At 72.8% G+C, this 56,743-nt stretch carries 51 protein-coding genes and 2 pseudogenes (1 of these 53 cut by a window edge); 32 read left to right on the forward strand and 21 right to left on the reverse strand.

The genetic code is table 11. From position 1 onward, the window contains the following. The 4 genes from AB0L59_RS18170 to AB0L59_RS18185 all read left to right on the forward strand — a co-directional run. On the forward strand, nt 1-579 hold a 579-nt coding region (locus AB0L59_RS18170; protein WP_365584392.1), incomplete at its 5' end, for an alpha-glucosidase C-terminal domain-containing protein. A gap of 31 nt (nt 580-610) precedes the next feature. Continuing rightward, on the forward strand, nt 611-1,975 hold the full coding sequence (locus AB0L59_RS18175; protein ID WP_365584393.1) for a maltokinase: 1,365 nt from the start codon (nt 611-613) through the stop codon (nt 1,973-1,975). 4 nt (nt 1,976-1,979) lie between these two features. Further along, the gene (gene glgB / locus AB0L59_RS18180) at nt 1,980-4,187 is read left to right on the forward strand and encodes a 1,4-alpha-glucan branching enzyme (protein ID WP_365584396.1); all 2,208 of its coding nucleotides are present in this window, start codon (nt 1,980-1,982) and stop codon (nt 4,185-4,187) included. 94 nt (nt 4,188-4,281) lie between these two features. After that, nucleotides 4,282-5,370 carry a glutamate--cysteine ligase gene (locus tag AB0L59_RS18185; protein WP_365584399.1) on the forward strand — a complete coding sequence of 363 codons (1,089 nt, stop codon included), beginning with the start codon at nt 4,282-4,284 and terminating at the stop codon, nt 5,368-5,370. A 9-nt stretch (nt 5,371-5,379) separates the two neighbouring features. On the opposite strand, the gene AB0L59_RS18190 is transcribed toward AB0L59_RS18185, so the two are convergent. Beyond that, nucleotides 5,380-5,613 (reverse strand): DUF6480 family protein, encoded by a 234-nt coding sequence (locus AB0L59_RS18190; protein WP_365584402.1) that lies wholly within the window; start codon nt 5,611-5,613, stop codon nt 5,380-5,382. A 151-nt stretch (nt 5,614-5,764) separates the two neighbouring features. Between AB0L59_RS18190 and AB0L59_RS18195 the strand changes: the two genes are divergently transcribed. The 5 genes from AB0L59_RS18195 (at nt 5,765) to AB0L59_RS18215 (ending at nt 12,500) form a co-directional block, all read left to right on the forward strand. After that, a complete protein-coding gene (locus AB0L59_RS18195; protein ID WP_365584405.1) occupies nt 5,765-7,663 on the forward strand; it encodes an AMP-dependent synthetase/ligase in 1,899 nt (632 codons plus the stop codon). A 167-nt stretch (nt 7,664-7,830) separates the two neighbouring features. Next, nucleotides 7,831-8,265, forward strand: coding sequence for an ATP-binding protein (locus AB0L59_RS18200; RefSeq protein WP_365584408.1), 435 nt, complete (start codon nt 7,831-7,833; stop codon nt 8,263-8,265). A gap of 233 nt (nt 8,266-8,498) precedes the next feature. Next, nucleotides 8,499-9,875 carry an NAD(P)/FAD-dependent oxidoreductase gene (locus AB0L59_RS18205; protein ID WP_365584410.1) on the forward strand — a complete coding sequence of 459 codons (1,377 nt, stop codon included), beginning with the start codon at nt 8,499-8,501 and terminating at the stop codon, nt 9,873-9,875. A 96-nt stretch (nt 9,876-9,971) separates the two neighbouring features. Further along, on the forward strand, nt 9,972-10,181 hold the full coding sequence (locus AB0L59_RS18210) for a DUF4287 domain-containing protein (RefSeq protein ID WP_365584412.1): 210 nt from the start codon (nt 9,972-9,974) through the stop codon (nt 10,179-10,181). Nucleotides 10,182-10,277: 96 nt separating this feature from the next. Then, complete coding sequence (locus AB0L59_RS18215; protein WP_365585042.1) at nt 10,278-12,500, forward strand: FUSC family protein; 2,223 nt, start codon at nt 10,278-10,280, stop codon at nt 12,498-12,500. A 19-nt stretch (nt 12,501-12,519) separates the two neighbouring features. On the opposite strand, the gene AB0L59_RS18220 is transcribed toward AB0L59_RS18215, so the two are convergent. Both AB0L59_RS18220 and AB0L59_RS18225 read right to left on the reverse strand, forming a co-directional pair. After that, a complete protein-coding gene (locus tag AB0L59_RS18220; protein ID WP_365584414.1) occupies nt 12,520-13,374 on the reverse strand; it encodes a SigB/SigF/SigG family RNA polymerase sigma factor in 855 nt (284 codons plus the stop codon). A gap of 235 nt (nt 13,375-13,609) precedes the next feature. Continuing rightward, on the reverse strand, nt 13,610-14,044 hold the full coding sequence (locus tag AB0L59_RS18225) for an ATP-binding protein (protein WP_365584416.1): 435 nt from the start codon (nt 14,042-14,044) through the stop codon (nt 13,610-13,612). Nucleotides 14,045-14,171: 127 nt separating this feature from the next. On the opposite strand from AB0L59_RS18225, the gene AB0L59_RS18230 reads away from it, so the two are divergent. Together AB0L59_RS18230 and AB0L59_RS18235 are read left to right on the forward strand one after the other, a co-directional pair. Next, nucleotides 14,172-14,414: a hypothetical protein gene (locus tag AB0L59_RS18230; protein WP_365584419.1), complete on the forward strand. Its 243-nt coding sequence runs from the start codon at nt 14,172-14,174 to the stop codon at nt 14,412-14,414. A gap of 281 nt (nt 14,415-14,695) precedes the next feature. Continuing rightward, nucleotides 14,696-15,154, forward strand: a complete 459-nt coding sequence (locus AB0L59_RS18235; RefSeq protein WP_365584421.1) for a cyclic nucleotide-binding domain-containing protein — start codon at nt 14,696-14,698, stop codon at nt 15,152-15,154. Nucleotide 15,155: 1 nt separating this feature from the next. Here the strand turns inward: AB0L59_RS18235 and AB0L59_RS18240 are convergent, their stop codons facing one another. Continuing rightward, entirely contained in the window at nt 15,156-16,454 is a 1,299-nt protein-coding gene (locus tag AB0L59_RS18240) for an MFS transporter (protein ID WP_365584424.1), read from the reverse strand. A 92-nt stretch (nt 16,455-16,546) separates the two neighbouring features. Further along, nucleotides 16,547-17,164: a LysE/ArgO family amino acid transporter gene (locus AB0L59_RS18245; RefSeq protein WP_365584427.1), complete on the reverse strand. Its 618-nt coding sequence runs from the start codon at nt 17,162-17,164 to the stop codon at nt 16,547-16,549. A 66-nt stretch (nt 17,165-17,230) separates the two neighbouring features. Between AB0L59_RS18245 and AB0L59_RS18250 the strand changes: the two genes are divergently transcribed. After that, nucleotides 17,231-18,118 carry a LysR family transcriptional regulator ArgP gene (locus AB0L59_RS18250; protein ID WP_365584430.1) on the forward strand — a complete coding sequence of 296 codons (888 nt, stop codon included), beginning with the start codon at nt 17,231-17,233 and terminating at the stop codon, nt 18,116-18,118. A gap of 347 nt (nt 18,119-18,465) precedes the next feature. Then, a complete protein-coding gene (locus AB0L59_RS18255; protein ID WP_365584433.1) occupies nt 18,466-18,717 on the forward strand; it encodes a WhiB family transcriptional regulator in 252 nt (83 codons plus the stop codon). A 24-nt stretch (nt 18,718-18,741) separates the two neighbouring features. Here the strand turns inward: AB0L59_RS18255 and AB0L59_RS18260 are convergent, their stop codons facing one another. The 5 genes from AB0L59_RS18260 to AB0L59_RS18280 form a co-directional block, all read right to left on the reverse strand. After that, nucleotides 18,742-19,191, reverse strand: a complete 450-nt coding sequence (locus tag AB0L59_RS18260) for a DUF6098 family protein (RefSeq protein WP_365585045.1) — start codon at nt 19,189-19,191, stop codon at nt 18,742-18,744. Nucleotides 19,192-19,259: 68 nt separating this feature from the next. Then, nucleotides 19,260-21,092, reverse strand: coding sequence for a HAMP domain-containing sensor histidine kinase (locus tag AB0L59_RS18265; protein WP_365584435.1), 1,833 nt, complete (start codon nt 21,090-21,092; stop codon nt 19,260-19,262). Between the two features lie 264 nt (nt 21,093-21,356). Continuing rightward, the gene (locus AB0L59_RS18270; protein ID WP_365584437.1) at nt 21,357-22,061 is read right to left on the reverse strand and encodes a response regulator transcription factor; all 705 of its coding nucleotides are present in this window, start codon (nt 22,059-22,061) and stop codon (nt 21,357-21,359) included. Nucleotides 22,062-22,082: 21 nt separating this feature from the next. Beyond that, entirely contained in the window at nt 22,083-22,820 is a 738-nt protein-coding gene (locus AB0L59_RS18275) for a L,D-transpeptidase family protein (protein ID WP_365584440.1), read from the reverse strand. A 42-nt stretch (nt 22,821-22,862) separates the two neighbouring features. Continuing rightward, nucleotides 22,863-24,287: a M1 family metallopeptidase gene (locus tag AB0L59_RS18280; protein ID WP_365584443.1), complete on the reverse strand. Its 1,425-nt coding sequence runs from the start codon at nt 24,285-24,287 to the stop codon at nt 22,863-22,865. A 170-nt stretch (nt 24,288-24,457) separates the two neighbouring features. On the opposite strand from AB0L59_RS18280, the gene AB0L59_RS18285 reads away from it, so the two are divergent. Continuing rightward, entirely contained in the window at nt 24,458-24,805 is a 348-nt protein-coding gene (locus AB0L59_RS18285; RefSeq protein ID WP_365584445.1) for a DUF488 family protein, read from the forward strand. 2 nt (nt 24,806-24,807) lie between these two features. On the opposite strand, the gene AB0L59_RS18290 is transcribed toward AB0L59_RS18285, so the two are convergent. Together AB0L59_RS18290 and AB0L59_RS18295 are read right to left on the reverse strand one after the other, a co-directional pair. Next, entirely contained in the window at nt 24,808-26,481 is a 1,674-nt protein-coding gene (locus AB0L59_RS18290; protein WP_365584448.1) for an FAD-binding dehydrogenase, read from the reverse strand. Between the two features lie 59 nt (nt 26,482-26,540). Then, a complete protein-coding gene (locus tag AB0L59_RS18295) occupies nt 26,541-27,179 on the reverse strand; it encodes a TetR/AcrR family transcriptional regulator (RefSeq protein ID WP_365584450.1) in 639 nt (212 codons plus the stop codon). 137 nt (nt 27,180-27,316) lie between these two features. On the opposite strand from AB0L59_RS18295, the gene AB0L59_RS18300 reads away from it, so the two are divergent. The 3 genes from AB0L59_RS18300 (at nt 27,317) to AB0L59_RS18310 (ending at nt 30,118) form a co-directional block, all read left to right on the forward strand. Then, nucleotides 27,317-27,946 (forward strand): alpha-ketoglutarate-dependent dioxygenase AlkB, encoded by a 630-nt coding sequence (locus AB0L59_RS18300; protein ID WP_365584453.1) that lies wholly within the window; start codon nt 27,317-27,319, stop codon nt 27,944-27,946. A gap of 78 nt (nt 27,947-28,024) precedes the next feature. Beyond that, nucleotides 28,025-28,771: an MBL fold metallo-hydrolase gene (locus AB0L59_RS18305; RefSeq protein WP_365584455.1), complete on the forward strand. Its 747-nt coding sequence runs from the start codon at nt 28,025-28,027 to the stop codon at nt 28,769-28,771. Nucleotides 28,772-28,882: 111 nt separating this feature from the next. Further along, the gene (locus AB0L59_RS18310; protein WP_365584458.1) at nt 28,883-30,118 is read left to right on the forward strand and encodes a DUF4032 domain-containing protein; all 1,236 of its coding nucleotides are present in this window, start codon (nt 28,883-28,885) and stop codon (nt 30,116-30,118) included. A gap of 1 nt (nt 30,119) precedes the next feature. Here the strand turns inward: AB0L59_RS18310 and AB0L59_RS18315 are convergent, their stop codons facing one another. Then, on the reverse strand, nt 30,120-30,986 hold the full coding sequence (locus tag AB0L59_RS18315; protein ID WP_365584460.1) for a universal stress protein: 867 nt from the start codon (nt 30,984-30,986) through the stop codon (nt 30,120-30,122). Nucleotides 30,987-31,033: 47 nt separating this feature from the next. After that, complete coding sequence (locus AB0L59_RS18320; protein WP_365584462.1) at nt 31,034-31,207, reverse strand: hypothetical protein; 174 nt, start codon at nt 31,205-31,207, stop codon at nt 31,034-31,036. A gap of 41 nt (nt 31,208-31,248) precedes the next feature. On the opposite strand from AB0L59_RS18320, the gene AB0L59_RS18325 reads away from it, so the two are divergent. The 6 genes and pseudogenes from AB0L59_RS18325 (at nt 31,249) to AB0L59_RS18350 (ending at nt 38,550) form a co-directional block, all read left to right on the forward strand. Then, on the forward strand, nt 31,249-31,626 hold the full coding sequence (locus AB0L59_RS18325; RefSeq protein ID WP_365584465.1) for a hypothetical protein: 378 nt from the start codon (nt 31,249-31,251) through the stop codon (nt 31,624-31,626). Then, a pseudogene (locus tag AB0L59_RS18330) lies at nt 31,626-31,751 on the forward strand (VOC family protein); the annotation flags it as partial. The gene AB0L59_RS18325 and the pseudogene AB0L59_RS18330, both read left to right, overlap by 1 nt. A gap of 207 nt (nt 31,752-31,958) precedes the next feature. Further along, entirely contained in the window at nt 31,959-33,635 is a 1,677-nt protein-coding gene (locus tag AB0L59_RS18335) for an FAD-dependent oxidoreductase (RefSeq protein ID WP_365585048.1), read from the forward strand. Nucleotides 33,636-33,651: 16 nt separating this feature from the next. After that, nucleotides 33,652-35,121 (forward strand): ATP-binding protein, encoded by a 1,470-nt coding sequence (locus AB0L59_RS18340; RefSeq protein WP_365584467.1) that lies wholly within the window; start codon nt 33,652-33,654, stop codon nt 35,119-35,121. Continuing rightward, a complete protein-coding gene (locus AB0L59_RS18345; RefSeq protein WP_365584469.1) occupies nt 35,118-35,480 on the forward strand; it encodes a UBP-type zinc finger domain-containing protein in 363 nt (120 codons plus the stop codon). Before AB0L59_RS18340 ends, AB0L59_RS18345 begins: the two co-directional genes overlap by 4 nt. A gap of 96 nt (nt 35,481-35,576) precedes the next feature. Beyond that, nucleotides 35,577-38,550 (forward strand): annotated as a pseudogene (locus AB0L59_RS18350) (AAA family ATPase). 6 nt (nt 38,551-38,556) lie between these two features. On the opposite strand, the gene AB0L59_RS18355 reads toward AB0L59_RS18350, so the two are convergent. The 3 genes from AB0L59_RS18355 to AB0L59_RS18365 all read right to left on the reverse strand — a co-directional run bounded on the left by AB0L59_RS18355 (nt 38,557) and on the right by AB0L59_RS18365 (nt 43,410). Continuing rightward, nucleotides 38,557-39,774, reverse strand: a complete 1,218-nt coding sequence (locus AB0L59_RS18355; protein ID WP_365584472.1) for an SGNH/GDSL hydrolase family protein — start codon at nt 39,772-39,774, stop codon at nt 38,557-38,559. Between the two features lie 220 nt (nt 39,775-39,994). After that, on the reverse strand, nt 39,995-41,779 hold the full coding sequence (locus AB0L59_RS18360) for a M4 family metallopeptidase (protein ID WP_365584474.1): 1,785 nt from the start codon (nt 41,777-41,779) through the stop codon (nt 39,995-39,997). Nucleotides 41,780-42,651: 872 nt separating this feature from the next. Continuing rightward, nucleotides 42,652-43,410 (reverse strand): SDR family oxidoreductase, encoded by a 759-nt coding sequence (locus AB0L59_RS18365; protein WP_365584477.1) that lies wholly within the window; start codon nt 43,408-43,410, stop codon nt 42,652-42,654. 504 nt (nt 43,411-43,914) lie between these two features. Between AB0L59_RS18365 and AB0L59_RS18370 the strand changes: the two genes are divergently transcribed. From AB0L59_RS18370 to AB0L59_RS18410, 9 genes are all read left to right on the forward strand, one after another. Then, nucleotides 43,915-44,232: an antibiotic biosynthesis monooxygenase gene (locus AB0L59_RS18370; RefSeq protein ID WP_365584480.1), complete on the forward strand. Its 318-nt coding sequence runs from the start codon at nt 43,915-43,917 to the stop codon at nt 44,230-44,232. 290 nt (nt 44,233-44,522) lie between these two features. Continuing rightward, nucleotides 44,523-45,200, forward strand: coding sequence for an AIM24 family protein (locus tag AB0L59_RS18375; protein WP_365584483.1), 678 nt, complete (start codon nt 44,523-44,525; stop codon nt 45,198-45,200). 169 nt (nt 45,201-45,369) lie between these two features. Further along, nucleotides 45,370-46,410: a tetratricopeptide repeat protein gene (locus AB0L59_RS18380; RefSeq protein ID WP_365584486.1), complete on the forward strand. Its 1,041-nt coding sequence runs from the start codon at nt 45,370-45,372 to the stop codon at nt 46,408-46,410. Continuing rightward, the gene (locus AB0L59_RS18385; protein WP_365584487.1) at nt 46,407-47,426 is read left to right on the forward strand and encodes a polyprenyl synthetase family protein; all 1,020 of its coding nucleotides are present in this window, start codon (nt 46,407-46,409) and stop codon (nt 47,424-47,426) included. The genes AB0L59_RS18380 and AB0L59_RS18385 overlap by 4 nt, the downstream gene beginning before the upstream one ends. Before the next feature lie 101 nt (nt 47,427-47,527). Then, on the forward strand, nt 47,528-48,490 hold the full coding sequence (locus AB0L59_RS18390) for a threonine/serine dehydratase (protein ID WP_365584490.1): 963 nt from the start codon (nt 47,528-47,530) through the stop codon (nt 48,488-48,490). Nucleotides 48,491-48,701: 211 nt separating this feature from the next. Next, nucleotides 48,702-50,273, forward strand: coding sequence for a serine/threonine-protein kinase (locus AB0L59_RS18395; RefSeq protein ID WP_365584492.1), 1,572 nt, complete (start codon nt 48,702-48,704; stop codon nt 50,271-50,273). A gap of 50 nt (nt 50,274-50,323) precedes the next feature. Further along, nucleotides 50,324-51,295, forward strand: a complete 972-nt coding sequence (locus tag AB0L59_RS18400; RefSeq protein ID WP_365584494.1) for an LLM class F420-dependent oxidoreductase — start codon at nt 50,324-50,326, stop codon at nt 51,293-51,295. A gap of 132 nt (nt 51,296-51,427) precedes the next feature. Further along, nucleotides 51,428-52,465 (forward strand): hypothetical protein, encoded by a 1,038-nt coding sequence (locus AB0L59_RS18405; RefSeq protein WP_365584496.1) that lies wholly within the window; start codon nt 51,428-51,430, stop codon nt 52,463-52,465. 63 nt (nt 52,466-52,528) lie between these two features. Beyond that, nucleotides 52,529-52,954: an SsgA family sporulation/cell division regulator gene (locus tag AB0L59_RS18410; protein ID WP_365584499.1), complete on the forward strand. Its 426-nt coding sequence runs from the start codon at nt 52,529-52,531 to the stop codon at nt 52,952-52,954. A gap of 127 nt (nt 52,955-53,081) precedes the next feature. On the opposite strand, the gene AB0L59_RS18415 is transcribed toward AB0L59_RS18410, so the two are convergent. From AB0L59_RS18415 to AB0L59_RS18430, 4 genes are all read right to left on the reverse strand, one after another. Beyond that, nucleotides 53,082-53,636, reverse strand: a complete 555-nt coding sequence (locus tag AB0L59_RS18415; RefSeq protein WP_365584501.1) for a DUF6328 family protein — start codon at nt 53,634-53,636, stop codon at nt 53,082-53,084. A 53-nt stretch (nt 53,637-53,689) separates the two neighbouring features. Further along, nucleotides 53,690-54,673 (reverse strand): aldo/keto reductase, encoded by a 984-nt coding sequence (locus tag AB0L59_RS18420; RefSeq protein ID WP_365584503.1) that lies wholly within the window; start codon nt 54,671-54,673, stop codon nt 53,690-53,692. 902 nt (nt 54,674-55,575) lie between these two features. After that, nucleotides 55,576-56,172 carry a TetR family transcriptional regulator gene (locus AB0L59_RS18425; RefSeq protein WP_365584505.1) on the reverse strand — a complete coding sequence of 199 codons (597 nt, stop codon included), beginning with the start codon at nt 56,170-56,172 and terminating at the stop codon, nt 55,576-55,578. Continuing rightward, nucleotides 56,169-56,743 carry the end of an MFS transporter gene (locus AB0L59_RS18430; protein WP_365584508.1) on the reverse strand. The gene runs 910 nt beyond the window's last position, so only the last 575 of its 1,485 coding nucleotides appear in the window; its start codon lies off the right edge, out of view — the gene reads right to left on this strand; the stop codon is at nt 56,169-56,171. The genes AB0L59_RS18425 and AB0L59_RS18430 overlap by 4 nt, the downstream gene beginning before the upstream one ends.

The raw sequence follows: 56,743 nt of genomic DNA on the forward strand, positions 1-56,743 counted from the left end.
GCCCTGCTGCTGTCCCTGCCCGGCTCACCGATCCTCTACTACGGCGACGAGATCGGCATGGGCGACAACATCTGGCTCGGCGACCGCGACGCCGTGCGCACCCCCATGCAGTGGACACCCGACCGCAACGCGGGCTTCTCCTCCTGCGACCCCGGACGCCTGTACCTGCCCACGATCATGGACCCGGTCTACGGCTACCAGGTCACCAACGTCGAGGCCTCGATGTCCTCGCCGTCCTCGCTGCTGCACTGGACGCGGCGCATGATCGAGATCCGCAAGCAGAACCCTGCCTTCGGACTGGGATCCTACGACGAGCTGCAGTCCTCCAACCCGGCGGTGCTCGCCTTCCTCCGGGAGTACGGCGACGACCTCGTGCTGTGCGTCCACAACTTCTCCCGCTTCGCCCAGCCCACCGAGCTGGACCTGCGGGCCTACGACGGACGGCACCCGGTGGAGCTGATCGGCGGAGTGCGTTTCCCCGCCATCGGTGAGCTTCCCTACCTGCTGACCCTGCAAGGCCACGGCTTCTACTGGTTCCGGCTCACCCGAGTCGCATCCCGCATCGGCCGCCGTCGCTGACGGACCGGCGCCGAGGAAAGGACGCGTCACCATGCCGAAGACCATCACCGCCCGACCAAGAGCCGCGGCGGGCCTCGACGGGCCCCTGGTCTCGCTGGGTGGGCTGCTGCGCGAATGGCTGCCGAGGCAACGCTGGTTCGCGGGCAAGGACCGGCCCGTCGCCGATCTGACGGCGCTCTGCGTGACCGAGTTGTTCCCCGGGTGTCTGCACCTGCTGGTGCACGCGTCGCACGCGCCCGTGCCCACGCCGGGCGGCACTCACCCGCCCGGCGACTGCTACCAGCTGCTGCTCGGCCTGCGCGAGCGCCTCGCCCCACGGCTGGAGCGGGCGTACATCGGGCGGGCCGAGCAGGGCCCGTTCGCCGGGCTGGCGGTCTACGACGCGCTGCACGACCCGCGCTCGGCCCATCTGCTGCTGGAACGGCTGCGGCGGCCCGGCGCGGCGGGCCCGCTGCGGTTCGAGGGGGACCCGGCCGCCGAGGTGCCCGGCGGTCTGCCGCCGCGGCTGCTGGACGCGGAGCAGTCCAACTCCTCCATCGTGTACGGCGACGCGTACATCCTCAAGGTCTTCCGCCGTATCCAGCCGGGGGTCAACCCGGACCTGGAGGTGACGGCCGCGCTGGCCGCGCAGGGGTGCACGCGGGTGCCCGCGCCGGTGGCCTGGTTCGGTACGACCGCGCCCCAGCCGGCCACACTGGGCGTGCTGCAGCCGTTCCTGCCGGACGCGTACGACGGCTGGACGCTTGCGCTGCGCGCGCTCGCCGCGGGCGACGACTTCACCGCAGAGGCCCAGGAACTGGGGCGGGCCATGGCCGAGGTGCACCTGGCGCTGGCCGAGGCGTTCGGCCCGGCCGGGCCGGGCGAGAACGGCCGTACGGCCGAGGCGATGTGCGCTCGGCTGGACGCGGCCGCGCACGCCGTGCCGGGGCTGCTGCCCTTCGTACCGGGGCTGCGCGCCGCGTTCGGGGCGCTCGCCACCTGCGACACCGGGCCGCCCGCCCAGCGCATCCACGGCGATCTGCACCTCGGGCAGGTACTGCGGGCCGGCCGCGACTGGTTCGTCATCGACTTCGAGGGCGAGCCGTCCCGGCCGCTGGCCGAGCGGCGGACCCCTCAGTCCCCCGTGCGGGACGTGGCGGGGATGCTGCGCTCCTTCGACTACGCGGCCCGGCAGCGCCGCCCCTGGCGACCCGAATGGGCGCGCCGCTGCCGGGAGGCGTTCTGCGCGGGCTACGCGGCCCGCGCCGGCTGGGATCCACGCAAGAAGCACGCGCTGCTGCGCGCGCACGAGACGGACAGGGCGGTCTACGAGGTGCTGTACGAGGCGAGACACCGGCCGGACTGGCTGCCGGTACCGATGGCGGCGATCAAACGGCTCGCCGTGTGGGGAGGCTGACGTCATGGCTCTGCGCGACACCTCGCTCCCGGAGGCCGCCGCCCCCGCGCCGGCGGCCGCGGTCCCGCTCGACCCGGCCGACCGCGGCCGGCTGCTCGGCGGCGCGCACCACGATCCGCACGCCCTGCTGGGCGCCCACCCGGTCCCGGGCGGCACCCTGTTCCGGGCACTGCGCCCCCACGCGCGGGTGGTGAACGTCGTCGTCGACGGCGTGCGCCACTCCCTGCGGTCGGAGGGCGACGGTCTCTTCGCGGCCGTGCTGCCGCACCCGGAGGTCCCGTCGTACACGCTGCTGGTGGCGTACGACGACGTCGAGCAGGAGGTGCACGACCCGTACCGTTTCCTGCCCGCGCTCGGCGAACTGGACCTGCATCTGATCCGGGAGGGCCGGCACGAGCAGCTGTGGCAGGCGCTCGGCGCCGAGCCGATGACGCACCAGGGTGTGGCCGGCACCCGCTTCACCGTGTGGGCGCCCAACGCCCAGGGAGTGCGGGTGGCCGGGGACTTCACGTACTGGGACGGCACGCAGTACCCGATGCGCTCGCTCGGCGCGTCGGGGGTGTGGGAGCTTTTCCTGCCCGGGATCGGCGAGGGCGCCCGGTACAAGTTCGAGATCACCTCGCGCTACGGCCACCGGTTCCTCAAGGCCGACCCGATGGCGCGGGGCACCGAGGTGCCGCCGGACACGGCGTCGGTCGTCACCGTGTCGCGGTACGAGTGGGGCGACACGGAGTGGATGGCGCACCGGGGTGACACGCCGGTGCACCGGGCGCCGTTCTCGGTGTACGAGGTCCACCTGCCGTCCTGGCGCCCGGGGCTGACCTACCGGCAGCTCGCGGACGAACTGCCCGCATACGTCAAGGACATGGGCTTCACGCACGTCGAGCTGATGCCGGTGGCCGGGCACCCGTTCAGCGGCTCGTGGGGCTACCAGGTCACCTCCTACTACGCGCCGACGCCCCGCCTCGGCTCCCCGGACGACTTCAAGTACCTGGTGGACGCGCTGCACCGGGCCGGCATCGGCGTGGTCATGGACTGGGTGCCGGCGCACTTCCCCAAGGACGACTGGGCGCTGGCCCGGTTCGACGGGGATCCGCTGTACGAACCCGGGGACGACCGGCGGGCCGAGCACCCGGACTGGGGGACGTACGAGTTCGACTTCGGCCGTACCGAGGTGCGCAACTTCCTGGTCGCCAACGCCGTCTACTGGTGCCAGGAGTTCCACATCGACGGGCTGCGCGTGGACGCCGTCGCCTCGATGCTCTACCTCGACTACTCGCGGGACTCCGGCCAGTGGGAGCCGAACGTCTTCGGCGGCCGCGAGGACCTGGACGCGGTGGCCTTCCTGCAGGAGATGAACGCCACCGTCTACCGGCGCTGCCCGGGTGTGGTGACCATCGCCGAGGAGTCCACCGCCTGGGACGGGGTCACCCGGCCGACGGACAGCGGCGGTCTCGGTTTCGGGCTCAAGTGGAACATGGGCTGGATGCACGACTCGCTCGTCTACGTCCAGAAGGAGCCGGTGCACCGCAAGTACCACCACAACGAGATGACCTTCTCGATGGTGTACGCCTACAGCGAGAACTACGTCCTGCCGATCTCCCACGACGAGGTCGTGCACGGCAAGCAGGCGCTGGTGTCGAAGATGCCGGGCGACTGGTGGCAGCGGCGGGCCAACCACCGCGCCTATCTGGGTTTCATGTGGGCCCATCCCGGCAAACAGCTGCTGTTCATGGGGCAGGAGTTCGCACAGGGGGCGGAGTGGTCCGAGGCGCAGGGGCCCGAGTGGTGGCTGCTGGGCGACGACTACCACTCGGCCGGTGACCACCGGGGCGTACAGGACCTCGTGCGGGACCTGAACACCGTGTACCGGGCGACCCCGGCCCTGTGGCAGCGGGACACCGACCCGGGCGGCTTCCGGTGGGTGCTGTGCGACGCGGCGGACGACAACGTCTTCGCGTTCGTGCGCTTCGCCGCCGACGGCTCGCCGCTGCTGGCGGTGTCGAACTTCTCCCCGGTCGTCCGGCAGGACTACCGGCTGTGGGTCCCGGACGAGATCCCCGTCCGTCCCTGGCAGGAGGAGCTGAACACCGACGACGTCCGCTACGGCGGCAGCGGCGTCGGCAGCGGGGAGCCGCTGAAGCCCGAGGACGGTTTCCTGAGGCTCACGCTGCCGCCGCTCGCCACGGTCTGGCTCGCGCCGGAGCACTGAAGCCACAGGTGTCGGCGGCCCGCCCAGGGGCAGTCGGGGGTCGTACGGACCTACGACTGCCCGTCGTGGCATGGACACGAAAGGGTGGCACCACGTGCGCACCGTCGGAGTGGAGGAGGAACTCCTTCTGGTCGACCCGGACACCGGCGACCCGAAGGCGTTGGCGGCAGCCGTCCTCGCCCGGGTCGCCCATGAAGATCCGGGGCAGGACGTGTTCGAGAAGGAGCTGTTCCGGCAGATGCTGGAGTTCGCCACGCATCCGCAGTCGGACATGACGGACCTCGGCGAGGAGATCGTGCGCTGCCGCAAGGAGGCGGCGCGGCACGCCGGGGAGCTGGGCTGCGCGGTCGTGGCGCTGGCCACCTCTCCCCTGCCGGTCAGCCCCTCCCTCAGCGTGAACGAGCGCTACGAGTGGCTGGCCGGCCAGTACGGGATACCGACCTGGGAGCAGCTGGTGTGCGGCTGCCATGTGCATGTGTCGGTGGAGTCCGACGAGGAGGGCATCGCCGTACTCGACCGGATCCGGCCCTGGCTCCCGGTGCTCCGGGCGATCAGCGCGAACTCCCCGTTCTGGCAGGGCCAGGACACCAGCTACGCCAGCTATCGCAGCCGGGTGTGGAACCGCTGGCCGTCGGCCGGGCCGACCGAGCCGTTCGTGTCGGCCGAGCGGTATCACCAGAGGGTGGCGGACATGCTGGCCACCGGTGCCCTGCTGGACACGAGGATGGTGTACTTCGACGCGCGGCTGTCCGCCCGTTATCCGACCGTGGAGATCCGGGTGGCGGACGTGTGCCTCTGCGCCGGCACCGCCGCGCTGATCGCCACGCTGTGCCGGGCGCTCGTGGAGACGGCTGCGCGGGACTGGCGGGCGGGCCGGCCGGCGCCCGACCACAGCGTGAGCCTGCTGCGGCTCGCCGACTGGCAGGCCGCCCGGTACGCCCTGGAGAAGGACCTGCTCGACCCGGCGACCATGCGTCCGGCCCCCGCCCCGCACGTCCTCAGGTCGCTGTTGGAGCACACCGGGGACGCGCTCACCGAGGTCGGCGACGCCGAGCGCGCCGAACAGGGCATGGCGGATCTGCTGCGTCGCGGCAACGGCGCGCGAGAGCAGCGCCGGCTGCTGGAGCGGGCCGGCAGCCTGCGGGACGTCGTCACCGAGTGCGTACGGCACACCCAGGGCTGAGCGCTCCGGTCAGACGATCAGTACCAGGGCGTACGCCAGGAAGAACAGCGCCACCAGGACGACGAGAACGAGGATCAGCGTCAGCGGCGCCTTCGCCCATCCTCTGTGCTGGACGTGCGGCTCCCTGGGCCCGGCCTCGGGGAGGCTGCTCTCGGCGGGCGGGGTCTCGCCCGGCGGCACTGAGCCGCCGGGCTCCAGCCCGGTGGTGCGCTCGGGTTCCGGATCTGGGTTCACATGGCTCATGTCTGCCGAGTCCCCCGGACAAGCCGACGTCATCAGCCCGATCACGACTTCGCCGTTCCGCGCCCCGAACGCGCTCACCTCGGCTACATTCGAGCACCGCCGACACAGAGCCGATCGGCGGTGTGACCCTCAGTACACCCAGGAGCAGCGCATGCGCGACGTCGCCCTCGCTCCCCCCCTTGCCCCACCGCTCACCGGCGGCCTCGCCGACAGCGTCTTCGACACCGCGGAGCGCGATCCCACCCTGCCGGTGCTCGCGCACCGCGCGGATCCGGCCGCCACCGTCTGGGAGGAGGTGACGGCCGTCGAGCTGCGGGACGAGGTGATGGACCTGGCCAAGGGGCTGGTCGCAGCCGGTGTGTCGCCGGGCCACCGGGTGGCCGTGATGTCCCGCACCCGCTACGAGTGGACCGTGTTCAGCCATGCGCTGTGGGCCGTCGGCGCGGAGGTCGTGCCGATCCATCCGGCCTCCTCGCGCGATCAGGTCGAGTGGATCCTGCGGGACGCGGGCTGTGTGGCCGTGATCGTCGAGGACGAGCAGGGCGTGATGACCGTAGGCACGGTGTGTGCCGGGCTGCCGCGTCTGCGCCATGTCTGGCAGCTGGACGCGGGCGCCCTGCCCGACCTCGTCCGGCAGGGCGCGCTCGTGCCGTACACCACCGTGGAGTCGCTGCGCCGGATCGTGCTGCCCGACGCCACGGCGGCGGTCGTCTACACCTCCGGCACCACCGGCCGTCCCCAGGGCTGCGCGCTCAGCCACCGCGGCCTCGCCTACCCCTGCGACACCCTGCTGGCCGGCTGGGCGCACACCGCGGCGCCGCCGGGCGAACAGCCGTCCGTGCTGGCCTTCCTGCCGTTCTCCCATGTGTACGGCCTCATGATCATGCTCACGTGTGTGCGCGGCGGCGTCCTGATGGCGCACGAGCCGGAGCTGACCGAGGCGACGCTGGCGTCGGCGCTGCGCACGTTCCGGCCGACGTATCTGTACGGCGTGCCGTCGGTGTTCGAGAAGCTGTACAAGACGTTCCTGCGGACCGCGGAGCAGGCGGGCCGGGGTGCCCTGTTCGAGCGGGCCGCGCAGACCGCGCGGGACTTCGCCGCGGCCGAGGAGCGCCGCCGGCTGGGCACCGGGCCGGGGCCGGGACTCGAGCTCCGGCTGCAACACGCCCTGTACGAGCGGACGGTGTACCGCAGACTGCGCGCCGCGCTCGGCGGGCGGGCGCTGCGCGGCACCTCCGGCGGATCCTCGCTGAGCCGCGAACTGACCCTGTTCTACGAGGGCATCGGCGTGTTCGTCCACGACGGGTACGGACTCACCGAGGCCTCCGGCGGCATCACCATGCAGCCGCTCGGCCGCGAGAAGTCCGGCACGGTGGGCCTGCCGCTGCCGGGCACCGAGGTGCAGGTGGCCGACGACGGGGAGATCCTGGTGCGCGGTCCGTCGGTGTTCCAGGGCTATGTCGGGGACGAGCAGGCGACGCGGGCGGCGCTGCGCGGCGGCTGGCTGGCCACCGGAGACATCGGACGGCTGGACTCCGAGGGCTATCTGACGATCACCGGGCGCAAGAAGGACATCATCGTCACGAGCGGCGGCAAGAGCGTCGCCCCGGCCCCGCTGGAGCAGCGGCTGCGCATGCATCCCCTGGTGCACCAGGCGGTGGTGATCGGCGACGACCGGCCCTGTGTCGGTGCCCTGATCACCCTGGACCCGGACTTCCTCGCGCACTGGCGGGGTGCCCTGGCGCTGCAGGGCGACAGCCCGGGCCGGGAGTCCCGCGAGGAGAGCGCGCTGCGCGAGGAGATCGCGCGGGCCGTCGCCACCGCGAACAGCACCGTCTCCCGGGCGGAGTCCATCAGGGTCCACCGCGTCCTGCCGGAGCCGTTCGCCACCGACAACGGGCTGCTCACGCCCTCGATGAAGCTGCGGCGGGAGGAGATCGTCCGGCACTACGCCGTGGAGATCGAGGCGATGTACCAGGCGCGGTCCCGGGTGCCGCGGGGCCGGCCGGAGCCGGCGGACTGGGAGGAGCAGGACGACGTCTTCCGCTGACGGTCCCGCACGCGCCGGTCCCGCCGTCACGACTGCGGGCCGGGCGGACGGATAGCTCGCCCGGCTCTGGGGAACCCGCGAGCGCAGAAGGAGATCAGACAGACCTACGGCCGTCCCGGCCGCCGCGGCCGCCGAGGCCGCGACCGGCCGGGAGCGGGGATTGCGAGATGGCGACGGAGCGGCGTGGGGACGGCACACCGCCTGCGGAGGACAGGTACGAACGCACCTTCTCCTTCGCGGGTGAGCTGCGCAACGTCACGGAAGCGCGGCTCGCCGCGGAGGAGTTCCTGGGCGCGCTCGCCGTGCAGTCGCCGCCGGCCGAGCACGAGTACTGGGACGACATTCTGCTGGTCGTGACGGAGCTGGCCGCCAACGTGATCCAGTACGCGCCCGGCCCGTTCCGGCTGCGGATGCGGCGCACCTTCGACGGCGTGCACGTGACCATGCGCGACACGAGCACGATCCGGCCGGAACCGCGGCCCTTCCACCCGCGCACGGGCGGCGGCGGCATCGGCTGGCACCTGATGCACACGCTGTGCACGCAGGTCAGCGTGGTCGTCGACGACGAGGGCAAGGACATCCACGCGTTCCTGCCCTGGTGACGTGCGCGGGGTTCGGCGGTCGCGCCACGTGTACGGCACGCGCGTACGACGTGTATGTGTGCGGCATCCGGTTACTCCAGTCCGGGCGGGGGCATGCTGGTGCCCACGCGTTCGTCTGCCTGCCGTACCCAGCTGGCGGAACGGCTCGGGCCACGGTGGGATCGAAGGTGGTGTGCACCGATCCAGGGCAAACGAACGGCGTCGAGTCGGACCGCCTGGAGCCGCAGAAAGGGATGAACACCGTGACACGACCCAGGATCCTGGTGGTTGGCGCAGGCTTCGCCGGAGTCGAGTGCGTCCGCCGCCTGGAGCGCAAACTCGCTCCCGCCGAGGCCGACGTCACCCTGGTGACGCCGAACTCCTACCAGTTGTACCTGCCCCTGCTGCCCCAGGTCGCCTCCGGGGTGCTCACGCCGCAGTCGATCGCTCTGAGCCTGCGCCGCAGCAAGAAGTACCGCACCCGGATCATCCCGGGCGGCGCGATCGGCGTGGACCTGAAGGCCAAGGTGTGCGTCGTCCGCACCATCACCGACAAGATCGTCAACGAACCCTACGACTACATCGTGCTGGCCCCGGGCAGCGTGACCCGCACTTTCGACATCCCGGGGCTGACCGAGCACGCCTTCGGGATGAAGACCCTCGCCGAGGCCGCCTACATCCGCGACCACGTCATCACCCAGCTCGACCTCGCCGACGCCAGCGACGACCCGGCCGAGCGGGCCGCCCGGCTGCAGTTCGTGGTGGTCGGCGGCGGCTATGCGGGGACCGAGACCGCCGCGTGTCTGCAACGGCTGACGCACGCCGCCGTACAGCGCTACCCGCGTCTGGACTCCGGTCTGATCAAGTGGCATCTGATCGACATCGCTCCCAAGCTGATGCCGGAGCTGGGCGAGAAGCTCGGCCGCAGCGCACAGGAGATCCTGGGGCGGCGCGGCATCGAGGTGTCGCTGGGCGTGTCCATCGAGAAGGCCGGGGCGGAGGAGGTCACCTTCACCGACGGCCGGGTGGTGCCGACGCACACACTGATCTGGACGGCCGGTGTGGTCGCGAGCCCGCTGATCGCCACCCTCGGCGCTGAGACGGTCCGCGGCCGGCTCGCGGTCACCGCCGAGATGACCCTGCCCGGCCACGACGGCGTGTTCGCACTCGGGGACGCGGCCGCCGTGCCGGACGAGGCCAAGGACGAACCGGGCGCGGTCTGCCCGCCCACCGCGCAGCACGCCATGCGGCAGGGCAGGAAGGTCGCCGACAACGTCATCGCGACCCTGCGCGGCCTCCCGCCCACCCCGTACGTGCACCGCGATCTCGGTCTCGTCGTCGACCTCGGCGGCAAGGACGCGGTGTCCAAGCCGCTCGGCGTCGAGTTGCGCGGTGTGCTGGCCCAGGCGGTGGCCCGCGGCTACCACTGGTCGGCGCTGCGCACCAACGTCGCCAAGACCCGGGTGATGACCAACTGGCTGCTGAACTCGGTCGCCGGTGACGATTTCGTCCGCACCGGCTTCCAGGCCCGCAAGCCGGCCCGGCTGAAGGACTTCGAGTTCACCGACGCGTATCTGACGCCGGAGCAGGTGCGGGCCCAGGTGGAGGGCACGGGCGTCCAGAACCTCTGATGTGACGCTGGTCTCCGAGGACCGCCGGTCACCGTCCGGCGGATCGGCGGTCCCACCCGATGATCGGCGGACGCCCCGCGGATAAGACAGACCGCCATGGCCGAGAAGACCGTGCAGGGCCCGGCGCGTTGGTTCCCCTCGTTCGGGAAGAAGTACGGCCGTGCGATCGCCGAGTGGCAGGGGCTGGTCCGCTCCTCGCCGCCGACCACGCACAGGGAACTGACCGGCCGGCTCCGGTCCGGGCGCGGTCTCGGCCCCGGCCATGCCGACGCCCTGGTGGCCGCGCCCCTGGCCGAGGACAAGTAGCCGGCGCCGGCGTGCGATGCTGGGTCGGAGATCGATTTCTGGCACGGGAGAGAGCGCGGCGGCGTGAGCACAGCGGGACGGTCGGGGCGGGTACGGATGTGGGACCGGCTCGCGGCGTCCGATCCAGGGCTGCTGCGGCTTGCGGCGGGAGCGCGCACGGTCACCGCGATCGCCCTCACTCTCGCCGTCCTGGCCGCCCTGCGGGTGCCGGTGCCCCAACTGGTCGCCGGCGCCATGTCGGCGATGGTGTCGACCTTCGCCATCCGGGAGAAGCAGCGCTCCCGGCAGGCCGTGACCCTCGTGCTCGGTCTCCCGGTGGCGCTGGCCTCGGTGTCGCTGGGCGCGCTGCTGAACCAACAGGTCGTCGCCGGCGACCTGTTCTTCGTCGCCCTCATCTTCTGCGCGGTCTACGGCCGCCGGTTCGGCGACCGGGGCACGGCGCTGGGCCTGATCGGGTTTCAGATCTACTTCCTCTCCCTGTTCGTGCACGCGGCCACGCCCACACTGCCCGCCCTGTACGGGGTCATCTGTGTGGCGTTCGCCTGCAGCGCCACCGCGCGCTTCGTGCTGCTGCCGCAGACCCCGGCGGGCACGCTGGACCGGCTGCGGCGGGCCTTCCGTGCCCGGCTCGCGCAGCTGATCGCCGTCCAGGCAGAGTTGCTGGACGCCGGTCCGGACGACGTCGACAAGGTCCTGGACGATCTGCGCACGGCCACCGCGCGGCTGCACGAGACGGCGCTGATGATCCAGGGGCGGCTGGAGGACGGCACCTCCGACGCGGCGGCGGCCAGGCTGCTGCAGCGCCGGGTCGCCGACGCCGAGATCGCCTCCGAGCGGCTCGGGCTGCTGCTGCTCACCGCGCGCAGCGCCGAGCGGACCGACACCCTGACCCTGCATCTGCCGGGCGCCCCGCTGCCCTCGGGCGGGGAGCTGCCGGTGCGGGACGAGGCGTCCGCGGCGCTGCGACGGGATCTGCAGGCGCTGCGGCTGCTGATGCTGCGGCCGGTCGGCGAGGCCCGGGGCACCGCGCTGGCCCAGGTGCGCAACCGGCTGCTCGGCTACCGCGAGGAGGAGAACCTGCCCAAGGCCTCCCCGGCCGTGCAGGACGTCTTCCGGGGGCTCGGCGAGGCCGCGAGGGCCGCGCTGGGTCTGCGGCTGGCGCTGGACGGGCCGCAGGACGAGTCCGACGACAGCCCGGCGACCATCCGCTCGCGCGAGGAGCTGGACGCGGAGGACGCCGCGATCGAGGCCGGCGAGGAGGCCGAGGCCGAGGAGCCGGAGCCGACCGGTCTCCGGCGGCCCACGACACGGGCCGCGGTCCAGGTGGCCGTCGGTTCCGCGCTGGCCATCGCGGGTGGCGAGATGCTGTCCGGTCAGCGCTGGTACTGGGCGGTGCTGACGTGCTGGATCGTGTTCATCAACACCGCCTCCACCGGCGAGATCCTGGTGAAGGGCTACCGGCGGCTGCTGGGCACGGTGCTCGGTGTGGTGGCCGGCATCGGACTCGCCGGGCTGGTCGGGCACCACACCTGGACGGCGTTCGCGCTGGTGCTGGTGTTCATCTTCGCGATGTTCTACACCGCTCCGCTCTCGTACACGCTCATGTCGTTCTTCGTGACGGCGATGCTGGGGCTGCTGTACACCCTGCTGAACACCTACAGCATGTCCGTGCTGGTGCTGCGGGTGGAGGAGACTGCGCTCGGCGCGGCCTGCGGGGTGATCGCGGCGGCGGTGGTGCTGCCGATCCGCACCGACCGCCGTACCAACGAGCTCCTCGTCACGGTCCTGGACCGGCTCGCCGACGTCACCCGGGCCGCCGTCGACCAGTTGAGCGGCGGGGTCGGCGCCGGTCTGGTGGAGCAGGCGCGCGACCTGGACCAGGCGCTGGCCGACCTGCGTGCGGCCATCCAGCCGCTGACCCATCCGATCACCCCGCTGCGCTCACGCCGGGACACCGCGCGGTACGTGGTGGCGTTGCTGGAGACCTGCGCCTACCACGGACGCTCGCTCGCGGCCACCGCCGAGCTGCTGCCGACGCACCCGTCGATCGCGGCGGACCCCCGGCTGAGCGGGGCGTGCAGGCGGATCGTGCACAACATCGAGGCGATCGCCGCACATGTCGCCGACCCGCGGGCGACGGCGGAGATCGAAACCGGCTCCAGCATCGCCTCGATGCTGGAGCCGGGAACCCTGCGCACCCCGCGCTACGGCCGGGTCACCGACCGGGTGCTGCGCCACCTGCAGCGCCTGGACGAGGCGGTCTCGGGTCTGGCCCGGCCGCTCGGCATCACGGCCGGGCCGGACCGGCCGAAGAAGTGACGGCGCCCCGGCCGCGCCCTCATGCCGGGTCGGTCCCGCACGCGTGCCGGCCCATCGCCTCGTCGCGCACGCGGGCGCAGCTGCGGCTGATCAGCCGGGAGACGTGCATCTGGGAGATGCCCAGCTGGTCGGCGATGCGGCTCTGCGTCATGTCCTCGAAAAACCGCATGTAGAGGATGGTCCGCTCCCGCTCGGGCAGCCGGCGCAGCCCCTCCTTGGCGGCCTCGCGGTCGATCACGACGTCGTAGGAGGAGTCCATGGCACCGAGGGTGTCGGCCAGGCTGTAACCGTCGTCGCCGGTGGCCAGTTCGGCGTCCAGGGACAGGGTGCTGAAGCTCTCCAGTGCCTCCATGCCCGCGCCGACCTCCTCCTCGGTGAGGCCGGTGTGGGCGGCCATTTCGGCGACGGTGGGCTCGGAGCTGCCGGGGTGCTGGGTGAGTTCGCGGCGGGCGATGCGCACCCGGTTGCGCAGTTCCTGGACCCGGCGCGGCACCCTCAGGGCCCACATCCGGTCCCGGAAGTGCCGCTTCACCTCACCGGTGATGGTCGGCACGGCGTAGCTCTCGAAGGCCCCGCGGGACGGGTCGAAGCGATCGACAGCCTTGACCAGCCCGAGCGCGGCCACCTGCCGCAGGTCCTCCACGGACTCGCCCCGGTCCCGGAAGCGGCCGGCGATCCGGTGGGCCATGGGCAACCAGGCGGCGACGAGTTCGTCTCGTACGGCGTCCCGCTCCGGTCCGTCGTCCAGTTCCGCGAGCCGGGCGAAGAGTTCCGCGGTGTCAGGGGCGTCGTCATGGGTGCGCCGCGCGGGTGCGCCGGCGTCTGCGGTCGTGGCGTGCGTGTCGCGACGGCTTGTCGACATGTCGGTCAGCATGCGGAATCGCTCCTGAACGGGGTTTCAGGGCACAGCGCCGGAACGGGGTTCCCGGCTCGGCCCGAACGGTGGTGTCAGGGTTCGCCGCGGGTGATCCGCCCGGTCCGCCAGGAGGGGGACCCAGGCAGTCATAACTGTTCCCGCTGGGCGCGCGCCTCCGGTCCGAAGCACGAGTTTCCGCCTGCCCCCGGGTCCGGAGCGCAAACACGGCGCGGGCGGAACTTCCCGGACGGCTTCAGTGCAGCGGTACGACGGCCGTGATGCGCTTGCCCCCACAGGGCAGCTGCGCGACCCGGACGTCCCGCGCCAGCCAGCACACGATGGGCCAGCCGCGACCGCCGGGCCGGGTGTGGCCGTGTTCGTCGACGGGCGCGGCGGCCGCCGGCAGCTCGTCACTGCGGTCGCTCACCGACACGTGGACGCCCGCGGAGTCGACATCGACGTCGAAGCCGGTGATACCGCCGCCGTGCAGGATCGCGTTGGTGGTGAGCTCCGAGGTGACCAGCAGGGCGTCCTCCATGGCCGCGGCACCGCACGCCATGGCGCGGGCCCGGCACCGTTCGGCCACGACGCTCCGCACCGTTCTGCGGGCGTCGGCGGGCCGGTACGGCAACCGGCGGCGCGGTTCCCGCAGCGTGGCGGAGGAGCTGGTCCGGTGCTTGTCGCGCATCCTTTTCCTCCCTGACCTCCGACCGGAGATTCTGTACTCTCTCCTCTTTCGCCTGACCGCGTCCCGGACACTCAAACACCGTCAGTGCCCGTGTCATCACTGCGGACCGAGCGGGTACCCGACGGCCATGACCGATGTCGTGGACGCGGACGAGTTGTTGCGGCGCATCCGGCGCGGCCGGGAGTGTGCGGCCGAGGAGGAACGGGCCTGGCGGGAACGCGCGCAGAGCCTGACGGCGACGGATCCGGAGGGCGCCCGGGAGGCGGCGGACCGGGCGCGGGCGTTCGAGGCGGTGCTGCGGGTGCTGGAGGAGATCGTCAGCCCGGGCGGGGGGCCGGTCCCGGCGGGAGGCGTGAAACAGGTCACCTGACCGCCTTTCGGTTACCCGAAGGGCCGCCAGATGGTTTATCGTTCATACATACGTGATGCCGGAGGTGACCGGAACCGTCCTTCCTCCCTCCACCCGCATCACCGCATACGGCCCTGGCTGGTTTCCCCCGTCCAGCCAGGGCTTCTTGCTGCCCGGAACCGGTGGCGGGCGAAGGGCGCGACGAGGAAATCCCCGTCCTTCGAGGTGCCCGCGGGAGCGGCAGCGGCTGAAATGGGCTTAGGGAAAGCACCCGAACCGCCGCCGGCGAGGAGCCCCGCGCCATGACCAAAGCGATAAAACTGCTGACCGCCCTGCCCCAGGCGCAGCGCGAGCGCCTGATGGAACTGGCCAAGGAGGTCTCGTTCCCGGAGGACACCCGCATCTTCGAGGCGGGCGGCACGGCCGACCGGTTCTGGGTGATCCGTTCCGGTGCGGTCCATCTGGACACGCAGGTCACCTCCCGGCAGCGGGTGACGGTGGCCACGCTCGGCGCGGGCGACCTGCTGGGCTGGTCCTGGCTCTTCCCGCCGTACCAGTGGGACTTCGGCGCGGTCGCCTTCAGCAACGTCCGGGCCTATGAGTTCGACGGGCCCTCCGTGCTCGCCGTCTGCGTGGAGGACCCGCTGCTCGGACTCTCGCTGGTGCGGACGGTGGCCGAGATCCTCGCCCACCGCCTGGAGACGACCCGGGGCAAGCTGATGGACCAGTACGCCATCCAGCGGCGCACCGGCCTGATGTAGCTCAGATCCGGTACCGGCGCAGCGCCGGCACGGCGGCCGCCAGGGCCAGCATGACCACCACGACCAGCGCCCCGCCGCCCGCCACGGCGGCGCGCGGACCGAACGCGGAGCCGGCCGTACCGTGCAGCACGTCGGCCAGGCGCGGGCCGCCCGCGACGACCACCGTGAACACGCCCTGCATCCGGCCGCGCATCTCGTCGGTAGCGGCCGACAGCAGGATCGCGCCGCGGAACACCATCGAGACCATGTCGGCGACACCGGCCGCGGCGAGGAAGGCCAGCGCCACCCAGAGACTGCCGCTCAGCCCGAACCCGGCGATGGCCACGCCCCAGCCGACGACCGCGCCGATGACCATCCAGCCGTGCCGGCGGGCTCGCGAGAACACCCCGGAGAACAGGCCGCCGAGCACCGCGCCGACCGGGATGCCGGCGAACAGCACGCCGAGCGCGAGCCCGTCGCCGTAGGAGTGGTACGTCTGCGCGGCCAGCTGCGGGAAGAGGGCGCGGGGCATGCCGAGGACCATGGCGACGATGTCGGCGAGGAAGGACAGCAGCAGGACCTTGTGCCGGGAGATGTACTGGAACCCTGCGGCTATCTCGCGCACCCCGGCCCGGCGTGCGGCGGCCTCGCCGAGCGGCGGTAGCGCGGGCAGCCGGAAGACGGCCCACACGGTCACACACAACGCCAGGGCGTCGATGAGGTACAGCTCGGGCAGCCCGATGACCGGGATCAGCACACCGGCGAGCAGCGGACCCGCCACCAGGCCGGTCTGCATGACCGTGGAGCCGAGAGCGTTGGCGGCGGGCAGCTGCCCGGCCGGGACCAGCCGGGCGATGGAGGCGTTGCGGGCGGGGGCGTTGAGCCCGAAGAACGCCTGCTGGAGAGCGAGCAGCAGCATGAGCACGACGACCGAGCCCAGCCCGGTGGCGGCCTGCGCCCAGAACAGCAGCGAGGTCACCGCGATGCCGGCGTTGGTCACCAGCAGCAGCTTGCGGCGGTCCACGGTGTCGGCGACCGCGCCGCCCCACAGGGCGAACGCCACCATGGGCACGAGGCCGGCCAGACTGGCGTAGCCGACCCAGGCCGAGGAGTGCGTGATGTCGTAGATCTGCTTGGGCACGGCGACGGCCGTGAGCTGGCTGCCCACGGCGGTGACGATGGTCGACGTCCACAGGCGCCGGTAGGCGGGGATGCCGAGGGGACGGGTGTCCATCGCCCAGCGGCGCCAGCCGCGCCGCGGTGGGGCCGCCGCCTCCGTCGCGGAGTCGGGTTCGGTGGTGCTGCTCTCGCTCGTGTCCACGGGTGTCCTGCTTGCCGGTAGAGGTTGCTCGCTACATCTTTTCGCTTCGAGAGCCTAACTATCTCAGCAACCTCTGTGCACGCCGGTCTGTTTCACGATCCGGCCACGAGCGTGGCCCCCAGCGCCAGCATGGTGACCGCGACCAGGCCGTCCAGTACCCGCCAGGCCGTCGGCCGGGCCAGGATGCGGCCGAGCAGCCGCGCGCCGAAGCCCAGCGCGGAGAACCAGCACACGCTGGCGAACGCGGCACCGAGGCCGAAGGTCCAGCGCAGCGCTCCCCGGTCGGCCGCGAGGGAGCCGAGCAGGAAGACGGTGTCCAGGTAGACGTGCGGATTGAGCCAGGTCATCGCCAGACAGGTGAGCACCGCCCGCCGCCGGGAGCCGGCGGCCTGCCCCTCGGTGCTCAGTCCGGCCGTGCCCGGCCTGAGCACACGGCGCGCGGCGAGGGCGCCGTAACAGAGCAGGAAGGCACCGCCGACGATGCCGACCGCCCGGACCGCGCCCGGCCACGTCACCACGACCGCCCCGACCCCGCCGACACCGAGCGCGATCAGCACCGCGTCGGACAGGGCACAGATGCCGACCACGGCGAGGACCCCGTCCCGGCGCACCCCCTGGCGCAGGACGAAGGCGTTCTGGGCGCCGATGGCGACGATCAGGGAGAGGCCGGTGCCGAATCCGGCGGCCGCGGCGCTCAGGGCGTGGTTCATGCCCTCGAAACTAAGGAGCCGCGAGTGGCAAGACCAGCTAAAGATTCTTACGTATCCTTAGCGCTCATGATGTCAGAGCTTCCCCTGGAGCAGGTGCGGACGCTGCTGGCGGTGGTGGATGAGGGCACCTTCGACGCCGCGGCGGCCGCCCTGCACGTGACGCCCTCGGCGGTCAGTCAGCGGGTCAAGGCCCTGGAGCAGCGCACCGGCCGGGTGCTGCTGCAGCGCAGCAAGCCGGTGCGGCCCACGGAGTCCGGCGCGGTGCTGGTGCGATACGCCCGGCAGCTCACCCGGCTGGAGCGGGATGCCTGGGGCGAGCTGGGGCTGAGCGGGGCCGGGGAGCCGACCCGGGTCTCCGTGGCGGTGAACGCGGACTCGCTGGCGACCTGGTTCCTGCCGGCACTCACCCGCGTCGCGGGCCTCTGCTTCGAACTGCACCGCGAGGACGAGGACCACACGGCGGCCCTGCTGCGTGAGGGTCTGGTGATGGCAGCGGTGACCACCGCCGCCGAGCCGGTTCCGGGCTGCGTCGTCCGGCCGCTCGGGCGAATGCGGTATCTGCCCGTCGCCGCCCCGGAGTTCACCGCTACCCACCTCGGCGGGCGACCGCTCGCCGACGCCCTGCCCGAGGCCCCCGTCGTGGCCTTCGACCGCAAGGACGACTTCCAGGACGGCTTCGCCCGCCGGCTCGGCCGCGCTTCCGCCGGCCCGCTCCGGCACCATGTGCCCACCTCGGAGGGGTTCCTGGACGCCGTCGCCGCGGGGCTCGGCTGGGGCATGGTGCCGGAGGTGCAGGCGGGCCCGCTCCTGACGGAGGGCAGGCTGGTGCTCCTCGCGCCCGGGGAGTGGATGGACATCGCGCTCCACTGGCAGCAGTGGAGGCTCGACTCCCCCGCGCTGGCGACGCTGGCCGAGGCCGTGACGGCGACCGCGGCCGAGGCACTGCACCCCTGACCGGCACATCACGTTTCATCCGTTTCGCCCCGACGGAAGTACCGTGCGGAGTACGGTAGTCGGGCGGTGGCGCGGCGGACGGCGGCCTCAGCCGGCTCTCGCCCCCAACTCCGCGCCGCCGGTGCCCGGTCGGACACGGGTGCCCCGGCCCGGTGGCCCGTCCGCCCCGTTCCCCGGCCTGTCGAGCGTGTGCGGCCCGGGCCGCACACGCGCCCCGTGACCGGAACGCGGCGGTCGCGCGATTCCCCTGCCCTAGGCGTCGTTTCACGCCGCTCCCACCGGTCACCCGGACCCGAGAACGCATCCGAACCGGTACGGACGACTTCGATCCGATCCAGGAGACTTCCATGGACAACTGGCGCGACCATGCCGCGTGCCGTCACGAGGACCCCGACCTGTTCTTCCCCATCGGCACCACCGGGCCGGCGCAGGTGCAGGCCCAGCAGGCCAAGGCGGTCTGCGGGCAGTGCCCCGTCCGGGAGCCGTGCCTGGACTGGGCGCTGGACACGGGCCAGGGCATCGGCATCTGGGGCGGGACGACCGAGCCGGAGCGCCGTGCGATGCGCCGCCGCGCCCGCTCCCGGCCGCGCTCCGGCTGACCCGGAGGCCCACGGCCTCGTCTTTCAACGGCCGCCGCGGCGCAGGGTCACCCACGCCCGTTCCTGGCGGGCCACCTCGGCCCGCGCCGCGTCGATCACCTCGTCCGCGATCCCGCGCAGTGGCTCGACGTCCGCCACGAGCGGCTCGTTGTCGGGACCCCGTTCCGGCTCCCGGCCCCGCAGGACCCAGGGGCGCACGCCGGGCCCCTTGTCGTGCGGCAGATGCGCGTAGTCGTACAGCCGGCGGGCCACCCACAGCTCCACCGGCCGGTCCTCCCACCACTCCTCGATGTCGAGTGGACTGGCGGAGAGGCCGGGCATGGGTACGCCGGTGAGGTCGTCGGTGCCGGAGGTGTCGGCAAGGTCGGCGACCGGCCCCTTGGACCAGCGGACGTACAGGCCCCGGTGCTCGTCCAGCAGGCGGGCCACCTCGGTGAGCGTGGAGAGGACCGGCAGCTCCTGCGGTGCGCTCAGGACCTGACCTCCCTGAACGGTACCGCGCGTCCGGCGTACCCCTGGTGCGCGTGGGGAACCGGAGGCGGTCAGGTGTGGTCCGCGGGTGGGGCGGCCCCGGGCAGCCGCAGCGTGAAGACCGCGCCCGCGCCGGGCTCGCCCGCGGCGTCGGCCGTACCGCCGTGGGCGGCGACCAGGTGCCGGACGATGGGCAGGCCGAGGCCGCTGCCGCCGGTGCGGCGGCTGCGGGACTTCTCCGCGCGCCAGAACCGGTCGAAGAGATGCGGCAGGTCCTCGGGCGCGATGCCCGTGCCGGTGTCGGTGACGGTGAGGACGACGTCGGCGTCCTCCCGGCGGGCGGCGAGCGTGACCGTGCCGTCGGCCGGGGTGTGCCGCAGCGCGTTGGAGACCAGGTTGCCGAGGGCCTGCCGCATCCGCACCGGGTCGGCGTCCAACCAGGCGGAGTCGTCCGCCTCGGTGCACAGGGTGACCCCTGCGGCGTCGGCGGCGACCCGGTGGGCGGCGCTCACCTGGTCCAGCAGATCGGCGGCGTGCAGCGGTTCCCGGTGCAGCCGCAGGGTGCCGGCGTCGGCGGCGGCCAGGTCCTGCAGGTCGTCGATGATCCGCTGCAGGACGAGCGCCTCCTCGTGCAGGGAGTCCAGCAGGAGCGCGTCGGGCTCGACCACGCCGTCGCGGACGACCTCCAGCCAGCCGCGGATGTTGGTGAGGGGGCTGCGCAGCTCGTGCGCGATGTCGCTGACCATCGCCCTGCGCTGGGCCTCCAGACGTGCGCGGCGCTCGGTCAGGTCGTTGAAGGCCTCGGCGAGGATGCCGGTCTCGTCCCGAGTGGTCACCGGGACCCGTACGTGCAGCTCAGGCGGCTGCTGCGCGGCCTCGGTCAGTGCCCGCAGCGGCCGTACCAGCCGGACGGCGACGGCGGCGGTCACGGCGACGGTGACCGCGAGGACCAGGCCGGCCGCGCTGATCACCTTGGCCTTGTTGGCCGGGGACATGTCGAAGCGGGAGGGGTTCTGGTCGCCGATCCCGAGAAACAGTTCGGCCACCGGGGCGGCATACGGCTCCAGTTGGGTGCGCCGGGCGCTCAGCAGGCAGTGCTGGGCGGCCCGCGCCGTCGCCGCCTTGCCCGCCTTGGCGTACTTGGCGATGAGGTAGCCGCCCCCGAAGGGGTCCTTGCCGCTGGGGTCGAAGGTGAGGAACAACTGCCCGCCGAGGTCCAGGCCGGCCTGTTTCAGACAGGGCCGGGCGAGGTCGGTGAGGTCGGCCAGGGCCTTGCGTTCAGTCGGGGTGGGCGTGTTGAGCAGTCCGTCCTCGCAGACCGCCGCGTCGCCTGCGGGGTCGGTGCCGTCCGGGAGGGTGACGACGGGCCGCCCGCTCGCCGTGCGCACGACAGTGGCCTGGAGGCCGTAGCGCTCGTAGCACTGCTTGCGCCTGGTGGCCAGCGCGTCGAGTTTCGCGCGTTCCTCGGCCGGGAGCCGGTAGGGGCCGACCACGCGCGGGTCGATGCCGCTGAGCTGGGCGCCGGTCTCGCTGTAGGTGTCGGTGCGCAGTGGGTCGACGGTGGCGGCGGGCCGGGGCGGCAGCGGGGTGCCGCGGGGCGCGGAGTCGGCGACGAGGGTGCGGTCGGGGGTGGTGAGCGCGATCCGGCGCCCGGTCTCGGCGGCCAGCTGCCGGACGGTACGGCGGACGTCGGTCCAGTCGGAGTGCGTGGCGGCGTATCCGCTGAGCCGGGCCAGGATGCTGTTGTCGGCCGCGAGGTCCTGGCCCTGCTCCTCCTTCAGGGCGCTGGTGGTGGTGGTCACCGCGAGCCATGCCGTGGCGGCCACCGAGCAGACGGCGATCAGGGCCGACACGGACAGCAGCCGGACGAGCAGCCGCTTGCGCAGCGCGATCCGACGCTTCACACCCGCCTCCCGGCCGTCCCGACGCCCCCAGGCTCGCCGGACGCCACCCGCCCGGCTCCCGACCCCCGACGCCTCACTGGTGCCTCCCACCCGACCCGGCACCCCCGCGACCGCTCAGCTGCCCCCTGCTCGACCCGGAACCCCCGCCTCCGCACAACTGCCTCCCGCTGAACGCGGAACCCCCGCCGCCGCGCAGACCCCTCCGGGCTCCGAATCGCGACCCCGGACCGCACAGACCCCCGCCGGCTCCGCGTCGCCGGTACCTCACGGGCGGGTGCCCGTCAGTTTGTAGCCGACGCCGAAGACCGTGAGGAGTCGTACCGGTCGGCGCGGGTCGGTCTCGATCTTGCGGCGCAGGTTCATGATGTGGACGTCGACTGCCCGCTCGGTGGAGGCCCGGTCGAAGCCGCGGGTGCACTGCAGCAACTGCCGTCGGGTGAAGACCCGTTCCGGCTCCGCAGCCATGGCCAGCAGGATCTGGAACTCGGCGGGCGTACAGTCCACGGGCACGCCGTCGCAGCGCACCTCGTGCCGTTCGGGGTCGACGCTGATCCCGGCGGCCCGGACGACGGGGTCCGCGTCCCGGCCGCCGGCGCCGCGCCCGCTGCGTCTGAGCACCGTACGGATCCGTGCCATCAGCTCGCGCGGACTGTAGGGCTTGGTCATGTAGTCGTCGGCGCCCAGTTCGAGGCCGAGCAGCAGGTCGTCCTCGGCGGAACGGGCCGTGAGCATGACCACGGGGATGTCCGGGGCGTCGCCGCCGCGCAGCGCCCGGCAGACGCCGAAGCCGTCGACGACCGGGAGCATCAGGTCCAGGACGACGAGGTCGGGCCTGAGCCGGCGGGCGGCGTCCAGCGCGGCGGCGCCGTCGTGCACCACCGTGGCGGTGTGCCCCTCCGCGAGCAGCGAGCGGCGGATCAGTTCGGCCTGCTTCTCGTCGTCCTCGGCGACCAGTACATGTGCGCACACGAGTTCGGATTCTAGGGCGGCTCAGCCGGCGAGCCAGTCGGCGTACCCCATGACGACGACCGGATGCCGCCCGGGGTCGAGCGTGCGCAGCAGCTCCTTCATGTGGGCCTGGGCGACGCTGACGCAGCCATGGGTGGGGCCGCCGTGGTCGACGTGCAGCCAGACCCCGCCGCCGCGCCGCGCGCCGAGGGGCCGGGTCCAGTCCAGCGGTGAGGTGCCCGGCTCGCGGTTGTAGTCGATGGCGATGACGTAGTCGAAGCATCCGTCGAGCGGTTCGCCCTCGAAGCCGGTGCCGGGTGAGTGGAAGCCGCTGGACTGGTGGTAGGGGAGTTTGCTGCCGGGGTCCGGGAGCAGGCCCCCGGCGTCGGAGAGGGTGTAGACGCCGAGCGGGGAGCGCAGGTCACCGAGCATGTGGTGGTCGCTCCAGCCGTGCAGGGCGTTGTGGGCGGGCCAAGTGGCGCCCGCCTGCCAGCCGGTGGTGGTGCGCTGGTGCAGGACGACCGTGCAGAGCGGGGAGTTCTTCCCGCGCCCGGTGACGACGACGGCCTGCTCGCAGCGCTCGGGTATCGCCGCCGCCCTGGTGGGGCCGAGGCCCGGTATGCCCTGCGGCGCCTGCTCCGCCTCGACCGACTCGTGAGTGGGGGTGGCTTCCGGACTGGTGGGGGGTGTCCGGCGCTCGGTCGCCTCGGCTCCGCCGCCGCAGCCGGTGAGGAGCAGCGGGGAGGCGAGGAGGGCGACCGCGGTTCTGCGATGGATCATGGTGTCGACCTTGGCCGACACTTGTTTGGAACTGGTAAGAATTCAAGCGTTCTTCGGCTTGCCTTTCGTGAACAGCCAGGTGTGGAACAGCCCGTCCAGTCGCTTCCCCGAGATCTGCTCGGCGAGCCGCTGGAACTGTGCCGTCGTCCCGTGGCCGCCTCCGTGCGCAGCCGTCCAGGCGCGCAGGATCCGGAAGAAGTCGTGGTCGCCCACGGCCTTGCGGAGTTCGTGCAGGGTCATGGCGCCGCGGGCGTAGACGGGGGTGTCGAAGATGTTCTTGCCGCTGCCCGGGTCACCGGCCGGGAAGGCCCACAGGTGGTCGCTCGCCGGCCGGGCGTAGAGGGCGTCGAAGGCCTTCTGGGCGCTGTCGCCGCCGTGCTGCTCGGCGTACAGCCACTCGGCGTAGGTGGCGAAGCCCTCGTTGAGCCAGATGTCCTTCCAGGCGGTCAGGGAGACCGAGTCGCCGAACCACTGGTGGGCGCTCTCATGGACGAGGGTGCTGAGGTCGGGTGCGGAGTCGTACAGCGGCCGGGTCTGGGTCTCCAGGGCGTAGCCGACGTTCGCGTGGTCGACGATCGCCCCGGCGGAGCGGAACGGGTACGGCCCGAACAGCTCGCTCTCCCAGCGCAGGACGGACGGCAGCTTCTTCAGCACCGGAGCGGCCCCGCTCGCCTCGCGCGGGTCGACGGCGTTGTACACGCGGATGCCGTCGGGGGTGGTGTACTGCTCGACCTTGAACTTTCCGACGGTGGCGGTGGCCAGGTAGGCGGCCATCGGCTGGGTCTCGCGCCAGCGGAAGGTCGTACGGCCGTGCGCGGTGCGCTGTCCGAGCAGGACGCCGTTGGCGACCGCCGTGCGCCCCTGGGGCACGGTGATCGTGATGTCGTACGACGACTTGTCCCTCGGGTGCGCGTTCGCCGGGAACCAGGTCATCGCGCCCTGCGGCTCGCCCGCGACGAAGGCGCCGTCATCGGTGGGGATCCAGCCGTCCGCGCTGCCGTCGGGGTCGGTGACCGGCTTCGGGGTGCCCTCGTAGGTGACGGTGATCCGGAAGTCCCTGCCCGCCACCAGGGTGTGGCGCGGGGTGACGACGAGTTCCTGGCCGTCGCGCCGGAAGACCGCGGACCTGCCGTCGGCGGTGACGCCGGTGACCTTCAGGCCCGTCAGGTCGAGGTCGAAGCGGCTGAGGTTCTGGGTGGCGCGGGCGGTGAGCACGGCCCTTCCGTCGAGGTGCCGGGAGGAGGTGTCGTAGCGGAGCGTCAGGCCGTAGTGCCGGACGTGGTAGCCGCCGTTGCCGCTGAGCGGGAAGTAGGGGTCGCCCGCGCCGGACGCGCCGGGCGTGCCCGCCGCCGTGGGTCCGGCGGCACCGAGGAGCGCCGCCACGGCGACGGGAACGGCGGCGAGGACCGCCTCGCGGCGCAGTGCGGCGGTGCGGCGCGGGGCGGGCTGTCTGCGGGGTGGCGTCACGGGCGCTCCTCGGGGGGTGGCTGGTGATCGGCTGGCCGACAGACTAGGGGTGCCGGTGGACCGGAATCCCTCTGGTTCCGGTCAAGTCTTGCCGCGCCGCCACCCTGGAGACCAGGCCCGCCGACGTACGCTCACAGGACCGTCCGCCGTCCCGAGAGGGAGTGACGACCGTGAGCGTGCGTGTCCGCCGGATCTACGAACCGCCCGAGCCCGACGACGGCCTGCGCGTGCTGGTCGACCGTCTGTGGCCGCGCGGCCTGGCCAAGGACGAGGCGCACGTCGACGAGTGGCCCAAGGGGCTGACGCCCTCCAGCGAGCTGCGCAAGTGGTTCCACGGCGGCGGCTCGTACGAGGAGTTCAGGAGCCGCTACGAGGCGGAGCTCGAAGCGCCCGAGGCCGCCGGGCTCGTCGACGGCCTGCGCAAAGCCGCCCGCGGGAAGCGCGTGACCCTGCTGACCGCGTCGAAGACGCCGGAGCAGAGCCACGCGCAGGTGCTGCTGGAACTGCTGAAGGGCTGAGGTCAGCCCGTGTGCCGGGCCGCGTGCCGGCCCGCGGCACGCCCCGAGAACAGGCAGCCGCCGAGGAACGTGCCCTCCAGCGCGTTGTAGCCGTGCACACCGCCGCCGCCGAAGCCGGCCACCTCGCCCGCCGCGTACAGCCCCTCGATCGGCGTGCCGTCGGCGGCCAGGGCGCGGGAGTCGAGGTCGGTCTGGATGCCGCCCAGGGTCTTGCGGGTCAGCACGTGCAGCCGGACGCCGATGAGCGGGCCCGCGGCGGCGTCGAGGATGCGGTGCGGGGTCGCGACCCGTCCGAGGCGGTCACCGATGTAGCGGCGGGCGTTGTGGATGCCCTGAACCTGCGAGTCCTTGCTGTACGGGTTGGCTATCTGCAGGTCGCGGGCCTCGATCTGGCGCCGCACCTCGGCCGCGTCCAGCAGCGGCTTGTCGGTGAGCGCGTTCATCTTGCCGACCAGCTGCTCCAGGTTGCCGGCGGTCACGAGGTCCGCGCCCTTGTCGACGAAGGCCTGCACGGGTGCGGGCGCGCCCTTGCCGAGCAGCCGGTCGCGCAGGACGGCCCCGCGGTCCTTGGCGGTGATGTCGGGGTTCTGCTCGGAGCCGGAGAGCGCGAACTCCTTCTCGATGATCTTCCGGGTGAGGATGAACCAGGAGTGGTCGTATCCGGCGATGTCCTCGGTGGTGCGCAGGTACTTGAGCGTGTTGAGGGTGTCGTAGCCGGGCAGGCAGGGGTCGGGCAGGCGGCGGCCGAGGGCGTCCAGCCAGATGGAGGACGGGCCGGGCAGGATGCGGATGCCGTGGCCCGGCCAGATCGGGTCCCAGTTCTGCAGGCCCTCGGTGTAGTGCCACATGCGGTCCCGGTTGACCAGCCGGACGCCCGCGTCGGCGCTGATGTCGAGCATCCGGCCGTCGACGTAGGCCGGGACGCCGGTGACCATGGCGGCCGGCGGGGTGCCGAGCCGCGGCGGCCAGTAGCGGCGGACGATGTCGTGGTTGGCGCCGATGCCGCCGGTGGTGACGACGACCGCCTGCGCGGTGAGTTCGAAGTCGCCGGCGCGTTCGCGGTTGGAGGGGACGCCGCGCGGCGAGCGGTCCTCGGCGAGCACGGTGCCACGCACCCCGCGGGCCGTGCCGTTCTCGATGACCAGCTCGTCGACCCGGTGGCGGTGGTGGAAGGTCAGCAGCCCGTCGCGAGCGGCCTGACGGGCGTACCGGACGAAGGGTTCGACCACACCGGTGCCGGTGCCCCAGGCGATGTGGAAGCGGGGGACGGAGTTGCCGTGGCCGGTCGCCCTGAGGTCGCCGCGCTCGGCCCAGCCGACGGTCGGCAGCAGCTCGATGCCGTGTCCCTTGAGCCAGGACCGCTTCTCGCCGGCCGCGAAGTCGACGTAGGCGCGGGCCCAGCGCACCGCCCAGGAGTCCTCGTCGTCGAGCCGGTCGAACCGCGCGCTGCCCTGCCAGTCGCTCCAGGCGAGGTCGAAGGAGTCCTTGATGCCGAGCCGGCGCTGCTCCGGGGAGCCGACGAGGAAGAGCCCGCCGAAGGACCAGAACGCCTGGCCGCCGAGGTTGGCGGCGTTCTCCTGGTCGACCAGGGCCACCCGGCGGCCCCGACTGGTGAGCTCGTGCGCCGCGACCAGGCCGGCGAGGCCCGCTCCGACGACGATGACGTCCGCGTCCATGGCGACTGTGTCCTTCCTGACGGTCCGTGTGCTGGGGTGGTGCGAGGATCATGCGGGGGTTACGCGGAGGTGCGGCTGCCGTCCGTGAGCAGGGCGGTGAGCAGCTGTTTGAGCCAGGTCCGGGCGGCGTCGACGTCCCTGTCCAGCAGCAGCTGGACGGTGACGCCGTCGTACGCGGCGACCACGGCGTGCGCGGCGCTCTCCGCGTCCCCGAGCACAGCGGGCAGTTCGGTGTGGCGGCGGGCCCGGAACAGCCGGTCGGCGATGGCCTCCCGAAGCCGGGCGCGGTGGTCGAGCAGGGCCCGGGCGACCTCCGGGTCGCGAGCGGCGTGCACCAGGAAGTCGGTCTTGACCAGCAGCCAGTCCACGTCGAGGAGGAGCACCTCGGTGACCCGGTCCACGGCGGCCGGCACGTCGAGCCCGGGCCCGTCCTGGGCGAGCGCCTCGGCCACCTGGGCGGCGATGAGGTCGGCCCGCTCCTGATAGAGGGCGAAGAACAACTCGTCCAGCGTGGCGAAGTTCGAGTAGAAGGCGCCGCGGCTGAAGCCGGCGGCCTCGCAGATCTCCTCGATCGAGACCCGCCCGAAGCCCTTGGCCGCGAACACGCCGAACGCGGCCTCGAGCAGCCTGGCCCGGGTGTGGATCCGGCGCCGGGTGACGCGCTTGGGCGCGCCGTCCCCGTCCGCGGGTGTGTCCATCGGCACCGACCTCCCCGTTTCGATACGGGAATGTATCCGATACATCGATGTATCGAAAGCCCCGTGGGCCCGCAGCCCTCGACGTGACACCCCGATCACATGGGAACGCATTTTCGAATAAGGAGTACGCTGGGCTCATGTCCACGCACCTTCAGGGCTCCCTGTTCGACCAGACCGACGAGCTGCGGCTCGGACCGCTCGACGGGCTGCGCCGGACCGAGCTGGCCGGCGGCGCCTGGATCGACGTACTGCCGGGCTGGCTCAGCGGGGCCGACGGGCTGTTCGAGAAGCTGGCGGCGGACGTGCCGTGGCGCGCCGAGCGCCGCAAGATGTACGACAACGTGGTGGCCGTACCGCGCCTGCTGGCCTTCTACGCGGCCGGCGACCCGCTCCCCCACGCGGTGCTCGACGAGGCCCGCGACGCCCTGTCCCGGCACTACGCCGGGGAGCTGGGCGAGCCGTTCACCACCGCCGGGCTGTGCTTCTATCGCGACGGCCGGGACAGCGTCGCCTGGCACGGGGACCGGATCGGCCGGGGCGCCCGCGCGGACACGATGGTCGCGATCCTCTCCGTCGGCGCACCCCGGGACCTGCTGCTGCGGCCGGCCGGCGGGGGCGGTACGACGCTGCGGCGCCCGCTCGGGCACGGCGACCTGATCGTGATGGGCGGCTCCTGCCAGCGCACCTGGGAGCACTGCGTCCCGAAGACCGCCCGGGCCGCGGGACCGCGCATCAGCATCCAGTTCCGGCCGCACGGCGTGCAGTGACGCGCCCCCCTGGTGCGGGGTGCCGGCACATCTGGTTGGCTGTCCCCGACGGTCAGCCGCACAGGGCTCGGGGAGATCATGCGGGCAGAGGTACGCCAAGTCGCCGACGGCACTTATCTGGTGCACGGCAACAACGTCAACTGGGTGATCCTCAAGGACGGCGACGCCGTCACACTGGTGGACACCGGCTACCCCGGGGACCGGGAGGGAGTCCTGCAGTCCCTCGCCGCCGTGGGCAGTTCACCGGAGGCGGTGGCCGCCGTACTGATCACCCACGCGCACAACGACCACCTGGGCTCGGCCGAGCACCTGCGCACCACCCACGGCACCCCGGTGTATCTGCACCCGGCCGAAGTCCCGCACGCCCGCCGCGAGTTCCTGCAGCAGGCCACCATCGGCGACGTGGTGCGCAACGCCTGGCGGCCCGGTGTCGTGCCGTGGGCGGTGCATGTGATCCGCGCGGGCGGCACCGACCACAACCCCGTCACCGCACCCGAGCCGTTCCCGGGCGAGGGCCCGCTGGACCTGCCCGGCCGTCCCGTGCCCGTGCACACCCCTGGCCACACCGACGGCCACTGCGTCTACCACCTGCCCGGGGCGGGCATCGTCATCTCCGGCGACGCACTGGTCAGCGGGCACGCGACCTCGCGGATCAAGGGCCCGCAGATCCTGCCCGGCTTCTTCCACCACGAGCGCGCCCGGGTCGTGGCCTCCCTGGAGCTGATCGGCGCGCTGGACGGCGACACCCTGCTGCCGGGGCACGGTCCGGTGCACCGGGGTCCGGTGCGCGCGGCCGCCGAACAGGCCCGGGACCGAGCTTCCTAGGATCACACTCCCGTCGTCCGCCCGGAGGGGCGGCCCACGCGGCGTCGCGGGGCAGGCGGGAGCTCGACGACAGGGCCCGGGACACGGGGGCGTGGCCTTAGGGTTCGTGCCATGGCCTTGCAGATCAGCGCCACGAATCCGGAGCATCCCGCGCTCCTGCTCGCCCTGCCCTGGGACGTGCCCCTGGAGGAGTGGCCCGAGGAGTATCTGGTGCCGCTCCCGAGGGGCATCTCCCGGCACGTCGTGCGGTACGCGCACGCCGGCGACGAGGTGATCGCCGTCAAGGAGCTGGCCGAGCGGCCCGCCCTGCGCGAGTACGAGCTGCTGCGCGACCTGGACCGGCTCGGCATCCCGGCCGTCGACCCGCTCGCGGTGGTCACCGGCCGCACCGACGGCTCGGGCGCCCCGCTGGAGCCGGTGCTGATCACCCGGCATCTGCGCGGTTCGATGCCGTACCGCTCGATGTTCGAGACGACCATGCGACCGGCGACCATGCACCGGCTGATGGACGCCCTGGCCGTACTGCTGGTCCGGCTGCATCTGGCCGGGTTCGCCTGGGGCGACTGCTCGCTGTCCAACACCCTGTTCCGGCGGGACGCGGGCGCCTTCGCCGCCTATCTGGTCGACGCCGAGACCGGCGATCTGCACCCGCGACTGAGCCCGGGCCAGCGGGAGTACGACCTCGATCTGGCCCGCGTGAACATCAGCGGCGAGCTGCTGGACCTGGAGGCGTCCGGCGCGCTGCACCCGTCCGTCGACCCGGTGGAGTTCGGGCACGAGATCTGCACCCGCTACCAGCGGCTGTGGCAGGAGCTGACCCGCACCTCGGTGTATCCGGCGGGCAAGTACCACTACATCGAGCGCCGGATCCGCCGGCTCAACGAACTCGGCTTCGACGTGGCCGAGATGCAGATCGAGCACTCCTCCAACGGCGACACCGTCACCTTCGTGCCGAAGGTCGTCGACGCCGGGCACCACCAGCGCCAGCTGCTGCGGCTGACCGGACTGGACACCGAGGAGAACCAGGCGCGGCGGCTGCTGAGCGACCTGGAGAGCTGGATGGCCACCCAGGACGACTACGCCCCGGGCGACCCCCTCGCCGCCCGCCCCGAGGTGCTGGCCCACCGCTGGGTGCGGGACGTGTTCCGGCCCACCGTGCGGTCCGTGCCGCCTCAGCTGCGCGGCTCCGTGGACCCGGCCGAGATCTACCACCAGCTCCTCGAACACCGCTGGTACCTGTCCGAGCGCGCGCAGCACGACATAGGCCTCGACACGGCCGTCAAGGACTACATCGCGAACGTCCTGCCCAGGGCACGGGGCGCGCTGGAGCGGGCCGAGCCCGAGTAGCTCACTCGTGCGGGACCACGGCGACGGGGCAGTCGGCGTGGTGCAGCACCCCGTGCGCCACCGATCCGATCCGGGCGCCCACGGCCGTACGATGCGCCCAGCGTCCGACGACCATCAGCTGGGCCCTGTCGGTCAACGACAGCAGCACCTGGCCCGCGCCGCCCATCTCGACGTGCTCGGTCACGGGCACGTCGGGGAACCGCTCCCGCCACGGCCGGAGCGCCTCGGTCAGCGCCTGCTTCTCGTAGGGCTCCAGACCGCCCGCGTCGTCGAGGAGCTTGAGCGAGCCGGGGCTGTAGGCGAAGACCGGCGGCAGCGTCCACGCCCGTACGGCCCGGACGGTGGCGCCCCGGGCCGCCGCCGTCTCGAACGCGAACCGCAGCGTGGCCGCACTGTCCTCGGGGTCGCCGTGCTGACCGACCACGACGTCCCGTCCGGCGGCCTCCGCCGCCGGCTCGTCCCCGGCACGCACCAGGACCACCGGCCGGACCGCCTCGGCGATCACCTGCTGCCCGATCGAGCCCAGCAGGAACCCGATCACGCGTCCGTGCCCACGCGAACCCAGCACCAGCATCTCGGCCTGCGCCGCCGCACCCCCCAGCGCGTGCACCGGCTCGCCCTCGACGACGTCCACACTCACCTCCAGCCCCGGGTGCCGTTCGCGGACGGCGCGCACGGCCTCCGCCACGCCCTGGGAGGCCCACGCCTGCTGGGTGTCCCGGTCGGCGGTGGCGAGCGCCTCGGCGTAGCGCCAGGCATGCACCACGCGCAGGGGCAGCCCGCGGCGCACGGCCTCCCGGCCGGCCCAGTCCAGGGCGGCCAGGCTCTCCTCCGTGCCGTCCACTCCTGCCGTCATCGGGCGTGTCATGCGTGGGCCTCCTCGTCGTCGCAGCTCTCCGGTGGTGCTGGTGCCCACTATCGGGCACCGTCGCGCACGGGCACGATGATCTCGTCCAGGAGCCGACGGCGGACTCGCCGGGGACAGGGAGCGCGCAGGCTGAGCACGATGTGCGGGTAACCCGCCTCGATCAGCGTGGCGACGACCCCGCGGTCCTCGGCCGGGTCGTCGTGGGACACGACGTAGCGCACGGAGCGGGTGAGCGTCCCGGGGCCCGGCCCGGGACCGCGCAGTGGGCGTCGAGGACGCGGACGCGTTCGGCGAGGGTCTCCGGGGAGTGGTGCGCAGGCCGGGGGACGCTCCAGACGTCCGCGTGTCCGGCGGGCACACGGTCGAGCCGACCGCCCACGGCCAGGAGGTCCTGCGCCGTGCCGAACAGGCCCGAGCCGAGGCGGAGCGCCCGTTCCTCGAGCCCCTCGCCGACGCGAGCCCGAGCGCTTCCCGGGTACGCCGCGGGCGCTGTCCGGTGTCTCGGAGGCGGAAGCGGAACGGAGTGGTCCCGCCGCCACCCTCTGACCACGCTTCCGGCACGGCTGTGGAGTGGGAGCAGGTGAACGACGCCGCGGACGAGTACGAGATCCGGGCCGCGCCGGCCCGGCTGCCGGGCTGATGTTCGTGCCTGCGCCGGAGAAGAAGTCCGTCAAGGACCGGCTGCGCCTCGGCTTCCGCCCCGGCGACCGGGCGGCCGAGGTGGCCCGGCTCCGCGCGCTCGGCGCCCGGGGCGCGGACGCCGGGCAGGGACGCCGCCCGTGGACGACGGTCAGGGATCCCGAGGCCGACGAGTTCTGTGTGCTCGCGGAGCACCACCGAGCTGGTCCGCGAGCGCACCGCGTCCGGTGTCCCGGGGCGAATCGGCACGATCGAACATACGATGAACATCGAAGCGGTGCGGTGGTCCCCATGACACCGACCCGCGGCACCGACGCTCGGGGTGGGAGACGTATGGCACAGGCCGCCGAGGCAGCGCGGACCGTCATCCTGACCGTGGACGACGACCCGGGGGTCTCCCGTGCCGTCGCCCGCGATCTGCGGCGCCGCTACGGCGAGTCGTACCGGATCGTGCGCGCGGAGTCCGGGGAGTCCGCGCTGGAGACGCTGCGCCAGCTGAAGCTGCGCGGCGACCTGGTGGCCGTGATCCTTGCCGACTACCGGATGCCTCAGATGAACGGCATCGACTTCCTGGAGCAGGCGCTGGACGTCTATCCGGGGGCGCGGCGGGTGCTGCTCACCGCGTACGCGGACACCGACGCCGCGATCGACGCGATCAACGTGGTCGATCTGGACCACTATCTGCTCAAGCCCTGGGACCCGCCGGAGGAGAAGCTCTATCCGGTGCTGGACGACCTGCTGGACGCCTGGCGCACCAGCGCCTACCGGCCGGTGCCCAGCACGAAGGTCGTCGGGCACCGCTGGTCGGCGCGGTCGTCGGACGTGCGCGATTTCCTCGCCCGCAACCAGGTGCCCTACCGCTGGTACTCGGTGGAGGAGCCCGAGGGGCAGCGGCTGCTGGCGGCCGCCGAGCAGAACGGGCAGCGGCTGCCGCTGGTGATCACCCCGGACGGCACCGCGCTGGTCGAGCCGGAGGTGCCCGAGCTGGCGGCGCGGGTCGGCCTGGCGACGACACCGACGGCCGACTTCTACGACCTCATCGTGATCGGCGGTGGACCCGCCGGGCTCGGCGCGGCCGTGTACGGAGCGTCCGAGGGGCTCAGGACCGTGCTCGTGGAGCGGTCGGCGACCGGCGGGCAGGCCGGGCAGAGCTCCCGGATCGAGAACTACCTGGGCTTCCCCGACGGGGTTTCCGGCGCCCAGCTCACCGACCGGGCGCGCCGGCAGGCCGCAAAGTTCGGCGCGGAGATCCTGACCGCGCGTGAGGTGACGGCACTCGAGGTCAACGGCGCCGCCCGGGTCGTTCGGTTCGCGGACGGCTCGGCGATCGCCGCGCACAGCGTGATCCTCGCGACCGGAGTGCAGTACCGGCAGCTCGACGCCGCCGGCTGCACCGACCTGACCGGATGCGGGGTGTTCTACGGCTCGGCGCTGACCGAGGCCGCCTCCTGCCAGGGACAGGACATCTACATCGTCGGCGGCGCCAACTCGGCGGGCCAGGCGGCGATGTACCTGGCCCGGGGCGCGAAGTCGGTGACGCTGCTGGTGCGCGGCTCCGACCTGTCCGCCTCGATGTCGTACTACCTGATCCAGCAGATCAACGAGGCGCCGAACATCTCGGTGCGCCCGCACACCGTCGTGGACGCGGCGCACGGCTCGGAGCACCTGGAGCAGCTGACGCTGCGTCATACGGTGACCGGGGAGAGCGAACAGGTCGACGCGCAGTGGCTGTTCGTGTTCATCGGAGCCGCCCCGCTGACCGACTGGCTCGGCGACTCGGTGCTGCGCGACACGCGCGGGTTCATCCTCGCCGGGCCCGATCTCACCGCCGACGGGCGGCCGCCGGCCGGCTGGGAACTGGACCGGCCGCCGTACCACCTGGAGACCAGCGTGCCCGGGGTGTTCGTGGCCGGTGACGCCCGCGCCGAGTCCGCCAAGCGGGTCGCGTCCGCCGTCGGGGAGGGCGCCATGGCCGTGATGCTCGTCCACCGCTATCTGGAGCAGTCATGAACGGTCTGGAGCAGTCATGAGCGGTCGGATCATGCCATGCAGCCCGCAGGAGATCAGTTCGCTGTTCCTCTTCGAGAAGCTGCGCCCCGAGCAGGTCGGGCGGCTCTGCAGCGAGGGACGGGTGGAGCTGTTCGAGCCCGGCCCGGTGTACACCGAGGGCGACCCCGCCACGTGCTTCTTCTCGATGATCGAGGGCACGGTCGTGCTCTCTCGCCGGGTCGGCGGCGACGACGTGGAGGTCTCCCGCACCTCGCAGCCCGGCGTGTACGCCGGCGCGATGCAGGCCTACCTCGGCGACCGGGTGCGGCAGGTGTACACCAACTCGATGCGGGTGACGGAGCCGACGCGGTTCTTCGTGCTGCCGGCGGACATCTTCGCGGACGTCATGACCGAGTGGTTCCCGATGGCCGTACATCTGCTGGAGGGCCTGTTCTTCGGGTCGAAGAACACCCAGGCGGCGATCGGGCAGCGGGAGCGGCTGCTGGCGCTCGGCTCGCTGTCGGCGGGGCTCACGCACGAGCTGAACAACCCGGCGGCGGCAGCGGTCCGGGCCACCGCCTCGCTGCGCGAGCGGGTCGCGAAGATGCGGCACAAGCTGGCCGTGATCGCCGAAGGCCCCTTCTCCCGCGATCAGTTGGCGAGCCTGATCGAGATCCAGGAGCGCACCGCCGAACGGGTCGCCAAGGCCCCGGTGCTCAGTCCGCTGGAGACCGCCGACCGGGAGGACCTGCTCACCGACTGGCTGGAGGACCACGACATCGACCGGGCCTGGCTGCTGGCCCCGGCCTTCGTGCAGGCGGGACTCGACGTCGACTGGCTCGAGCAGGTCGCGGGGGCCGTGGACGAGGAGATCCTGGCCGGTGCGATCGGCTGGCTCAACTACACCATGGAGACCGAGCTGTTGATGAACGAGATCGAGGACTCCACCACCCGCATCTCGCACCTCGTCGACGCGGCCAAACAGTACTCGCAGCTGGACCGGGCGCCCTACCGGGTGGTGGACGTGCACGAACTCCTCGACAGCACCCTGCTGATGCTGTCCGGCAAGATCGGCACCGGGATCGAGGTCGTGAAGGAGTACGACCGCACGCTCCCGCCGGTGCCCGCGTACCCGGCGGAGCTGAACCAGGTGTGGACGAACCTGATCGACAACGCGGCGTCCGCCATCAACAGCGCGGGCGGCACGGGCACGCTGACCGTACGGACCGGGCTCGACCACGAGCAGCTGCTGGTGGAGTTCCGGGACACCGGGCCAGGCGTCCCGCCCGAGATCAAGGACCGGATCTTCGATCCGTTCTTCACCACGAAACCGGTCGGCGAGGGCACCGGGCTCGGCCTGGACATCTCCTGGCGGATCGTCGTCAACAAGCACCACGGCACCCTGCGCGTGGAGTCGGTGCCCGGCGACACCCGGTTCCAGGTGCTGCTGCCCCTGACCGCCGACCTGTCCGAGTCGCCCGAGCAGCAAGCGGAGGAAACCGTATGAGCGCCACCGACAAGGCCGAGGCGATCGACCCGGGCGTGCCGCCCAGCGGCATCGGGTGCGTGGAGTGCGAGGAGGCCGGCGGCTGGTGGTTCCATCTGCGCCGGTGCGCGCAGTGCGGGCACATCGGCTGCTGCGACGACTCCCCCGCCAAGCACGCGACCGCCCACTACCACGCCACGGGGCATCCGGTCATCCGGAGCTTCGAGCCGGGCGAGGAGTGGTTCTGGAACTACGCCACGGACGAGTTGTACGCCGCGGGGCCCGAACTCGCGCCGCCCGCCAGCCATCCCGCGGATCAGCCGGTGCCGGGTCCTGCCGGGCGGGTGCCGGTCGACTGGGCGGAGACGCTGCGGGGGTGAGCACCGCCCCATGGCTCGACTCCTCGCGCCTCTTCAGAGCGCCGCAGTAGCCTGCGTGGACGACGTGCTGTCAGTCTCTCGTGCCAGGATGGGGGCGTGTCGGAGATCGCCTTCAGTACGCCGCCGTTGATCGGGCGGGACCAGGAACTGGCCCGCCTCACGGGCGTGCTGGAGCGTGCCCGGGGCGGGGCGGCGCGGGCGGTGCTGGTCGCCGGGGACGCGGGGGTCGGCAAGACGCGGCTGCTGGACGAGGTGGCGGGGCGGGCGGCGGGGGCCGGGACCACCGTGGTCACCGGGCACTGCGTGGACCTCGGCGACGTCGGTCTGCCTTATCTGCCGTTCACCGAGATCCTCGGCGTGCTCGCCACCGACGAGCGCTTCACGTCCGTCCTGGACGCGCATCCGGTGGTGGACCGGCTGCTGGGCGCGGGCCCGGAGTCGGCGGGCGGCCGGGACGTACGGCTGCCGCTGTTCGAGGACGTCGCCGGGCTGCTCGCCGAACTGGCCGCCGTGGCACCGCTGCTGCTGGTCCTGGAGGACCTGCACTGGGCCGACCAGTCCTCCCGGGACCTGCTGCGTTTCCTGCTCAGCCGGGGCGTGCTGCACCGGCCGGGCGGCGGCGCCCCCGACCGGCGCCTCGCGGTCCTCGCCTCCTACCGGTCGGACGATCTGCACCGCCGCCACCCCCTGCGCCCCCTGCTCGCCGAACTGGTCCGGCTGCCTGCCGTGGACCGGCTGGAGCTGCGGCCGCTGCCGGATGCGGAGGTCGCTCGGCTGGTGCGGGCCCTGGAGGACCGCCCGTTGCCCGAGACCGTCGTACGGGACATCGTGGCCCGCGCGGAGGGCAACGCGTTCTACGCGCAGGAGCTGTTCGCGGCGGCCGGCGCGGACGCCGGCGGGATGCCCAGCGGGCTCGCGGACCTGCTGCTGATCCGGGTGGAGCAGCTGCCCGAGACCGCGCAACAGGTGCTGCGGACGGCGGCCGTGGCCGGGCGCCGGGTGGAGCACGAGCTGCTGCGTGAGGCGGCCGGGCTGCCCGAGGACGAGCTGGAGGCGGCGCTGCGCGAGGCCGTCGGGCGGCAGCTGCTCGTCCCCGGGGACGGCGGCACCTACGCCTTCCGGCACGCCCTCGGCCGCGAGGCGGTCTACGCCGACCTGCTGCCCGGCGAGCGGTCCCGGCTGCACGGCACGTACGCCCGGCTGCTCGCCGCCCGCGGCCGTGCCCCGGAGACCGCCGCCGAGCGCGCCCACCACGCCAGGGAGAGCCACGACCTGCCCGGGGCGCTGGCGGCCTGTCTGGAGGCGGCAGACCACGCCCGGCGGCTGGGTGCGCCGGCCGAGGAGCTGCGACATCTGGAGGCGGCGCTGGACCTGTGGTCGTCGGTGCCGCCCGAGGCCCGACCGTGCGCCGACGGCATCGCTCCGGTCACGCTGACCCTGCGGGCCTCCGCCGCGGCCGCACAGGCCGGGGACGCCCACCGGGCGGTCTCCCTCACCCGGGCCGCACTCGCCGACGTCGGCCAGGACGCCGACTCCGCGCTCGCCGCCCGGATCCGCTACACCCTCGCGGGCAACCTGCTCAGCGTGGACCGGCTGCAGGCCGCCTTCCGGTACAGCAGCGAGGCGCTGGCGCTGATACCCGCCGAGCCGCCGTCGCGGACCTGGGTGTGGGCGGCGGCCACCCATGCCATGGCGGCGCGTCACCTCGGTGCGGACGAGACGGCCCTGAACATCGCCCACCGCGCCCTGCGCGCCGCACGGGAGCTGGGTATGGCCGCCGCCCAGGCCGATCTGCATCTCCCTGGCCAATCTCGAGGGAGGCGGCCGGCGCTCCACGGAGGGCCAGGAGAGGCTGCGGCGGGCGCGGGAGCTGGCGCAGTCCGCCGGACACGGTCCCGTGGAGATGCGCGCGCTGTTCAACCAGGCGATCAGCCGCCTGGAAGCGGGTGACCCCGAGGCGTGCCTGCCCCTGTTGTCCGAGGCGCTGGAGCGGGCCCGCCGGACCGGGCTGCTGTCCTCGCCGTATCCGCTGGAGATGCGGTATCTGCAGTTGCTGGTGCTGTACACGGTCGGCCGGTGGGACGCGTGCCTGCGTGCGGCGGCGGAGGCCGCGGCCGTCCTGCCCGCCACGGGCGCCTTCGCGGCGGGTCCCGCGCTGTACGTGGCGGTGGCGCGGGGCGAACTCGGGGCTGTCGAGCGGGCCGAGGCCCTGCTGGACGGCCCGTTCACCTGGACGGGCACCCTGGTCGCGGGTATCGCCCTCACCGACTCCGCCGCGTTGCGCGGGGACCCGGAGGCGGCCGTGGAGCGGATGCGGGCGGCGCTCACCGCACTGGGCGACGACTCGGGGCGGCGGCCCGATGTCACGGTGCGGCTCGCCGCACTCTGCCTCGCGGCGGTCGCCGACCGCGCCGGGGAGCTACGACGGGCCGGCGACGCACCGGCGCTGCGCCGCTGGGCTGACACGGCCACCGAGCTGGTGGAGCAGGCGCGGGCCTCGGCCGCGCGGGACGAGGAGGGCCGTCCGCAGGGCCCGGAGGGCCAGGCCTGGCTGGCCCGTGCCGAAGCGGAGTGGGCGACGGCCGTGTCCGGCCCCGTGCCGGCGGTCTGGGAGAAGGCGGTCGCCGCGTTCTCGTACGGCGACGTGTACGAGCAGGCGCGCTGCCGGGCGCGGTACGCCGAGGCGCTGCTCGCCGTCGACCGGCGCGCGGAGGCGGCGGAGGAGGCACGTACGGCCAGGAAGGTGGCCGTTGCGCTGGGCGCGGCACCGCTGCTGGAGCGGATCGACGCGCTGTCCCGTCGGGGCCGCCTGACCGCAGCCTCCGCCGACGCGGCGGGCGGAGCGTCGCTGACCGCCCGCGAGCGGGACGTGCTGGGGCTCCTCGCCCGGGGCCGCAGCAACCGGCAGATCGGCGAGGAGCTGTTCATCAGCGGCAAGACGGCGAGCGTGCACGTGTCCAACATCCTGGCCAAGCTGGGTGCCGCGAGCCGTACGGAGGCGGTGGCGATCGCCTATCGCCAGGGCCTGATCGCGCCGGAGCCGTCCGGGACGAGCCGACCCGGAGCGTGAGCCGGGTCAGCGGGGGCAGTCGAGGCGGCCGAGATCGACGGCGTCGGCCAGCGCCCGCATCCCCTTGTCGTTGGGGTGGAGGTGGTCACCGCCGTCGACCGACGGCAGCAGCCGTCTGGCGTCGTGGGGGTCGCGCAGGACACGGTCGAAGTCGATGACCGCGCCGAACTCCCCGCTGGTGCGCAGGAATCGGTTCACCTCACGGCGCACGGCCTCGGCGGCCGGGTCCCATTCGGGCCAGCCCGCGAACGGGCCGACCGTGGCGACGACCAGACACTTCCCCGCCGCGTCCACCCGCTGGGCGATCTCCCGGTACCCGGCGATCAGGTCATGCGCGGTGACGCCGGTGTGGGCCTTGAGGTCGTTCACCCCCTCGAAGAGGAAGACGGTGCGCACGCCGGGCAGGGAGAGCACGTCCCGGTCCAGCCGGTTCAGGGCGCTCTGCCCCGCGCCGTCCGCGAGCACCTGGTTGCCCGACATGCCTTCGTTCGCGACGCCACGCAGGTGCGTGCGGGACGCCTTCAGACGCCGGGCGAGGTAGTCCGGCCAGCGGCGGTCGAGGTCCGGGGTGGAGTGCCAGCCGTCGGTGAGGGAGTCGCCGAGCGCGACCACGGCTGCGGTGCCTGCCCGGGGCGGCCGTACGGACACCGCGTCGAGATACCACCAGGAGCCGGTGGTCTCGGCCCAGTTGGCGCCGCTCTCCTCGGCGGTGTGGTCGCCCCGGCCGGTGTACGAGGTCTGCATCGCCAGCCCGTGGCCGGTGGCCGGTCCTGCCGCGTCCGGAGTGTGCAGGCTGACGGCCAGATCGGTGTCGGCCGGCCAGGTGCCGGGCAACGGGTCGCTCCAGGCGGTGCCGCCCGCGGGCACGGTGACCCTGCGCTCGCCGCCGAAGGTCAGCCGCCGGTTGCTGCCGGGGCGCAGTGCGGCCCCCTTGGCACGCAGGCCGGCGTCGACGTCGTCCAGGGTCAGCGGACGGTCGCCGAAGGCGTTGGTCACGCGCACGCGCAGTGCGGTGCCGCCGACGCTGGTGTGGACGATGAGCCTGTACCCCTGGCCGGCCGCTCCCTCGCCCACGCGGTCGGCGCTCGCCGCCCAGGTGACGACCCCGGAGCCCTGTTCGGCGGACTCGGGCACGACGGCCGCCCGGGCGGGCGCGGACTGGCAGGCGACGGCCGTGAGCAGCGCGGCGGCGACGCGGCAGAGGCGTCCGAACCGGCGGGTCACGGGGTGAGGTCCCGGAGCGGGGCGGCCCCGCCGGGGCGCGTGCTGATCCTCGGGGACGTGCCTGCGTATCCCACGGAGGTCATGGTCCCTCCAACGCCGTGCCTACGCACCTCGAAGGCCTTCCTGCCAGGGTTCCCTCGACGGGCCGGGGCCCTCCGGGGGGACCCCGGACATGCGGATGCCCCGCGCGGGGCGGGGCATCCGGGGGTACGGCAGTCCGTCAGTGACGGGCGGCCGGCGTGTTGGCGGCGGTGACGTTGACCGCGGCCCACGCCGCGTCCACCCTCTTGTACTCGGTGCTGTTCGCGCCGTACAGGTCCTGGGCGGCCTTCAGCGTCGCGACGCGCGCGTCGTGGAAGTCGGTCGTGGAGACCATGTAGCGGGTGAGCGCACGGTAGAAGATCGCGGTGGCCTTGGTGCGGCCGATGCCCGTGACCGTGGAGTTGTCGTAGGTCGGCGAGTAGTACTTGACCCCGTTGATCGTCTTGCTGCCGCTGCCCTCCGCGAGGAGGTAGTAGGCGTGCGAGGAGACACCGGAACCGGCGTGCACCTCGGCGCCGTACACGGCCGGCGACCAGTAGTCGATGGTGCCCTCGAGCTTGTCGAGCGAGGGGTGGTCGAGGCGGCGCAGGAACTTCTGCGCGAGGCCCAGCTTCTCGCCGATCAGGTAGTCCGGCGTGTCCTTGGAGTTCTTGGCGTAGAACTCCACGTTGGAGCCGAAGATGTCCGCGAGGGACTCGTTCAGCGCGCCGGGCTCACCGTACTGGTTGCCCTGGTTGTCGACGTAGGTCGGCTCCAGCTTGGCGGTCGCGTCCACCACGCCGTGGGTCAGCTCGTGGCCGGTGACGTCGAGGACGACGAGCGGCTTCTTGAACATGTCGCCGTCACCGTCGCCGTAGAGCATGCAGGTGCAGGTCGGGTCCCAGAAGGCGTTGGCGACCTTCTTGCCCCAGTGGACCATGCCCTGGGCGGCCTTGCTGTTGTTGGCTATGCCCTTGCGCCCGAAGGTGCTCTTGTAGAAGTCGAGCGTCTCGGTGATGCCGTACTGGGCGTCCGCGGCGGCGCTGGCACGGTTGCCGGTCGTGCCGTTGCCCCACACGTTGGTCGTGCCGGTGAACTTCGTGCCCGCGCTGAACTTCTCGGTGTACGAGCCCTTGGCGTCGCGCGTCTCGGTGCCGTACCGGCTCGGGTCCTTGAGCTGGTAGTGGCCGCGCGAGGTGGCCGTGGTGGTGAGGCCGACGCTGCCCACGAAGAGGGTCTTGCCCGTGCCCTTGGCTGCCGACGGGTAGCGCGCGGCGCCGGAGACGCCGGAGCCGAGCAGTGCCTGGGGGACGGCGGGGGCGGTGCCGGTGGCCGGGTCGATCGTCTCGCCGTGCTTGCGAAGGCTCTCGAGCAGCTTCGGCGACAGGAACTGGTCGCTGTCGGGCGTGTTGCTGCGCACCTTGCCGGTGACGGCGTCGACGACGACCGTGTTGGTGCCGTCCTGGTCGGTCACGGTCACCTGGTAGGCGAGGGCCGAGGCGCCGCCGCGCGCGTCGACGACGAGCTGGGCGGTCCCGGCGTCGCCCTTGGCGGCCTGGGCGGCCTTGGCGGCGGCCTGGGCGGCCGTCAGCTCGGCCTTCGTGGTGGCCGGCTTGACCGCCTGCTGGGCCGCGCGCGTCACGCCCGTGTAGGCCAGCTTGTGGTCGAGGTGGACGATGAGGTCGCCGCCGAGCACGGGCATGCCGTCGTGCGTGCGGACGAACCGGACGTGCCGGGCGCCCTCGGGGTCGATCATCACGTCCTGGGCGTGCAGTTCGTCGCCCTGGGAGACGCCGGTCGCCGAGGAGTGGGCGAAGGCCGCGGTACGCGCCGCCTCCACCACCGCCGTGGCGTTCGTGGCAGCGGAGGCCGAGGACCGCTCCACCCCCGTGCTGGGACCCGCGAAAGCCGTGCCGGCCAGGCCCGTGGCAGCGGTCGTCACCGCGATGGCGACGGCGACGCTGCGTATGTGCGGTCTACGCAAGGATCAGGGTTCCTTCGTGCGAAGGCAGCAGGGATCACCAACCGCCTTGAGACATGACGCGCTTCGCGTCACGGGGCTGGTCGGGCCCCGAGGCGTAACCCTTACGGATCAGTCATGTGCACGTAAAGGCGGAATGATCGATTTCGCAACCTTCTATGACAATCCTTTACGAATGCACGCCACAGAGTGATCACTGACTGACCAACTGTGTGTCGGCTGTGGAGACGTCGTCCCAATCCCCCAGGTTCCAGGGCCGGAATGTGACCGACGTCGCATCAAGCGTCGTATCGGCTCGTATCGATGCGTGTCGTGCGTGTCGTGCGTGTCGTGCGTGTCGTGCGTGACACGGAAAGCGGGTGCCGGATGGTTCCGGCGAGGGTGGGGCAAGGCGCGGTCCTCGGAGCGGTCGTGCTGTCGCTGCTCGCTCTCCCGGCGCGGGCCGCGACGGGAGAGCCCGGCACGCCGACGGCGACGGCGCATCCACCGGCCGCACGTACAGGGCCACGAGCGGAGTCGCCGACCTCGGCGGCCGGCGGCCCATCGGCACCGACGACCGGTTCCGCGTCGGCAGCGTCACCAAGGCCTTCTCGGCCGACGGGAGTTCCGGGGTGGTACGCGTGCGGGTACCTCACCCCGACAAGGCCGGTGCCCCCTTGGCCGACTCGACCGACCGGACGGCGTCATGGGCACAGAGCGCGGGCGCCATCATCTCCAGCGCGCGGGATCTGGACGCGTTCCCCTCCGCGCTGCTCGGTGGCCGGCTGATGCCCTCGGCGCGACTCGCCGAAAAGGAGGAGTTCAACCGGGTCGACGGCACGACGTGGGGTAGGGAGGTACGGCGTCCTCCTGGCCTCGTGATCGACGCCCGGTTCTCAGCCGACGAGTTGCTGGCCGCCGTCGATGTCGTAAGTCGCGCCGGTGAGTGCCGTGTTGGTCATGATGTGCACCGCGAGCGCCGCGACGTCCTCCGGTACGACGACACGGCCGATCGGCAGTGTGGCGCGCAGTCCCTCGCGCCGAGCCTCGAGGCCGTCGCCGAGAAGCCGGGCCGACAACGGGGTGTCCACGAAGCCGGCGGCGATCAGGTTGACCCGGATCGGGGCGAGTTCGAGCGCGAGACTGGCGGTGAACACGGGCATCGCGGCCGTGGCCGCCGGCGCGATGCCGAGGCCCGCCCTCGGCCGCCGGGCGCCGGTGCCGCCCAGGAGCAGCAGGGTGCCGCCGGGTCGCACCGCGGTGGCGGCGTGGCGCGCGACGTCCAGAGCGAGGACCATGTGCGTGCTGATCGCGCGGCGCGCCTGTTCGGTGTCCATGTCCAGGAGGCGCCCGTAGGAGGGACTCCCCGCCGTGACCAGCACATGGTCGATCGGCCTGGGCAGCTCGCGGAAGAACTGCTGCAGCAGCGCCGGGTCGGTGGCGTCGAAGGCGGCGGTGCTGCGTGCCTCCACCTCTGCGGACGCAATGCGCAGCCGGTCGGGGTCACGCCCGGTGAGAATCACCGTGGCGCCCTCGGCGCGGGCGTGCCTTGCGGTCGCCAGCCCGATGCCCGCGCTCCCCCCGATGACGACGAGGGTCTGGCCGAGCAGGGCCGGGTCGCGGCGGCCGTACGCCGCCGGTGGTGCGTCACTCATGGATCCTCCTGTACCGGGCGGCACAACCGCAGTGGCGGTCAGCGGATCGTCCGCCTGGAGTGGGCTCGGCTCCGGCGAGGGCGGCGTCCGCTCACCGTTCGGCCGTCTGACGTCCGGACGCAGCGGAGTGAGGTCCTCCTCCCGCATTCCTGCCGGATCGCGGACGGCGGCGCTGGCCTTCCCCGCCCCGGGGTCGATCGGCGCACGGGCCAGGCCCGCGGCCGATGCCGCGGTCGGCTCCCGTCACCAGGGCGACAGATCCTTCGATGTCCATCGCGCTTCCTTCCTGCCGGCGCCTGCCGACGACAGGGGCCGGGGGCAGCCGATGCTCCGCGCTCGGCCGGCACCGCGGTCCTGGAGCACCTGCCCTCCTTGCCAGCCTGCACCGGATTCCACCGCACCGCACGGGAACAGCACGGTGTCGCCCGCCCGCAGGCGGCGATCCGTCCGCGAGCGGTCCGACGGGGTGCGTGGTGAGACTGAGAGGACGGAAAGGAGACAGACATGAGCCACGTGGCACTCTGCGTTCGCTTCAGGCTGCGCGAAGGTGTGGCGGAGCCCTTCGACGACCTGGTGCGGCAGGCCGCCGCAGCGGTGCAGGAAAATGAGCCCGGCACGCTGGCGTACGTGTGCAACGAGGTCGAGGGCGCACCCAACGAGCGCTTGTTCTTCGAGCTCTACGCCGACCGTGACGCCTTCGAGGAGCATGGGCGCCAGCCGTACGTCCGTCACTTCCTGGCCGAGTGCGCGCAGTACGCGGACAGTACCGAGGTCGTCCGCCTGCGGCCGTACGCCGGGAAGTATCCCACAGGTGCCCCGTAGCGATGCGGTAGCGCCGTCGGAAGCCCGGGATGGCAATCCCCGCCCCGGGAACTCCCGGCGAAGGGGTGCACCTCCTGGATCTTCTGCGAGCCCCGTCATGCGGAGCGTCGGCGGCTTCGCCGGTGCGCACGTGCGTGCACCCGGGCACCGGGCCCGGACGCGTGCCACTCCACGCAGCCGTGCCGCGCCGCGCCACCGGACCCCGCACGTCGGGCTCGGCCGTGCGGTGGCTGAACGGGCACTTTCCGTGATCTTGGCGGAACGACATCCTCCGGGACACCATGCCTCGCATGAAGGGTGATCTCTTTTCCAGTCAGCACGTCGTGCAGCCGGCCGTGGAGCCGGGAATGTCCGTCGAGAACGCCAAGTGCATCAAGTACGCGGTGAACGGCGAGATGTACGCCCGCCAGGGCGCGATGATCGCCCATCGCGGAAACCTCAAGTTCGAGCGCAAGGGGCAGGGTGTCGGCGGCATGCTCAAGCGTGCGGTCACCGGCGAGGGGCTGCCCCTCATGGCGGTGCGCGGGCAGGGCGAGGCCTGGTTCGCGCACGAGGCACAGAACTGTTTCATCGTCGAGGTCGAGGCCGGCGACCAGTTCACCGTCAACGGCCGCAACGTCCTGTGTTTCGACGCCTCGCTGTCGTACGAGATCAAGACGGTCAAGGGGTCGGGCATCGCCGGCGGCGGCCTGTTCAACAGCGTGTTCAGCGGGCAGGGCCGGCTCGGCCTGGTCTGCGAGGGCAACCCGCTGGTCATCCCGGTCTCCGCGCAGTTCCCGGTGTACGTCGACACGGACGCGGTGGTCGGCTGGACCGCGCGGCTGGAGACCTCGCTGCACCGCTCCCAGTCCATCGGCTCGATGCTGCGCGGCGGTTCCGGCGAAGCGGTGCAGCTGATGCTCCAGGGCGAGGGCTTCGTCGTGGTGCGACCGAGCGAGCTGACCCCGCAGAAGAGCCAGCAGCACTGAACCTTCACACAGTGATCCGCGCCGCACGGGCAACCCCCGTCGCCGTACCCGCGTCTTGATCGACAACAGACCGACACGCCCCGGTCGCTGAGGCCGGGGCGTATTTTCGAGACCCTATACACGGGATGTATACGCGAGATGTATACATGTCGCGTATAGAAAGGCACGCATGTACGGCAAGGCATTCGCCCCGGAGTACCAGGGCGCCCTGACCACTCTGTCCGTGAACTCCTCGCTGGTCGATGTGCTGGCGGAGGGCACCGAGAAGCTGCGTCAGGCCGAGCGGTGCGGGCGCCCCGCTGAGGCGGCCCGCTGCGGGCTCGCCGTCGCCGAGGCACATCGCCGGCTCGGCCACATCGGTGACGCCGACCGGGCCTGGAAGGCGAGTTACCGCGCCGCCCGCGCAGCCGGCGACACCGCCGCGATGGCGTGGGCTCTGTGGAGCGGCGGCACCCTCGCCCGGCAGCGCGGGTCCTTCCCGCTGGCCTGGCGGCTGCTCGGTCTCGCGGCCGAACTCGGCGAGCGGGGCGGGGACGTCGTCGTCCGCGGCTACTCGCTGGCCGGCCTCGCCGAGACCGGACGCATCCAGGGCGACTACGCGGCCGTCGGACGGCTGCACGAGCAACTGCTGGCCGAGGCACGCAGGCGCGGTGAGGCCCGGCACACCGTGTGGGCGCTGGAGGGCATCGCACAGATCCACCGCAACACCGGCGACTACGACCGGGCCTACGCGTTGTTCGAGGAGGCGGCGGAGATAGCCGAACGGGCGGAGGACCGACGCGGGCACGCCTGGGCGCTGCGCGGACTCGCCGACATCGTCTCGGTGCGCGACAAGGACACGGAGCGGGCGCTGGAGCTGCTGTCCCGCGCCGAGGCCGGCTGCCGGGCGATGAACCTCTCCAGCGCGCTGGCCTACAACCACAAGATGCGCGGCAACGTCCTGTACCGGGCCGGGCGTTACGCCGAGGCGCGGGACCTGTACGAGCTGGCACTGGAGGAGTTCCGCGCGATGAGCGAGCCGCGCGGGGAGGCGCTGGCCCGGCTGGGCCTGGCCAAGTCGCTGGCTCAGCTGGGCCGCGACCGCGCCGAGACGGCGTCCGAACTCGCCGACCTGGCAGGGACGTTGGAGCGGATCGGGCTCAAGCACGCCCGGGAGATGGTGACCCGGGCACAGGAAGAGTTCGGCCTCGACGCGGAGGTCGCACGATGACCGCGGTACAGGCCCCGTCCTCCGCTCCCGAAGTCCTCGCCCGCTGCCGGGACGTGGTGCAGCCGGCGCTGCGGGCGGCGGTGGGGCGGCTGCATCCGTGGGTGGCCGAGATGGCCGCGTACTCCTTCGGCTGGTGCGAGGTCGGCGGGGCGCCCGCCGCCGCGCCGGGCGGCAAGGGCGTACGGCAGGCGCTGGCGGTCCTCGGCGCGGAGGCGGCGGGCGCCGACGGGCGGGCCGGGGTCCCGGCCGCGGTCGCGGTGGAGCTGGTGCACGCCTTCTCCCTGCTGCACGACGACATCATGGACGGCGACGCGACCCGGCGCCGCCGCCCCGCCGTGTGGAAGGCGTACGGCACGGGGCCTGCGGTGCTCGCCGGGGACGCCCTGTTCGCGCTGGCCGTGGAAACCCTCGCCACCGAGCCGCAGGGCGCCCGCGCCGTACGGCTGCTGTCGGCGGCCCTCGCCGACCTGGTGCGCGGACAGGCCGACGACCTGTTGTTCGCCGCCCGGCCGTGCACCGGTCCCGAGCGGGTGACGCCCGGCGAGTACGGGGCGATGGCGGAGGGCAAGACCGGCGCCCTGCTGGGCTGTGCCGCCGCGCTGGGCGCCGTGCTCGGCGGGGCGGACGAGGGCACGGCCGGCGCACTGGACCGGGCCGGACGGCATCTCGGCGTCGCCTTCCAGCTGGTCGACGACGTGCTGGGCATCTGGGGCGATCCGGCCGTCACCGGCAAGCCCGCGGGCGGCGATCTCCGGGAGCGCAAGAAGACGTACCCGGTGCTGGCCGCGCTCGGCTCCCCGGTGGCCCGCGGGCTGCCCGGACTGCTCGACGCGCCGGGCATGGCCGAGGAGGCGGCCGCCCTGATCGAGGCGGCCGGCGGCCGTACGGCGACCCTGGCCGAGGCTCGCAGGCACACGGTCGCCGCACGGGCGCTGCTCTCGGCCGCTCCACTGGCCGCCCGTGCCGCCGGGGACCTGTTCCGGCTGCTGGACTTCCTGGCCGACCGCGAGCTGTGAGGCCGTGGATCACGCCGTGAAACGTGTTGACCCCGGAACTCCCCGCGGGCCAGGGTGCGATCGGCGCGGCCCCCACCCCCGCGCCGGAAGGGTGAATCACCTTGATCGGCATCAGGGAGATCGAAGCCGCCGCGGAGCGGATCGCCGGACATGTCGTGCGGACGCCGACCGTACCCAGCCCGGGCCTGACAGCGCTGCTCGGCGTCCCGGTCATCGCCAAGCTCGAACTGCTCCAGCGCACCGGCTCGTTCAAGGCGCGCGGGGCGACGGCGAAGCTGCTGTCGCTGAGCGCGGCCGAGCGGGCGGCCGGTGTGGTCGCGGTCAGCGGCGGCAACCACGGGATCGCCCTCGCGGTGATGGCGGCGGCCCTCGACGTGAAGGCCACCGTGGTGATGCCCCGCACCGCTCCCGCGCGGTCCGTCGCACTCGCGGAGGAGGCAGGGGCGTCGGTGCGGTTGACCGGCGGCATGGACAGCGCCTTCCAGCTGGTGAGACGGCTCGGGGACGAGGGGCTGACGCTGGTCCATCCCTTCGACGACCCGGTGGTGATCGCCGGGCAGGGCACGGTCGGGCTGGAGCTGGCCGAGGACGCGGACGACGCGCTGACGGACGTCGTCGTCAGCATCGGCGGTGGCGGTCTCATCGCCGGGGTCGCGGCCGCCCTCGCGGCCAGACGTCCGGGCGTGCGCGTGTGGGGTGTGGAGACCGAGGGCGCAGAGACCATGTCGGCCGCGTTGGAGGCGGGCGGTCCGGTGCCCGTGCCGCTGTCCTCGCTGGTCACCACCCTCAGCCCGCCCGCCGTGACCCAGCTGACGTACGACCATGTGTCGGCACTGGTCGAGGAGGTGCTGGTGGTGCCGGACCGGGACGCGGTGCAGGGCTCGCTGGACCTCGCCGAACACGCCAAGGTGTGGGCCGAGCCGGCCGCGGGCTGTCTGCTGCCGGCGGCACGCCAGGTGGCGGCCCGGGTCGGTGACGGCGCCCGGATCGGACTCGTGGTGTGCGGCGGCAATACGACCCCGCGCGAACTGACCGGCTGGGCCGAGCGGTTCGGGCTGCTGTGACACCCAGCGCCGCACCCGGCGGTTTACCCTCGGTTACCCCCAGGTCGAACCGCCGCCGGAGGCGGGCATCCCAAACTCGCAAGCCCTTTCGAAGGGTTGATTGAAAGGCTGGAACGGCACTCGATCACCCATTCATTGAACGCACCCCCGCACGCCCCGCGTACCTCTGTGAGACACGGAACAGGCAACGCATCAGGGGCTTCGGCGAGGGATGACCATGGTCAAGGCGCACGTCTCCGCACACGAGCTGGTCGCCGGACGCTACCGGCTCCTGGAGGTCTTCGCCCGCGAGACGAACCGCCTGTGGTGGTACGCCGAGGACGTGGCGGCGCAGCAGCCCCGGCTGGTGGCCCAGACCAGCTTGCCGGAGCCCGCCGACGACGACACGGCGCGCCGGGTCACGGCCCGCGTCGTCCGGACCTCCGAGACGATGCGGCTGCTGTGTCCCGGGCAGGTCGCCCCGGTCGTCGACGCGGTGGTGGAGGCCGGCACCCTGTGGACGGTGTCCGAGTGGATCGACGGCACCGTCCTGGACGAACTCCTCGGCCGCGAGGGCGCGTTGAACACGATGCGGGCGGCCCGAATAGGCCTGGAACTGCTCGATGTGCTGCAAGCCGCGCACGACGGGGGCATCACCCACGGCGAGCTGAGCCCCGGCCAGGTCTTCGTCCGGGACAGCGGCCCGGTCGTGGTCACCGGGTTCGGGCTGGCGGGCGCGACCCTGGTGCCACGGCTCACGGCACCCTCGTACGCCTCCCCGGAGCAGGCCCGCGACGAGCGGATCGGGCCCGCCGCCGATCTGTGGGCGCTGGGCGCGCTGCTGTACACCATGGTGGAGGGCCGCCCGCCGTTCCGGGACCGCGGCCGGCCCGACGCCACGCTGAAGGCGGTGGACCGGCTGCCGCTGCGCACCCCGCTGCGGGCGGGCCCGCTCACCCAGGCCGTGCAGGGGCTGCTGCGGAAGAACTCGCGGGAGCGGCTGACCCGGCCGGTGGTCCGCGAGGCGCTGATCCGGGCCCTCGACGAGGACACCGACGCCGACCGGCAGCCGGCCCCCGTCCCCCGGCTGCGCGGTGCGTACGCGAGTGTGCGCCTCGCCGGGCGGGAGCGCGGCAGGCGGGTCCTCGCGGCCGGTACCGCGCTGGCCGTGATCACCGTCGCCGCCGCCGTACTGGCCGCGACGCACCAGCTGCCGGGCACCGGCTCCGGTACCGCACGGACACCGGCCCGCCCCAGCACCTCGGCCGCCCCAGCCGGCAAGCACACGGGCGGCTCCGCGACCCCCTCCCCGAGCGCCACCCAGGTCGCTCCGTCCGCCCTGCCGGCCGGCTACCGCCGTTACACCGCCCCCGAGGGCTTCTCGGTGGCACTGCCCGACGGCTGGAAGCGGCTGATCACCTCCCGCGCGTCCGGCGCCTACCGCATCACGTTCGGCCGGGACGGCACCTCTCCCACCCTCGCCGTCACGCACAGCGAGCACGTCGGCCCGGATCCGGTGGCCATCTGGCGGGACGACGTCGAACCGGACCTGCAACGGCTCCCCGGCTACCACCGCGTCGGCACGGTCCGGCCCACCACGTACCGGGGACACCGGGCCGCCGACCTGGAGTGGCTGGCCGGAACGGGGGACGCGCGGGTGCACACGCTCGGGCGCGGCTTTCTGACGGGCGGCGGCGACGGCTACTCACTGCGCTTCACCACCCCGGCCGCGACCTGGGACGACGCCGCGAACCGGCTGGCGTTGAAGACGTTCCTGCAGACGTTCCGGGCGCCGGAGGGCTGAGCGGCGTCACCGGCCCGTTTTCGAGGCGCCGGCCAGGGGACTCGCCACTTATGGTGAGAATCGGATACACGATGATGACCGAGCAGGCAGGTCCCCGGGACCTGGTGGACCACGTGGTGCGGGCCGAGGAGAGCGGGTTCGACTTCTCCGTGATCTCCGACCACTACTTCCCGTGGCTGCGCTCGCAGGGTCACTCCTCCTACGCGTGGAGTGTGCTGGGCGCCGCCGCGCAGGCCACCTCGCGGATTCCGCTGATGACCTACGTGACCTGTCCCATCCTCCGCTACCACCCGGCGATCGTGGCGCAGAAGGCGGCGACCGTGCAGCTGCTGTCGCAGGGCAGGTTCCGCCTCGGGCTGGGCGCCGGCGAGAACCTCAACGAGCATGTGGTGGGCGGCGGCTGGCCTCCGGTGGACGTGCGCCACGAGATGCTCGAAGAGGCCGTGGAGATCATCCGCGCGCTGTTCGCCGGGGGTCACGTCACCCACCACGGACAGCACTACGACGTGGAGTCCGCCCGGTTGTGGGATCTGCCGGAGCAGCCGCCGCCGATCGGGATCGCCGTCTCCGGCGAGCAGTCCTGCAAACTCGCCGGGCACCTCGCGGACCTGGTCATCGCCACCGAACCGAAGGCGGGGCTGCTGGAGGCCTTCGACCGGCACGGCGGCAGCGGCAAACCCCGCGTCGGTCAGGTGCCGGTGTGCTACGACCCCGACCGGGACACGGCCGTCAAGCGCGCCCACTCCCAGTTCCGCTGGTTCGGGCTCGGCTGGAAGGTGAACGCCGAACTGCCGCACCCGGACTCCTTCGAGTCCGCGACGCAGTTCGTGGACGAGGACGACGTCGCCGCCTCGATTCCGTGCGGCGACGATCCGGACGCCTTCGTGGAGGCCGTACGGCCTTACGCCGAGGCCGGGTTCGGGGAGATCGCGCTGGTGCAGATCGGCGGCGACACACAGCCGGAGTACCTGGACTGGTCGGCGAAGACGCTGTTGCCCGCGCTGCGGGAGGCCTTCGGCTGACCGGCTGACCCTGCCTGCCCCGGCGTGCCTCCCGGGCCTGCCAAAGCATGACCAATGCGTCCCTATAGGCTTTCCCGCCTGCGCCCGTTCCCGGGTGCGGTCCCCTTGAGCATGTTTGCAGGAGAGTCATCCGTGACCCTGGTCATCGACCCGTCCGAGACGTCCGCCCCGGCCCCGCAGCCGCTGTCCGACCTGGTGGCGCGTGACGCCCGTGAGTTCGGCGGCTACGCACGCAGCGGAAGCTGGGCCTTCGCGCTGATGGTGGCCCGCAGTGTGCGGCCGGGCGGGCAGGCCGCCGGTGAGACGGCGAAGGTGTCCGCCAAGGAGTTCGCACAGCTCGCGGGCTGCTCCCCGGAGCGGGTCATGCGCTACTACAAGGCCTGGGACCGTGCCGCCGACGACGGGCTCGTGCCGCACTTCGAGGCTCTTCGGCCCGGCCAGGAGGTGGACCTGCCGGACGCGGACGTGTGGCTGAGCTACTACGTCTCCCGCAACGGCGCGACCTCCGAGCGCGGCACCGCGATCGCGGTGGCCGCCGAGGCCGAGGGCATCCGCCCCACCAAGGCGCTGGAGGTCGCCGAGAACCCGACCGCCCTGCGCGCCGCGATTCTCGCCGACCCCTCCACCGCCCGCGCCGCCCGCACCGCCCTGCTGGACCGGGTGCGGGAGGACCCCGAGCTGCAGGCGGAGCTGGCGCGTGACGTCGTACGGACCGACGATCTGAAGAAGGCGGTCGCGACCGAGAGCCGGGCCGCCGACCGTATCGGGTACGTCCGGCAGATCGCCGAGTCCGGGCAGATCAGGACGCCGGCCGGGCAGACCGTGGAGGCGCCGGCAGACCTGCGCGAGGAGGCCGAGCGCCATCTGTCGCTGATCGACGAACTGCAGGACGGCGAGGACACCGGCGAGTGGGCCACCGAGGCCTACGACACCATGAGGTCGCTCGTCGCCGAGGCGGTCGAGGCCGACCCCCGCCTGCGCGTCCAGGAGCGCCGGACGAAGTTCTACAGCAGCCTGCAGAAGGCGACCAGGGCGTTCGAGGAGCTGACCTTCGACGACGCGGACTTCTACGAGGACGACATGGTCCGGCGCCTGGAGGAACTCCAGCAGGCCATCGGCAGCTGCCTGGCCGCGCTCCGCGGAACCGGCGGAAATCCGTCGCACGGGTGAGCATCCCGGGCGTCACGGGGGTACTAGAGAGCCCTGAGCCGATCGTCGCCGGAGGACCCTCGCGTGACCGCGTTCGTGCACAAGACCCTGGTGGTACAGCTTCGCTCGGAAGGCACCGGCGGGTGCCCCGTGCTCGCTCATCTCAGCTACGACGAAGCCGACCCGTTCGCCGTCACCGCCGTCTTCTGCCATGACGGTCGGGTGCTGGCCTGCTGGCGGCTTGACCGGGAGATGCTCTCCGCCGGTCTGGGGCGGCCGGTCGGCGTCGGTGACGTGCGGCTGCGGCCCATCGCGACCGGCGCCTGGCACGAGTTGCGCATGGAGTTCCTCGGGGACCTCCGGCCGGACGGCGGCCGGCACCACGCGGTGGTGTTCGCCTGGGCCCCCGCCGTCGCCGCGTTCCTGCGGGAGACCCACCGGCTCGTCCCGCCGGGGCAGGAACGCGTCCCGGTGGACGCCCTGTTGGCCGAGATCCTCTCCGCGGGCTGAGCAGCCGGCCCGCGCCGGCCGCAGGCCCTACGCCCTCCTCGTGCCGGCACACGGTACGACGGGTACGACCGCGTGCCCGGAAGCGCCCTGGGTCATCTGCTGGGCGGACTCGGCCGCCACCCGGACATCATGACCCGGCCTCGCGTCCGCCCCCGGTGTCACCGGCGTCCGGTCGCCGGGCCGCAGGTGGGTGGTCCGACCAGGAGGTGTGCCGGCGCCGGGCCCACAGCGGCAGGCCGTACCAGCAGACCAGGTACCAGGCGACGACGGCCGTCACCACCCACGGCACATAGGGGTCGTGCGTGGCCACCCGGAGGATCAGCAGCAGAGAGCACGTCATGGTGGCGAGCAGCAGGGCCAGGCCGACGAAGGTCATCCCCGAGGCCAGCCGAACCGCCTGCGGCTTGACCCGGCGGCCCGCGACCAGGCGGTGCAGGGAGACCGGTCCGATGAGGGCGCCGGTGGCGCAGGCGCCCAGGATGACGGTCACGATGTAGATCACCTGGTCGCTGTCGGGCAGAGTGGCGTACTTCTGCTGGAAGACGACGGTCAGCAGGAAGCCGAAGAGGATCTGCACGCCCGTCTGGGCGACACGGACCTCCTGGATGAGCTCGACCCACATCCGGTCGGCCCGCTCCTCCTCGGTCTCGTTCCGCCCCCTGCGCCGTCCTTCCTCCCTCATGCGCTGTCGTGTAACCGCCCGGCCGTCTGTTCAAACGGCGAGTGGCACGACGACTACCAGCGGTGCTCGACCTGCTCCTCGATCCGTCGCTCGTACAGCTCACGGATCGCGGTGAACGTCTCCTCGGGCGGGGGCGGCAGCTTGGCGGCGGTCGCGTTCGCGCGGGCCTGCTCCGGATTGCGGGCGCCCGGGATCACCGTGGTCACGCCGTCCTGCTCGATGATCCAGCGCAGCGCCAACTGGGCCGGGGTGTAGCCCTCCGGGGTGAGCGCGGCGAACTCGGCGGCGGCCTCGACACCGGTCGCGTAGTCGACGCCGGAGAAGGTCTCGCCCTGGTCGAAGGCCTCGCCGTGCCGGTTGAAGGTGCGGTGGTCGTTGGCGGCGAACACCGTGTCCTTGGTGTACTTGCCGGACAGCAGGCCGGAGGCGAGCGGCACGCGCGCGATGATGCCGACGCCGGCCTCACGGGCCGCGGGCAGCACCTCGCGCAGCGGCTTCATGCGGAACGGGTTGAGGATGATCTGCACGCTCGCCACGTTCGGCCGGGCGATCGCCGTCAGCGCCTGCGCGCAGGTCTCGACACTGACCCCGTAGGCCGCGATGCGCTCCTCCTCGACCAGGGTGTCCAGGGCGTCGAAGACCGCGTCGGAGGAGTAGACGGGCGTGGGCGGGCAGTGCAGCTGGACCAGGTCGATGCGGTCGACGCCGAGGTTGCGGCGCGAGCGGTCGTTCCAGGTACGGAAGTTGTCCAGGACGTAGTTCTCGGGGATCTGGTCGACCCGGCGGCCCATCTTGGTGGCCACCAGCACATGCAGATCGGGCCGGCCGCGCAGGAAGGAGGCGATGGTCTCCTCGCTGCGCCCGTCGCCGTACACGTCGGCCGTGTCGAAGAAGGTGACCCCGGCCTCGGCCGCCGCCTCCAGGACGGACAGCGCCTCCTTGTCGTCCACGTCACCCCAGTCGGCGCCCAGCTGCCACGTGCCGAGACCGACCACCGACGCCCACTGACCCGACCTGCCGATTACGCGTTCGTCCATGGTGTCAGTCTGTCATCCGGCCGGGGAGCCCGCGGAACGGGCCGCTCCATCGGGCGGGCGGGGTGTTTTCACCCCCATGGGTGAGGTGGGGCGACGGAACGCCGGGAGCCGTGAAGCGGCACCCGGCGCGGCCATGTGATCGATCGTTCGATGGACGACTCCTCTTCCGGCGGCAGCGGTTCGGGCCCGCGCGGCGGGGGGCGGTCTGCCGCGCGGCGCCGCCGCGCCGGCCGCCGTACCGGTACTGCTCGCGTCCGATCCGGCGGTGGCCCCGGTCGAACTCCCCCGGTTTCCGGCGCAGGTGGCACTCCACCGCCCGGTGTACCGCAACTGCGGGGCGAGATCGACGCCGGCATGTGTGGCCTGTGCGCCGACGGGACCGGAACGGGTGCTCTTCGTGGTCGACCGGGCCTGGCGCGACGGCCGGCGGGTCCGGACGCGGAGCCGCTCCCACGGCTGGTCGCCGCTCACGATCACGAGCGGCCTGGCGCTGGAGTGGGACAGCGCGGTCGGCGACCCCCGCGCCGGGCGATCCGGCGCCGGGCGGTGCCCTGGCGATCGACGCGCTCGGCACCGCCGTACCGGCCGCGGGCGAACATCCGCTGCCCGGAAGCACGTACGACTCGCTCGGCAACCGGGTTCCGCGGCTGACGGAGGTGGCGTGGGACGCGGACCGGCGGCGTACGTGCTGGACTGTTCGCGGCGCCCGGCTCCGGCGGGGGCGCCCTGGAGACCCCTGCGGCGGGCACGTCACGGTGCGGGCCGATGACCTCGGCGATGTCCCGAAACGGCGCCCCTCCTCCCTGGCGGCGTCGAGGCGGTGGAGGCCCGGCCTGCGGTCCGCCGCGGCCCTGTGCGAGTCCGCCGCCCCCTGCCCGCCCGGCCGGACGAGGAGCGCCGAGTCAGTCCTTCGGGGTCAGCTGGGCCTGGACGAGCGGCCCGTAGCGGTCGGCGATCGCGTCGACGTCGGTCTCCCGAAGGTGGGGCCCGCATGCGATGCCGTACATCACGCCGAGGCCGACGAGCGCGGCGACGGCGAGTTCGGCGCGCAGGCCGGGGTCGGGGCCGGTGAGCCGGGCGGCGAGGCGTTCGGTCACCTGGTCGCGGAAGTTGGCGCGCAGGACGTCACCGTGGTCGCCGTGCAGCGGGGCGAAGGCGATGCGCAGCAGCGGGTCGGCGCCGCGCTCGCGCTGGCTGGCGAGGACGTGCCGGGCCATGTGCCGGCCGAGGGCGGCCAGCGGCGCGTCCAGCAGGGCGTCCGCGTCGGTGTCGAAGGACATCACGCGGGCGAACAGGGCGTCCTTGTTGCCGAAGTACTTCACGATCAACGGCGGGCTGACACCGGCCCGTTCGGCGACCGCCCTGAGCGTGATGTCGGCGTGCGCGTGCCGGGCCAGCAGCTGGCGGGCGGCCTTGAGGATCGCGGCCTTGGTGGCCTCGGCGTCACGGCGTGCGGGGGCGGTCCCGTCGAGTCCGGGCGTGGTGCTCACGCCCTTCATGCTCCCTCCATCGCCCCGTCGCGCGCGCCCCGGGTGGCGCCCTCGCCACGCCGGGCGCCGTCCGAGGCGCCGTCACGGGGGATGGACAGGGCGGCCGCGCAGGCGACGAGGGCGACGGCGCCCGCCATCGCGAACGCGAGCAGGTAGCCGCGCAGGGTGGGCACCGGGACGCCGCCGACCGTGCTGCTGTGGTGTACCAGGACGGCTGCGACGGCGGCGCTGGAGGTGGCCTGGCCGATGGTGCGCATCAGGACGTTGACGCCATTGGCGGAGGCGGTCTGCGCCGCCGGTACGGCCCGCAGGATCAGGGTCGGCAGCGCCGAGTAGGCGAGCGTGGTACCGGTCGCCACGACGGTGGCCCCGACGATGATCATCCACAGGTCGCGGCTGTCGGCGATGCGGACCGCGTAACCGCAGGCGATGACGGCGGCGCCCAGCGCGAGGGTGATCCGCGGGCCGCGCGCGGCCGAGATGCGGGCCGACAGCGGCGAGAACAGCAGCATGGTCACGCCCCCGGGCAGCAGGCACAGACCGGTGGCCACGATCGACAGGCCGAGGCCGTAGCCGGTGG

It is taken from the genome of Streptomyces sp. NPDC052109, assembly GCF_040680195.1.
Classification (GTDB): Bacteria; Actinomycetota; Actinomycetes; order Streptomycetales; family Streptomycetaceae; genus Streptomyces.

Bases quoted from the DNA above. Each gene is read 5' to 3' on its own strand.
- AB0L59_RS18380 (WP_365584486.1), top strand. From the start codon at position 45,370: ATGTACGGCAAGGCATTCGCCCCGGAGTACCAGGGCGCCCTGACCACT.
- AB0L59_RS18385 (WP_365584487.1), top strand. From the start codon at position 46,407: ATGACCGCGGTACAGGCCCCGTCCTCCGCTCCCGAAGTCCTCGCCCGC.
- AB0L59_RS18420 (WP_365584503.1), bottom strand. From the start codon at position 54,673: ATGGACGAACGCGTAATCGGCAGGTCGGGTCAGTGGGCGTCGGTGGTC.
- AB0L59_RS18305 (WP_365584455.1), top strand. From the start codon at position 28,025: ATGCGGGCAGAGGTACGCCAAGTCGCCGACGGCACTTATCTGGTGCAC.
- AB0L59_RS18175 (WP_365584393.1), top strand. From the start codon at position 611: ATGCCGAAGACCATCACCGCCCGACCAAGAGCCGCGGCGGGCCTCGAC.
- AB0L59_RS18365 (WP_365584477.1), bottom strand. From the start codon at position 43,410: ATGAGTGACGCACCACCGGCGGCGTACGGCCGCCGCGACCCGGCCCTG.
- AB0L59_RS18195 (WP_365584405.1), top strand. From the start codon at position 5,765: ATGCGCGACGTCGCCCTCGCTCCCCCCCTTGCCCCACCGCTCACCGGC.
- AB0L59_RS18210 (WP_365584412.1), top strand. From the start codon at position 9,972: ATGGCCGAGAAGACCGTGCAGGGCCCGGCGCGTTGGTTCCCCTCGTTC.
- AB0L59_RS18200 (WP_365584408.1), top strand. From the start codon at position 7,831: ATGGCGACGGAGCGGCGTGGGGACGGCACACCGCCTGCGGAGGACAGG.
- AB0L59_RS18335 (WP_365585048.1), top strand. From the start codon at position 31,959: ATGGCACAGGCCGCCGAGGCAGCGCGGACCGTCATCCTGACCGTGGAC.
- AB0L59_RS18295 (WP_365584450.1), bottom strand. From the start codon at position 27,179: ATGGACACACCCGCGGACGGGGACGGCGCGCCCAAGCGCGTCACCCGG.
- AB0L59_RS18290 (WP_365584448.1), bottom strand. From the start codon at position 26,481: ATGGACGCGGACGTCATCGTCGTCGGAGCGGGCCTCGCCGGCCTGGTC.
- AB0L59_RS18225 (WP_365584416.1), bottom strand. From the start codon at position 14,044: ATGCGCGACAAGCACCGGACCAGCTCCTCCGCCACGCTGCGGGAACCG.
- AB0L59_RS18395 (WP_365584492.1), top strand. From the start codon at position 48,702: ATGACCATGGTCAAGGCGCACGTCTCCGCACACGAGCTGGTCGCCGGA.
- AB0L59_RS18205 (WP_365584410.1), top strand. From the start codon at position 8,499: ATGAACACCGTGACACGACCCAGGATCCTGGTGGTTGGCGCAGGCTTC.
- AB0L59_RS18400 (WP_365584494.1), top strand. From the start codon at position 50,324: ATGGTGAGAATCGGATACACGATGATGACCGAGCAGGCAGGTCCCCGG.
- AB0L59_RS18230 (WP_365584419.1), top strand. From the start codon at position 14,172: ATGACCGATGTCGTGGACGCGGACGAGTTGTTGCGGCGCATCCGGCGC.
- glgB (WP_365584396.1), top strand. From the start codon at position 1,980: ATGGCTCTGCGCGACACCTCGCTCCCGGAGGCCGCCGCCCCCGCGCCG.
- AB0L59_RS18275 (WP_365584440.1), bottom strand. From the start codon at position 22,820: ATGATCCATCGCAGAACCGCGGTCGCCCTCCTCGCCTCCCCGCTGCTC.
- AB0L59_RS18255 (WP_365584433.1), top strand. From the start codon at position 18,466: ATGGACAACTGGCGCGACCATGCCGCGTGCCGTCACGAGGACCCCGAC.
- AB0L59_RS18215 (WP_365585042.1), top strand. From the start codon at position 10,278: ATGTGGGACCGGCTCGCGGCGTCCGATCCAGGGCTGCTGCGGCTTGCG.
- AB0L59_RS18370 (WP_365584480.1), top strand. From the start codon at position 43,915: ATGAGCCACGTGGCACTCTGCGTTCGCTTCAGGCTGCGCGAAGGTGTG.
- AB0L59_RS18345 (WP_365584469.1), top strand. From the start codon at position 35,118: ATGAGCGCCACCGACAAGGCCGAGGCGATCGACCCGGGCGTGCCGCCC.
- AB0L59_RS18190 (WP_365584402.1), bottom strand. From the start codon at position 5,613: ATGAGCCATGTGAACCCAGATCCGGAACCCGAGCGCACCACCGGGCTG.
- AB0L59_RS18375 (WP_365584483.1), top strand. From the start codon at position 44,523: ATGAAGGGTGATCTCTTTTCCAGTCAGCACGTCGTGCAGCCGGCCGTG.
- AB0L59_RS18300 (WP_365584453.1), top strand. From the start codon at position 27,317: ATGTCCACGCACCTTCAGGGCTCCCTGTTCGACCAGACCGACGAGCTG.
- AB0L59_RS18415 (WP_365584501.1), bottom strand. From the start codon at position 53,636: ATGAGGGAGGAAGGACGGCGCAGGGGGCGGAACGAGACCGAGGAGGAG.
- AB0L59_RS18235 (WP_365584421.1), top strand. From the start codon at position 14,696: ATGACCAAAGCGATAAAACTGCTGACCGCCCTGCCCCAGGCGCAGCGC.
- AB0L59_RS18250 (WP_365584430.1), top strand. From the start codon at position 17,231: ATGATGTCAGAGCTTCCCCTGGAGCAGGTGCGGACGCTGCTGGCGGTG.
- AB0L59_RS18310 (WP_365584458.1), top strand. From the start codon at position 28,883: ATGGCCTTGCAGATCAGCGCCACGAATCCGGAGCATCCCGCGCTCCTG.
- AB0L59_RS18340 (WP_365584467.1), top strand. From the start codon at position 33,652: ATGAGCGGTCGGATCATGCCATGCAGCCCGCAGGAGATCAGTTCGCTG.
- AB0L59_RS18425 (WP_365584505.1), bottom strand. From the start codon at position 56,172: ATGAAGGGCGTGAGCACCACGCCCGGACTCGACGGGACCGCCCCCGCA.
- AB0L59_RS18315 (WP_365584460.1), bottom strand. From the start codon at position 30,986: ATGACACGCCCGATGACGGCAGGAGTGGACGGCACGGAGGAGAGCCTG.
- AB0L59_RS18245 (WP_365584427.1), bottom strand. From the start codon at position 17,164: ATGAACCACGCCCTGAGCGCCGCGGCCGCCGGATTCGGCACCGGCCTC.
- AB0L59_RS18220 (WP_365584414.1), bottom strand. From the start codon at position 13,374: ATGCTGACCGACATGTCGACAAGCCGTCGCGACACGCACGCCACGACC.